Origin of the sequence: Bacillus sp. EB106-08-02-XG196, assembly GCF_013396335.1 — a bacterium.
Taxonomy (GTDB): domain Bacteria; phylum Bacillota; class Bacilli; order Bacillales; family Cytobacillaceae; genus Neobacillus.
The window spans coordinates 115,344-172,829 of record NZ_JABWSY010000015.1 but is presented as its reverse complement, the minus strand read 5'-3'; the positions used below and the strand labels follow the sequence as shown (position 1 = coordinate 172,829).

Here is a 57,486-nt window from a genome sequence, read left to right as displayed (position 1 = left end):
CCCGGCACGCCCGCGGAAAGCGAAGCACCTGGAGTGGAAATCAACAGGCCATTGAGCAGGCACGAATTTTTTGAAAATCGTAGGTTAGACTCTGATAAAATAAAAAATTGCCGAGAAAGATACCCTTTCTCGACAATCTGAGAAGCGTTATAATAACGCTTCAAATGATCAACAGCAGCTAATTAATTTTTCATTATAGAAAGCTCGGAATAATGGACTAGGAGAATGGTAAATTGAGAATAAGGATCTTGGATTTCACAATAATCTGAGGAGTAATGGTGGAGAAGAAAATATTTCTTACCCTTGTACCGAACTAATTGTTTTTTCAAGTAGAACACTCCTTTTTATAAACGTTTGAATATGTAAAAATAATCTGCAAGTAAAGGCTCCACCTACGCCAAATACCATGATAGCCACACATGCTATCCCCACTAATAATAGAATAATAAATCATTGTTAAGAGGCTGCTTTGTTGATGTTAAGGTTCTGTAAATCTTTTAACTTTTATTTTTCTTTTTAAGGATAGATACAGCCATTTTTCATGTATAGTAGAGTAGAATAGAAATGCAGAATGAATTGGTAATGGCTTTTATATTGGAGTGGGGGATATGGATGAGAAGAATTATTTTAACGACAGAGAGTGGTGCGGACTTACCAGAAGAATTAGCTGAAAAACATAATGTTCAAGTGGTCCCGATGCACGTAATCATGGATGGAAAGGATTACCTAGACGGTTCGTTACCTGTAACGGAGATTTATGACTATTACGAACAGACAAAGAAAATACCCTCGACAACATCCACCAATTCCCATGAATTTCTAGAATTTTTTACAAAGATCAAAAATGATAATCCTGATTGCATCATTGTACATATTGGTTATACTTCGAAGGCATCTTCTTCCTTCCAAAATGCAATCATTGCCACGGAAGATTTGAATGATATTTTTCTCATTGATGCTTTGAACGTTACAGGCGGATTAACAGCAATTGTGATGTATGGTGTTACCTTATTGGAGAATGACCCTAATATTGACCCTGAACACTTAGTAGAGCAGATCAAATCAGTGGTTCCTAAATCAAGACTAGCTTTCGTCCCCGGCAGCTTAGATTTTTTAAGAGCAGGTGGACGAGTTAGTAATCTAGCTTATCTCGGAGGGGCACTGTTGAAAATAAAGCCGCGAATTGAATTAATTGATGGAAATCTAACTTCAACAAAAAAATATCGCGGGAGTATGGATGCAGTTTCAGAAAAACTCATGCGGGATTATTTTGATCAATACGATATTGATAGAGGGCAGCTTTACTTGCTATACTCAATCGGCCTTGATGAAAGAATCAAGCAGCGGATGAGTGAAATTGCAAATGAAAATGGTTTCAATTATGTAATATGGATTCAGGCAGGAGCAATGATTTCAACTCATGCTGGACCTGGCGGTGTTGGAATTTCAGGCATAGAGGTTTAGGAAGTGACGAGAACCGGTAAGAATGGCTGATAATATAAACAAAAGTGCCAGGCATCATCCAGTATTTTGGTTGGTACCTGGCACTTGTTGCTTTCCTAAGGTTGGACCGAAAGAACCGTCCCCATGGTCCTATTGTTTCCATTGTTTCGGAAAGGAATTTAAAGTATGATAAATAGTGGGAAAATTTTCACTAGTTTATCTAATTTAGGAATCTATCAATATGATCCATTGAATACTGGTTAATTAGGAGGAGTTATGAGATTTCGAACGAAGCTTTATACGAGCATAGGATCATTGCTTTTGTTCATTACGATTATCGTTATTATGTTAATGAACATGCTTGAAGAATCGACAGTTAAAATGAACGTTGTGATTATTGATTTAAATGAGAGAATTGAAATTGCTTCCACGATTAAAGAAGAAACTTCAATCGTATCAAACGTATTGAATACGATATTGAAGGATCGTGGAGGGGAAGTCAATTCAGACTTGTTGAATGTATGGGAAAATTCGAATTCAAATTTACAAGTTGCAATTGACGCACTAGAGAAAAAGGACACCCATGAGAAATCTCAGGAACTCCTTGGTAAACTTAAAATCTTACATGAAAACCACCGAAATATGGGTCAGCTAGCGTTGACGGATAGGAAAATCAATCCTGACGCTAAACCTACTTCAACTTTTTTGACTGAATCTGAATTAATCAGTCAAAGAATGGATCAATTGGCAGAACTGCTTCATGGCTTACAAGAACAAGGGATGAAGAATGAACTCGTACGTTCCAAAGATACCTATAATTGGGCAGTTGAAAATATTTACATTTACCTCGTGATCGGCTTAATCATCGGTATAAGTTTAGCTATATGGATCATAAAAAGCACCAGTAACAACCTTAACAAGGTAACGGACGTAATGAAACAGGCAGCAGCGAGTGATTTTGATACATTGCCACGTATTGACATTACCTCAAGAGGGGAACTGAGTGAAATCGCTGTCGCCTTTAATAAAATGGCCAAAGCACTTGAGAAACATAGCAGAATCGAGAAGCAATTAATAGAAGAAGCAAAAGAGTCGAGCTGGCTGAATACAAAAATTGCTGAAATTGCAACATTGTATCCGGAAGTAGAAAATGTGCAGATGCTAGCACATATGTTAATCACAAAGCTAGTACCAATGGTGGGAGCGAGCTATGGTGTCTTCTATTTAAAGGAAGTAAACAAAAGTGATCAGTATTTAACAAGAATGTCTTCCTTTGCCTCTAAAGCCTTCGAGCAAGAACGAAAGCAATTTCGGTTAGGAGAGGGATTAATTGGGCAATGCGCACTTACAAAGCGCCCTATCCATTTAAACCAAGTTCCCGACGATTATCTGAAAATCGGTTCAGGTCTAGGAGAAGCTTCTCCTAAAACGATTATGATTTTACCAGTTTTATTTGAAGATCAAGTACTTGCGGTAATTGAGCTTGCCTCATTTGAGTCGTTAAACCCTATTCAAATAAAGCTGCTTGAAAAAGTGAATAACAATTTAGGTATTAAGATTAATAGTATTATCAACCATATGAAGGTAGAACAATTATTGCAGGAATCCCAAGCCCTGACAGAAGAACTGCAAGCGCAATCAGAGGAACTCCAAATGCAGCAAGAGGAGTTAAGGACGACAAATGAAAAACTAGAAGAAGAGTATGAAGCGTCTAAACAAAAGAACTTCGAAATACAAGAGGTCAGTGCGGCGCTTGAAGAAAAAGCACAGCAGCTGCTAGTTAGTTCTAAATATAAATCTGAGTTTCTAGCAAATATGTCCCATGAACTAAGAACGCCTTTGAATAGTTTGCTCATTCTAGCACAAATCCTTTCTGAAAATGGAGAAGGGAATCTGACATATAAACAGGAGGAATATATTAAAACCATTTACTCTTCCGGTAATGATTTATTGAATTTAATCAATGATATATTAGACTTGGCCAAAGTAGAGTCTGGTAAACTAGACGTGATATCAAAAGAGGTAGAATTGAATCAGTTGAGAGATATGATCTATCGTCAATTTTCACCGATTGCCAATAAGAAGAAAGTTCATTTTTCAATCGTATTGGACAAAGCATTGCCAGTAACGTTCTTTACGGATGAACAACGACTGCAGCAAATCTTAAAAAATCTTCTAGCCAATGCGTTTAAATTTACGGAAAGTGGCAGTGTCTCATTACAAATTCGGAGTGTAATGAAAAACATCACCGGTAATAGAGGGGAAGAACAACAACTTGATCAAATGTTTGCTTTTTCCGTAATAGATACGGGAATTGGAATTGAGAAAGAAAAACAAGAGACGATTTTTGATGCATTCAAACAAGCAGACGGGACGACAAGCAGAAAATATGGCGGTACAGGTTTAGGTCTTTCAATTTGCAGGGAACTTGCTCAGTTATTGGGCGGATTTATAGAAGTTTCAAGTGAAATTAGGAATGGAAGTACATTTACACTATATTTGCCAAACACACAAATGAATAGCAAAATAGGAAAAATATCTTCGGCACAAACGGAAGCTGCCGTCAGTTTGGAAGAAAACTATTTAGTGAATACGAAGAATGATCAAGTTCTAAAGAAAGAGCCAATGATCACACATGGGAAATCGGTCCTGAAAAATAAGAAAGTTCTTATCGTCGATGATGATATACGAAATGTATATGCCTTAACGATTGCGCTTGAAAATCATGATATGGATATTTTGGTTGCCGAAAATGGCAGGGAAGCGTTGGAAGTTTTAAAGGCCCATCCTAATACCGACCTGATTTTAATGGATATTATGATGCCAGAGATGGATGGGTTTGAAGCAATTCAACATATTCGTAAGATAAGCATATTTGAAACGATTCCGATCATCGCCCTTACAGCAAAGGCGATGAAGCACAGCAGAGAAGAATGCCTGGAGGCAGGAGCTACCGATTATATCAGTAAGCCATTGAACTTAGACCAGCTGTTCTCGTTAATGCAAGTTTGGCTGTTCACGAAGGAGCTCGAATCTGTTAAAGAAAAATCATAACAATATATTGATGCCATGCATGTCTTCACAGCTTTATATCAAAAAAAGAATGAATGTAATATGACAACGATAGAAGGAAAGATTTTGAAAAGATATGGACTTTCAATTATAAAAATCACGTAAAGGAGGTGGATCCTGGTAACAAATGTCACATTTTTTGTTACCGGGGTTAGAAATCGCACAGAAAACTAAGCATGAATCTAATAATCTAGTACAGGCTGAAGAAATTGAGAGGATTGAAATTGAATTATTACTAGAGGCTATGTTTCGATATTATGGGTATGATTTTAGAAATTATGCCCTTCCTTTCATCCAAAGGAGGATTAACCATCGCGTTCAAATTGAGAGACTATCAAGTATATCAGCCCTGCAGGAAAAAATCCTTCGTGAACCAAGTGTGATGGCGAAGTTACTTTCCGATTTTTCAATTAATGTTACGGAGATGTTTCGGGATCCATCCTTTTTCAAGAGTATTCGGACAAAAGTTGTTCCTTTATTAAAGAATCAGCCTTCTATTAAAATCTGGCATGTTGGCTGTTCTTCTGGTGAGGAAGTATATTCAATGGCGATTCTCCTTCATGAAGAAGGGATCTATGATAAAACAAGAATCTATGCAACCGATATCAATAAGAATATTCTCGAAAAAGCAAAACAGGGTACCTTTCCGTTAGAAGGAATGAAGCTCTTTACCAAAAACTATTTTGAAGCAGGTGGGAAACAGTCCTTTTCTGAATATTATAAAGCCATTGACGATAAAGTTTGTTTCCACCCATTTCTTAAGAAAAATTTGATCTTTGCTCAGCATAATGTGGTATCAGACCATTCTTTTAACGAGTTTGATATGATTATATGCCGAAATGTTCTCATCTATTTTAATAAGAATCTTCAAAATGATGTTCATCAATTAATATATGAAAGCCTTAGTGCCTCAGGGTTTCTTGGCTTAGGAAAAAGAGAGGGGGTTAAATTCACACGTCATGAAAACAAATACGGAGAATTTGATGGAACCGAAAGAATCTATCAAAAAGTTAAATAATACGAATGCTCAAAAAGTGAATATTTTAATGGTGGATGATCATCCAGAAAACCTTCTGGCACTAGAAGCAGTGCTCACTTCACCAAACTACAATCTGATTAGCGCCCATTCTGGAAAAGAAGCGTTAAAATGCATGCTGCAACATGATTTTGCAGTAATTTTACTAGACGTACAAATGCCGGGACTTAATGGATTTGAAACTGCCGAGCTTATAAAGGCCAGAGAGAAAACAAAAAATATCCCTATTATTTTTATTACAGCGATTAGTCAAGATATGGAACATGTTCATCAAGGATACTCTGTAGGTGCGATCGATTATATTTTTAAACCCTTTCAGCCAGAAACATTGAAAAAGAAAATTGAACAGTTTGTCAAAATCCACCAAAATCATCAAGAAACGATCATCCAAACAGATCTAGGACATTTACTTGAGCTGAATAAAGTCAACAAAAGGCTGGATAGAACCACTCTAAATTTACGTCGGACAGAAGCATTATCAAGAGCTATTAGTGAAACGATAACCGATACCATTGTCACTTTCGATAAACAAGGTTGTATTCTTACTGTGAATCCGGCCGTCATTACTATGTTTGGCTACCACCCAATGGAATTGGTGGAAAAAAACGTTCAGAAGCTTTTTCCTAAATGGGAGGAGGAAGTGTTAGGTGACTCAACCTTATTCCTTTCTATGATTAGACAATCGGTAGGAATGATTATTGAAGTCGTTGCTTGTAAAAAGGATAAAAGCTGCTTCTATGGTGATCTGTTAATTGCTTCAACCATGATCGAAGACGAACAGATTTTTGTTTGTACCATACGTGATGTAACAGAAAGAAAGCAAATAGAAGAAGTGAAAAGACAGAGATTTCATAATTTGGAACATATCGTTGAAGAGCGGACACTTGATCTGACCAGATCGAATGAGAAACTGCAAAAAGAGATTGAGGAACGAAAAAAGATTACCGATCATCTGTTCCGTTCCCAAGAAAGGTTTCGAAAAATCTTTGAATCGAGCCCCTTATTAAAGGCGATTTTATCTCAGAAGGATCTGACATTTATCGACATCAATGCAAGCTGGACAAAATCCACCGGTTATAACTGTGACGAGTTGATCCAACAAAAAATTAATAGTCAGCATTTTATCGATGAAGCAACAGGGAAGTCTATTGATTTAAATAAAAAGATTCTAAACAAGAAAATCAGATATGAGACGAAAAACGGGGAAGTCCGCTCAGGATTATTATCCACGGAGATGATTGATATCGATTCCGAACCATGTACGCTCGTCGTATTGAATGATATTACAGAAAGGGTCCATCTCGAGAATGAAATGTACCGCCTAGACCGATTAAATTTAATCGGTGAGATGGCAGCTGGTATTGCCCATGAGATCAGGAACCCCATGACAACCGTTCAAGGATTTTTACAATTAACAAGGAATAAAGTCGATAAATTATCACCTGATATCATCGATTTAATGTTAGAAGAATTGAACCGAGCAAACTCGATTATCACAGAATTTTTGAATCTAGCAAAAAATAAAATCAGCGTCAAAAGGAATCAAAACTTGAACATTATTATTGAAGCTTTATCTCCGCTAATTCAAGCGGAAGCCTTACGTTCGAATAAACAGCTTATGCTTGAATTAGGAGAATGTCCTGACATTTCGCTGGACGAGAAAGAAATCCGCCAGCTCATCTTGAATATAGCTTTAAATGGATTGGATGCCATGACTTCTAATGGGAATTTGACTATTAAAACGTATAAAGACAAAAAGACTGTGGTCCTGCAAATAAAAGATGAAGGCAAAGGAATTAGTCCGGAAGTACTGCCAAAAGTAGGGACACCATTCTTTACGACAAAGGAAACAGGAACAGGTTTGGGGTTAGCCATTTGTTACAGTGTAGCAAAACGGCATGATGCCAAAATTGAAATTGAAACGGGTGATGGAGGAACCACTTTCTCTGCTCGATTTCCGATCATTCCCAGCTTAACCAACGCGTAGGTACATTCTTTAACGGAAGAGAGGGGGAAGGATGCCGTGTTAAAGAAAGGGAAAATTTATTTGGTTATTGGTGCTGTTATTTCTGTCTTGGTTCTAGGTTTTATTTCCGTAACACTAGCTGATAAAAAGCCGACTGTGGTCGTGGTGTTAAAAGAAGGAAACTCAGAATACTGGAAAATTATGAAGGCTGGAGTAGAAAAAGGGTTTAAAGACTTTGACATCGATGGAAAGGTGATTGTGCCTATTAAATCAACTGCTGAAGAACAAGCAGATATATTAATGAAGGCGTACAAAGAAAAGCCTGATGTGATCATTACAGCACCAATCAGTGCAAGTGCACCTGTAAGCCATGCATTAGAAACGTTTACGGATGTTCCGATTTTGTTAGTCGATTCCGATCTTCCACTTATCAACAAAACAGCGTATATCGGAACCGATAATTTGGATTTAGGTAAAAAAGCCGGAGCCTTTTTAGCCTCACAGATGCAGCCAGGGAATAAGATTGCCATTATCGCAGGGGATTTGTCTTTCTCAGTTTTTAAAGAGCGGATCGAAGGTGCTACCATTGCTTTACAAAACGCAGGAATCAAAATCGCATTTGTAAAATCAGGAATACCGGATGATCCCAAAAGAATTCAAAGTTTGGTAACAGAGCTTCTGCGTGACCAGCCCGATATTAAAGGTGTCGTGACTACACATGACACCATCGCGTTACCAGTAATCAAGGAGATAAAGAAACAAGGACTCTCGATACCTGTCATTGGGCCGGATGGACTTACCGAAATGCTTGAACTTATTTCAGATGATACCGTTCCTGGTACCATGGCCCAAAACCCTTATGATATGGGATATTTAAGTGTTGAAACAGCCATGAAGGTGATTCAAGGAAAAAATGTGGAACCATTCGTAGACAGTGGAGTAGATATTATCATAAAAGAGAATGCACAGCAAAGATTAAAATTTTATGAGAAGATCGTGAAGTAGGGGACCAAGGGGGCGTTTTTTTAGGGGAAATCGGAAGTTTGCGCGTGACAAGGCCCGACTAGCGGATAGGAGCTAATCGGGCCTTTTGTGCAATCTAGAGGTAAGTTCTATTCGCAAAATTATTTAAAAGGTGGCTGTGTTAAAGCAGAATGTTGATTTTACCGTGTTTGGAAAATAAGCGGAGAATTTCCGCTTAAATTGGGAAATCCCCATATTTCCTTCATAATAAGCGGAGTTTTTCCGCTTATGGTATCCAAAATCATTGGATTTTGTCTTATTTGACTAGTTAACCGGAATATCTCCGCTTAAATCTGCTTCTTAATCTTCCTTTTCTAAAATAGGCGGAAATTCTCCGCCTATGAATGATCAACCCTACACAAAAATCAACTTTGAATTATATCACAGCCTCAGTCCTTGATACAAAGCATTGGAATTGTATGACGTTTACCTTGTTTAGCTAACACTAATGTGGGAGTTAAGTGCAATAAGGAATCCAGTTTATAAAGGGATTTTTACCGTTTAAAAAGAATTGTTAGTTGTTGAAATAAAAAAGGGGGAGATTATTAAATGTTTCCTATATTAGAGACAGACAGGCTAGTATTAAGAGAAATAACAAGAGAAGATGTAGAAGGCATATTCGATTGTTTTTCTAACATCGATGTAACACGTTTTTATGGACAAGATACATTAGAGAGTATAGAACAAGCAGAAAAGTTTGTTGATTTCTTTTCAAAAAATTACAATGAAAAAAGAGGTATACGTTGGGGGATTGAACGAAAAGGGACCAAAGGGATAATTGGAACAATTGGCTTTAATGCTTGGTTGCCTAAACATAAACGAGCAGAAATAGGGTACGAAATCCATCCAGAGCATTGGAGGAAAGGTTACACTTCGGAAGCAGTATCTAAAGTTCTTTCATATGGCTTTGATATTATGAGTTTAAATCGTATAGGCGCGGTTGTATTTATTGATAATGAAGCATCCAACAATTTGCTGCTTAAAATTGGTTTTCAAAAAGAGGGAGTTTTGAGGGACTATATGTATCAAAATGGTGTAGCATACGATACATACGTATACTCATTACTTAAAAATAGCAAGTAATTAACTTTATTAACGGGTGCGATAGTTGTACAAGAACATCCAAAGACTAAAACAATGGCTTTGTAGTTGATTACAAAAAACAGGCTTAATTAATATTTAACACAATAAAAAAAGAGCTAACTAGCTCTTGATTTAATTCGTATCAGCCCCACCTACGCTAAATACTATGATGGCCACAATTATCATCCAACCCGGTATAATTATACAATAAAATGTTTACATATACAATATATATACATAGTCTAATATATTTCATTTTGTGTCCATAGGGACGGTTCTTATGGTACATGTTAAACAAAAAAATGACCGCGAGAACCGTCCCCACGGTTTTCAGGATAAACCTATCTAGACAGAAGTCTAAAAAAATAGTAAACTAAATTTCACATAAATAAAATTCCGCATCCTGCGGTGGAGGTTCTAGCACCCCTCGGTAAAAAAACTAAGGCGAAGCAGTACTTCTCTTAGAGGTACTGTGTTTTCTATTTTAACGGGTCAATTAGGATATTCTGCGGATAAAAAATCAAAGGGAGAGGGCATCATGAGAATTTTGTTGTATTTAATTTCAATCATTGCAGCAAATGTTATAACAGCGGCATTTGCACCAATGCAATTAGGAGTCTTTATTGTACCAATGGGCACATTACTGATTGGAGCAACATTTATCTTCCGTGACTTGGTTCAAAATAAATACGGAAGAAAGAAAACCTATATGTTTATCGGTTTAGCACTTATATTATCGGCAATCGTTTCGTTCTTATTAGGGGACACATTAATTATCGTAATGGCATCTGCGATTTCTTTTATGATTGCAGAAACAACCGATACCGAGATTTATACACGTTTGAACCTGCCAATGAGCTTACGGGTCCTATATAGTGGTATTGTTGGCGGAATACTAGATTCTGCGATTTTCGTTGTCATCGGACTTAGCCCGCTCGGTGCAGGATTCCTGCCATGGGAGGCCGTTCCATTCGCCATCCTAGGTCAAGTGATTGTAAAGACAATCATTCAGGGTATCGCAGCTGTAATTATTCACCAAACCAACAACATTAGCAAAAATGCAGTTTCAAATTAAATGAAGGCTCCAAGCTCTGATGATAGAGGTTGGAGCATTTATTTAGGCGTAATCATGAAGTTGATGAAGACCAAACTTCAAATTTTAGTCCTTTGGGAGGTTTTGTGAATGATGATAAAGAATCGCTGGCTGGCGTTAACGATTATTGGAATAGCAGTCATTTTTTGTTTAAGTCTGTGGTTTAATGCCTCCGTTATTGCCCCCGAACTGAAAAAAAGCTGGAGTCTATCCCCGACCCAAGGTGCATTGCTGTCCGCAGCCATTCCCATTGGATTTGTGATTGGTGCATTTTTAAGTTCATATTTTGGGTTATCTGATCGTTTTAATATTAGGAGATTGTTTGCGATCTCAGCGCTGTCGGGTGCGTTCCTAAATGGGTTCTTGATTATCGTTGATCAAGCGTGGATCGGTATATTACTGAGAATATTAACAGGTGTAACCTTAGCGGGTGTATATCCAACTTCAGTAAAAATGATTGCACACTGGTTTCCTAAACAACGAGGATTGGCAACAGGCATTTTAATCGCTGCTTTAACATTAGGCTCCTCATTGCCGCACTTTATATCCATTTTCACGATAAATATGGATAGTCGATGGGTACTCACGATTAGTTCGACTTTAGCAATGATAGCAGCTATTTTTATTTTCTACCTATTACCTGATATTCGATTGGTTTCTAAAAATAGTTCTTGGTCTTTTTCTGTATTTGGAAAGGTACTAAAGAATAAACCAGTCATGTTAGCGAATTATGGATATTTTGGGCATATGTGGGAGTTATATGCCATGTGGACATGGCTTCCAGCTTTTTTGTCTGCAAGTTTTTTGCGGTCCGCACCAAATTTAGACCCATGGCTTAGTATGTTTGCTTCTTTTTCTGCTATTGGAATTGCGGGGGGAATTGGGTGTATAGCAGGTGGGATAGTGGCGGATAAGATAGGAAGGGCGAATTTAACGATTATTTGTATGGCGGTTAGCGCTATTTGTGCGATATTGATTGGTTTTACTTTTGGTGGTTTCATTTGGCTGACGGTTCTTGTTTCCATTATCTGGGGAGCGTCGGTCATCGCGGATTCTGCACAATTTTCTGTTGGTGTTACAGAGTTTGCTGAAGCGGACTATATCGGGACGGCCCTTACCTTGCAAATGTGTATAGGTTTTCTAATTACAATCTTGTCAATAAACCTAATTCCAATCTTTCAAACATTGTTAGGATGGAGATTTGTTTTTATCCTATTAAGCATCGGTCCGATCATTGGAATCATATCAATGGTTAAATTTAAATACTATGAAACTAGAGTAAAGACGGCAGCCAAAAGTATAATATAAAAACAATAAAACACCACAAATGTTGATATATCAATATTTGTGAGTGTTTTTTTGTTCTGGAAACTGATATCATTCCATCAAGTTATCTATCTTTAAAAGACCTTTTTATTAGGCATGAAGCTTCTGTAGAACCTTTCATTGGAATTTAGCAGGAAAACAATGTAATCTGTAACAGTATATTTTTAAATAGGGAGTTGGATGAATGGAGAGTTCAGGAAATAAGCAAACGATGATCGTTGGCCTTTTACTTGCAGGGGCTTTTATCGCGATATTGAATCAAACGCTGATGATAACAGCTATCCCTCCAATTATGGATGAAATGAGCGTTACCGCTAATAGTGCACAATGGCTGACCACCGTCTTTATGTTGGTGAATGGGATCATGATTCCAATCAGTGCCTTTTTATTAGAAAAGTTTACCACAAGACAGTTATTTATCACTGCAATGAGTGTTTTCGCAGTGGGAACGGTTGTCAGTGGGATCGCTCCTAATTTTGAAATTCTTCTTATGGGAAGAGTCATACAGTCAATGGGAGCGGGAGTGATGCTGCCATTAATGACAACCGTATTTTTACTCATCTTCCCGGTCAATAAGCGCGGGGCAGCAATGGGTCTTGTCGGCCTTGTAATATCCTTTGCACCAGCCATCGGACCAGCTTTGTCAGGATGGGTGACATCGCAATATTCATGGAGAGTGTTATTTTTTATTATTTTGCCTATTGCTCTAATCGATATTGTTGTCGCATACTTTTTCTTGAAAAATGTCACTGAGATTTCCAAGCCAAAGGTGGATATCATCTCAATCCTATTATCGTCATTCGGTTTTGGCGGTCTCCTTTATGGATTTACGAGTGCAGGAAATTACGGTTGGTCTCATCCTGCAACACTAATAACACTCACACTTGGCGGTGTATCACTGCTTGTATTTATTTTCCGCCAATTAAGACTAAAGCATCCGATGCTGGAATTCCGTGTTTTTACGTTTTCAATATTTCCTTTTTCCGTAGCAATAGGAATGATCAGCTTTATGGGCTTAATCGGAGCTGAAACAATCATTCCACTCTTTATGCAGAATATGAGGGAGTTTTCTGCCTTTGAGGCGGGGCTTGCTTTATTACCTGGCGCAGTGATTAGTGGGATTATGTCACCAATTGTTGGAAGAATATTTGATAAAGTCGGGGCAAGATGGCTCGTGATGATTGGATTAACGATCATGAGTGTTGCTTCGTTTGCGTTTACGACTTTAAGCCCATCGACTACGTTGACCTACATTACTGTCCTCTATGGGATTCGAATGCTGGGTCTTTCTATGGTAATGATGCCGGTCGCAACAGCTGCCTTGAATCAGCTGCCAAAACGATTAATTCCCCATGGGGCGGCTATGGATAATACGATGAAAATGATTGCCGCTTCGGTAGGAACCGCCATTCTTGTTACGGTCATGACAACAACAGCGGAAACAGCAAAACAGGTTCCTGACATTGCCTATCCAGATATACACGGAGCGAACATCGCCTTTATGGTCGTTTCCATTCTTTCCTTAATAGGACTGATCCTCTCCTTTTTCATTAAGCACAACCGCCAAACAGAGGGTGAAGCAGATGGAAAAAGGCGAAGAAATGTACGAGTGAAACTTCAGGAGTAAGAAACCGTGTGACCGTGGGGACGGTTCTTATGGCTTTTTTTATTACACCATGTGAAACACTCCACGGCTCATATCCCTTTCAAGACACAAAGACAGACTCTTCAATGAGTCTGTTTTTATTTTAACTTAAATACTCAGTAAATTAATTTATTCAATAAGTAAATTAATATATTGAATAAAATTATAAAATTTTATAAATAATTTTAAACACCTCATTTGAAAGTTAAAGGATATGGTGTATGATAGGATTAAATGGAAGAAAGGAGAACAGTATGGCGTATCCTTTACTCACTAATTGTCCCGTTTGCATGAAGGCGCTTAAAATTACCAAGCTGCACTGTAACCATTGCCAGACAACGATAGAAAATGAATTTGAAGTTTCAAGACTGGCGGCTCTCGGTCAGGAACAGCTGCATTTTGTTGAGATTTTTCTTAAATGTCGTGGAAATATCAAAGAGGTCGAGAAGGAGCTCGGAATATCCTATCCGACTGTCAGAGGAAAATTAGATGAAATCATCTCTACTCTGGGATATTCCTCTCAAAAGAAACCAGAAGTGGATAAGAAAAAAATTGTATCGTTATTAGAAAAAGGCGAAATTACGGCAGAGAAAGCCATTCAGTTATTAAAAGAGGGGGAAGTAGAATGAAGGACGAAATTTCGAGAGTCTTAACGCTGGTGGAGCAAGGAAAGATTGATAAGGAAAAAGCAAGTGAACTAATTACTATCCTACAAGGTAAAGATCAACCAGAGCTAGTGACAACAAAAAAAGAAGCCTCATATGGAAATAAAATGTTAAAGATTCGTGTGACCTCCGAAGATGGTGATAATGTAAATGTGAATTTACCTATTAATCTGGTAAAGGCTGTTTTAAAAGTAGGTACAAATATTGCTGAAAAAATACCTGAGGCAGAAAAATATGTAAAAGATATTAACGTTGACCTGCTCATCGAAGCAATTGAAAACGAATTGGATGGAGAGATTGTAAACATCACTTCGGCAAATGGTGATAAAGTTTTTGTGGTGATTGAGTAGAGTATGTTTAGAGTAAAGGTGAAGGAAAAGAATATGCGATTCTCTATTCCCATTCCCTATGGTGTTTTATATTTGGTTAGTTTGATTATTACATCAAAAAGAATGATTCGCTTAATAAATAAGGCAATTGAAAAGGGTGGCAGCACATTCATCTTCCCGGAAATTGAAAGTAAAGATTTGAAGCCGTTGCTGCAGGGACTTTCTAAGAATAGGGGAGTTATCCTTGTTGAAACAAAATTGAAGGATGGAACGGAGGTAGAAGTAAAGCTTTAAATAAAAATGTTAATTATTGGTTTTAACATGAGTTGTTGATTTTTATTCTGAAAAAATTTCTAAGCAAACCCTCTACGTTCATTAGTAGAGGGTTAAAATAGTCATGCAATATATTCTTCTTTTGCAATATCATTGTTTTCTTCTTTTATATAATATTTTCCTTTTGTAGAAATAGCCAAGATAATCGTTAAAATAGAGGCAAGGATAGCTGCGAAAAATGCTGCAGTACTTTGCAGGAATGTTCCCATAAATCCTAATGCAGCAACCGTGCCGAGACTACTTGCGATTAGTAATGAGCCAACACCGACAGGATTCCATTTGTGCAAATTCTGTTGTCTCGCTTCATAATATCCAGGACCAATCTTTAAGATTTTCTTAACAAAAACAGCATCTGTAACAAGAATAGCTGCCCAGGACAATAAGAAAACTCCTTGGAAAGTCAAAACGGTTTCAAGGTGATTCACAATGTCCCCAAGCATTAAGACAATGGCTGATACCCCAGTAACGACAACCCAAAAGCGTCTCCCTGGTTTAAATTTAAAAACATTTTCGAAAAAATTGGATAGTGACAAGGAACCACTATAGATATTTGTCACATTAATTCTTATTTGAGTGATCATGGTAAATAAAGCTCCCCACCCACCAAGGAGTAGAACGATATAGATTCCAGGATTCGGTTCCCCGAGACGAACACCGAACCAAATTCCAAGCCCCCCCATCACTCCGAAACAAAAGATCTGCGGGATAAATCCAATGGCAAATATTCCAATTTTAAGATCCTTCGGCTTAAGGAAACGAGCATAATCAGAAGCTAGTAGTGGTGTTAATCCCATAATTCCGTGTTGCATTCCAATACAAAGTAAAAGGGCAGTTCCGCCAACCTGAACATTTTCTGGCAAATACAACCAAAAACTTCCATCATAAACAGACGGTTTGATTGCAGCTACAACAATGGCTGCGATTAGGAAAATGCCAAAAAGCGGTAATGACCATTTTTGTAATTTATCCAATTGCTTGATTCCAAACCAATTTAATGGAATGACGATGATACCAAAGAAAAGAATTAAACCCCATTTTGGAATAAGAGGAAAGAATTCGTGTACGGCCGCAACTAAGATTAAGCCTTCAAGCGCACAGTACATAATAAAATTAGTGGCATAAATAATGGAGGTCAAGGAGGCGCCAATATAGCCAAATCCGCCACCCCTTGATAATAAATTGACGTTCATTCCTGATTTTGCCGATAAATAGGCAATGAAGGTTCCAAGAATACCGGCAACAATGATCGCATATACAGCGGAAATAATCGCATTGATGGCGCCAAATTGTAGAGCCATAACACTTCCCATTTGAAAATAAAAGATGGCCGTAGCAATTCCAAATGTGATATTTGTTATGCTTAACCAACCCATGTTTCTTTTGTTAAGAGGTACTCTATCCAATGAGTAATCATCACTCAACTCTTTGTTGCGATTCTGAACTGTAGCGTTATCAGATCTCAACAGTATCAACTCCTTTTGTGATAGATTTCACAAGGATGCTCCTTGCAATAAACAAATCCATAATTAGTGAACTAATGTCCTAATCATAACAATAATCATAGTCTGTACTCAAACATGATTATTCGACAAAATCTGTGATATAACACCTTAAGAGTAACTTTATCACCCAAATACTGCTTCTATCTTAGTAATCGTGTAATATACTCCGAATAATGCAGGAGTAATCTTGATAAATGTACGTTTTTTACGTAGAATTGATTGTTTTTTATCAGAATAGCTAAAAGAATAATGAGCGGTCACTCATAGACTTGCCACACTACGGTTCTCAAATTTAGACCAAAAGAACCGTCCCCATGGTCACCCGCGGTCATTTTTGTGCTATGCTTTTTATAATATCTATCAAATAAGAGGCAAGGTGATTCTAGTGTATAAGGTCGGAGTGGTAGGACCAGAACTTTCGATTGAGCGTATTTTGGAGGTTGCCAGGGAGTTTGAGAAAAATATAGTGTTTCTCCCATTACCTTATAAACAGGCAATTGAAACGAAAGAGATTGTGTTACAGCATAGAAAAGATGTGGATGCCTGGCTTTTTTCCGGCCCGATTCCATATGCGATTGCAAAGGGTGTAATCGGTGAAAATGATAGTCTTCATGGCATATTATCTTGGGAGACCGGGTTTTATCATTCGCTAATCAGTCTCCTTTTACAAAAAAAAGAGGGTTTTAAACAGATAAGCATTGACCTTCCTGATGCGATCAATACTTCTGAGGTGAGACAGCTAGATCCTCCTATTAAAGACCTGCGGATTCAACAATTCCCGGCAGATGTGAATGAGCAGGAAATCTATAGGTATCATATCCAGCTTTGGGAAAAGGGAGAAGTTGACGGTGTACTCACCTGTTATCCAAACGTGAAAGAGCAGCTAGAGCAGAAAGGAATACCGGTTTCATGGATGACGATTACTAGACTTGGAATAAAACAAACCCTATTATCACTTTCTGAAAAAGCAAAAGCACAATATTATCAAAATACGCAGGTTGCTATTTGTTTTATTGAAGCAGAGAAACCAGACATAGAGCGGGTAAAGGAAGAATTGCTCTATGATATCCAATCGGCAGAATTGAAAATGGAAGAAGCCTTGCTTCGAATTAGCCGCCAACTGAATGGTTCTTTTCAAAAAGCTGGCAAGGGCGATTACATGATATTTAGTTCGAGGGGAGATGTAACAAATCATATCAATATCCTTCAGGAAACCATTCAAAAAATGCATGATCAATGGAAACAGCCTATTGCAGCGGGAGTGGGGTTTGGTGATTCGGTTCTTAAGGCTGAATATAATGCCAGAAAGGCAGTTCAGCGGTCTAGGACCGCACATCAAAATATGATTGTGATTGTTGATGAACAGGGTATCGTGGAAGAATACAGAAGCAATAAAGAAATCGTGTCTTATTTAAGTGAAAGTGATCAGCCTGAATTAGTCCATAAGCTAAGTGAGGTTCAAATCAGCGTACAACTATACAATAAATTGAGAAGTTATGTGGAACAAAAACAGTGGGATACGTTCACTTCACGAGATATTGCAATGGAGCTTGGGATGAGCTTCCGCAATTCACAGCGGATTCTCCTTGGTCTCCGTAAGACTGGATTGGTCGAGGAAGTAGGCGAAACCAAAAGCAGTGATAAGGGAAGACCTTTGAAACTATATAGTTTTCATTCAAAAAATAGCTTTTCATAGCTATTTTTTTTTATTTTATTGAAAATTCCTTAAAAATTTATTATAGTATAGTAAAGCATTAACGCAATGACGTTAATTATTCGTTAAATAGGAGTGAATATAAATGGAAAATATAAATGTTTTGAATCGTATAGAAGAGGTTATTGAAGACGTGGTCGAATGGCGACGATACCTGCATAAGCATCCAGAATTATCTTTTCAAGAGTATAATACAGCCCAATATGTCTATGATGTACTCGAGAGCTTTGGAAGTTTAGAATTATCAAGACCTACCAAAACTAGCGTGGTTGCAAGGTTAAAGGGTTCTAAACCTGGAAAGGTCATTGCCATTCGTGCAGATATGGATGCACTGCCAATACAGGAAGCGACGGAATTGTCGTTTGCATCAGCAAATGATGGTGTCATGCATGCATGCGGACATGATGGTCATACTTCAATGCTGCTCGGTGCAGCGAAAATATTAATTGAACAGAAACAATCATTAAGCGGTGAGGTTGTTTTTATTTTTCAACATGCAGAAGAATTGCCTCCTGGTGGAGCGAAAGAAATGGTTGCTGCTGGGGTTCTTGAAGGTGTGGACGAAGTAATAGGCATTCACCTAATGACGACCATTCCATTCGGATCAATTGGTATTAGGAAAGGGGCTATCTCATCGAATAGTGATATATTTGAAATCACTGTCCAGGGAAAAGGTGGACATTCCTCAACACCTGAATTAACCATTGATCCTCTATCAACAGGTGCACAAATTGTAACTGGACTCAATCATATTATTTCTCGCTCAGTCGCTCCACTTGATTCGGCGGTCGTTTCCGTTACGAAATTTCAGGCTGGTGGACAAGCGCTTAATGTCATCCCGGACTGTGTTGAAATTGGTGGTTCCGTAAGAGTATTTTCACAGTCTACACGTGAACTGATTAAGAACCGAATTACAGACATCGCCGAAGGGATTGCTAAATCAAACGGTGCTGTTGCAACTGTAAATTACACATATGGCTATAATTCTGTCGTGAATGACATCGAAGTTACGGAAAGGGTAGCGAATATGATTGAGGAACATTTCCCTGAACGTAGTCTTGATTGGATTGACCCAATGCTTGGAGGAGAGGATTTTTCTGCTTTCAGCGACGAAAGACCAGGATGTTTTGTCATGATTGGAGCGGGGAATAAAGAAAAAGGCATCACCTATCCACATCATCATCCAAAATTTGATATCGATGAAGCTGCGTTAAAGGATGGATTAAAATTTCACGTCTTTACTGCCTTAACACTAACAAAAGATTAATCAACATCGAGGAGGATTAAGATGAAACAACACACAAAGAAAAAGTCTAAATCATTTTTTGATAGAATGCTTGATTCCATTGAATACGCGGGTAATAAATTACCTGATCCAATCGTATTGTTTTTTATTCTTTGCGGAATTACGTTGCTGACATCTTATGTAGCATCATTGTTTCATGTTTCAGCCATTCACCCTGTTACAGGAGAAAAGGTGGTTGTTAATAATCTTCTAGACAGTGAAGGATTAGTTGAAATCCTAACAAAAATGGTCACCAATTTCAGTGCGTTCCCACCGCTTGGCATGGTACTTGTCATGATGATTGGGATTGGCCTTGCTGAACAAAGCGGCTTCTTTGCAACATTAATGAAGCGCGCTGTTATGACAACTCCTAAGAAAGTCATCATACCAAGTATTATATTAATTGCAATAATCGGGAATGCTGCTGGTGATGCAGGACCCGTTGTCTTGCCGCCGCTTGCGGCATCGGTATTGATGGCTTTTGGTTATCATCCATTAGTTGGTTTAGTAGTCGCTTACGCTTCCACCTTAGGGGCATTTGCCGCTAACCTTATTATTGGAATGTCAGATACGCTTGTAGCAGGCTTCACAGGACCTGCTGCCCAAACTGTAAATCCTGATTATTCAGCTAACCCTGCTATGAACTATTATTTCATCGCAGTTTCAACGATTGTGTTGTTATTTGTTTCATTATGGGTAACGAATAAGTTTACGATCCCACGTTTCGGTACTTATACAGGTGATATCGAGAAGATGGAGTCGATCACGCCTGAAGAAAATCGTGGTTTAAAATGGGCGGGGATTCCTGCACTCGTGTTCTTAATCGCAATACTAGCATTGATTATTCCTGAAAACGGCATTCTACGAAACCCAGAAACGGGATCAATCATTGATGGTTCACCGTTAATTACTGGAATCGTACCACTGTTAACGATCTTTTTCTTCATTCCCGGCCTTTTCTATGGAATTGGCTCAAATAGTATTAAAACTTCGAAGGATTTCGGAGATATGGTCGGCAAGGCGATGAGTACAATGGGACCATACATTGTGTTGGTGTTCGCTGCAGCTCAATTGCTTGCCTTCTTCGCGTCGAGTAACCTAGGTCCAATCATCGCGATAAAAGGAGCTAATTTCCTTAATAATATTGGATTTACGGGTGTTCCGTTAATTGTTCTGTTTATTATTTTTGTCGCTTTTGTCAATCTATTAATAGGCAGTGCTTCCGCAAAATGGGCTATTCTAGCACCAATATTCGTGCCAATGTTTATGTATTTGGATTATCATCCTGCATTTACACAAGCCATTTACCGAGTGGGTGATTCGATTACAAACCCAATAACACCAATGCTTCCATACCTTGTATTGTTATTATCATTCGCCAAGAAATTTGATAATAAAATTGGTCTAGGAACATTAATTTCAGCACTATTCCCATACACATTATTCTTTGGAATCTTCTGGATCATTCTTGTAGTCATCTGGTACCTACTAGGAATCCCGGTTGGACCTGAAGGACCGATTCATTTATAAGGCTGTGACCATGGGGACGGTTCTGGAGGTCTTTTATATATCCATGAGAACCGTCCTCACGGTCATGATAGCAATTATTACAGGTCTCCCAAAAATGGAGACCTGTTGTTTTATTTTATTAAGATGGACCTAAACAAATATCTTTATTTGAATAAGCAGGGGAAATTGCCTGGTATTATCCAACCAATTAATTATTTTTATCTAAATAAAAGTGTCAGGCACCACGGCCTGACACTTTTTCCTACTATTTAAATGTCCAATAGTTATTCAATATGAAGTTGATGATGGGAATGATCAATGTTGTGATTAGCTCACCGATTACATAGTGAAGTGAAAGGATACTTACTACTAGATACATGATACCAAAATTTAAGGTGAAACCAATGGCAGAAACAACGAGAAAACGCCACAATTGATTGTAGGAGAAGTTGCTGCCAAAGGTATACTTTTTGTTTAATAGAAATGAGATGTAAGTCATGATGATAAAGGAAAGTGTTGATGCGAAAATAGGATCTTTGTCAAAAAGTTCAACCAAAACGAAAACAGACAGAAAATAAATGAGCACGCTTAAGCAGCCCACAATACTGTATTTAATAAATTTAAGAAATAGATCTTTACTTACGTTTACGAGCATCATTAAAGCCTCTCATTATGGTCATTCAAAACGCCATTTTGTGATAGCATTTTTAATAGAATTATTTTTTCTTTTCTTATGATCTATTAAACTACGTTTATAGTTGATCAAAAAAAGCAGTTGTCCAAAAGTTACCGGCAGAAAGGTTTTTTTGTAAGCTAAATATTTTGGTTCCCATTCGGTGGTAAATTTACTTTTAAATTCTTTTAGACCTTTAAAATTGTAGAAGGAATTCCCGTAAAGGTAGGCTAGGCGAATTAGTTTTTCACCTGTAAATGAATGTTTGCAGTTTCCTACATTTGATAATGGAGACATACCTAAACTGCAGTTTTGATATCCGTTGTTTTTTGCCCACTGAAAAATATGAATAAATAATACATCCATGGTTCCATAAGGGGTATCTGAATATTTTCTCATCAGGTCAATGGTAACCGTATTTTTATGATCAGTTGCTAACGTAGCAAAGGCAATGGGTTCACCTGCAGGGTTGTGTAAAAGTGCGATAGGGAAACGCGAAACATATTCTTTGCTAAAAGAGACGACTGAAAACCCTTTTTCCTTCTGACTGCCTAACCAGGAATCGGAAATAAGCTTTAATTCGGAAAGCATGTGAGTTGAATAAGGGGGGTGGACTACGCTAACTGTAAAAGAATTTCGCGTAAATTTATTCAATTTTGTTCGTAATTTTGCTCCTTGTTTTCCTTCTAAAGAAAATTGTTGGAGATTCACTAACCCCACTTCACCAACCTTGAGGAAGCGAAAACCTGAATCATGATAAAAGTGCATATACTGTGGACTTATTTGATAGAAAACAGGTTTAAAGCCTTTGCTTTTGCTATATTCACAGAAATCTTTTATGGATTCCTGAATTTTTGCTTCAGCTCCAATTGGATCACCTAAAACCATTAATTTATTTGCAATGCGTTTATATACAATAAGTACATCTCGCTCTTTCGTCCAAAAAATCTCTTTATCTTTTAAGAAAATCAAATGAGAAGCATGATTTCCTCCATTGTCTTGTATAAAAGAAGACAATTCATCATATTGTAGATCGATGTTACATATGGGAGACTTTATCATCTCACCTTGTTCTTTAATAAAGGATGTATTCACATCAAACATGAAAGGTTTCCTCCTGAAAAAAATCAACTATTATATAATAACATAGGAAGAGTTAATTGACTGTGTAGAATTTATTGTAAATTTAAAAGTGGAATACCACATGGACCACAGGGACGGTTCTCACGGTCATTTGATAGAAAAAAGACCAAAAGAACCGTCCCGATGGTCTTCGATGGTCTTTAAATGGAGGGATACATATGGCTTTCGTTTCGATTTATACGGTGGGCATGCTTAAACATCATTATGATCACCCGGCATCTCGTGAGTTTTATGAAGTGGGACACCAAGTAATGCGACAGGCTGCTAAAACAGGGCAGCTAATAGAGGAGTTTTCCCCTTTTGGAGTCGCTATCCCCGAGGAAGCTAAAAAAGGGGATGGTTTCCCCGTTCTTACACTGACTGTATGGAAAAGCCTTCATGGCCTATATCGTTTTTCCTACTCAGGTCAGCACAGCCAAGCCATGAGAGATAGGAGCAAATGGATAGAGTCTTATCCAGAGAAACACCTTTCATATGTTGTATGGTGGACAGAGAAGGTTAAGGATGTCTCTTGGCAGGAGGCTTTTAAAAGATATAACTTTTATTTAAAGCATGGCCCCACTTCTTTTGCGTTTGACTTTAAGCACACTTTTGATGAAAAAGGTGAGAAGTATGTAATTAAGTAGCGCGGTTCGTGAAAAAGTACAACCCAAAATTATGATTCACTATGTAGCCAATCATAGTACATGACCTCGCCTGATTGGAGCACAAAGTGTATCGGCTTACTTTCACGAACTTCAAATAATTGATGAAGAAAGATTTCTTTTAATTTGTTGGTGACAATTCCGTAAAAGAAGGCAATCGGTTTTACTACGGTTTTGGTAGATTTCAGTTTACAGATAAGCTGCTTAAAGGATTGAATGATGAGAGTGAGAACGTCCCCTGCGTGCTGGTCACATTCAAATCGAAATGCAGCAATTTGTACCATATGCCAGTATTCTTCAATTGTTTTCGCATCAGAGAAGAAGTATTTTACAAGCTGGATAAATGCTTGTGGAACTTTATCACTAACAAAAGTGTGATCGAGTTCAATACGCGCTTCGTTACGTTTATTACTCTTTTGTTTATTAGTTTTTAAAAGATTATTAGTTTCTTTAGGCTGGTACAATTTTTTTGCCTTGGGTGGTTCACATTGTGGGAAACGATTAAAGCTATAAAGGTTTGAAGACTGTGAACCATTTTTTCGTTCTGCTTCATAGATCGTGAGGATTCCTAAATCCTTCGCTTTGATGATCATCCGTTTAAAAGTAGAGCGGGAGATTCCGTTCCCTTGATATTCTTCATTAATTGCTTTTAACAGAGTCCCAATCTTTGCATTACAAACCCCAGGAACTTTTGCAGAAAAACGAAGCAGACGTTTTAATCCGACAAGCTCACCCTTCGAGAACTCATGCTTCTTCACCGCTAACCACATCTCCACATATGTGTTAAACTCTTTCACACTTTTAAACTGGGAATACTCTTCAAACCCTTCAATTCTGCCAGATTTCAAATTCAAAAAAATGCACCACCTTTTCTACCCTCTATATATGGAAATAGGGTTCAAAAGGACAGGGTGATTTGTGAGAAGTTGTTACAGTATTGTGAACAGCTAATGGCATCTACTCTAACATTATGGTAAAGCCTTTAAGACTTAAATCGTTTTACCTATTAACTTCAGCACATGCAACCGGTGAAAGACTGAAGTAAATGGATTGGGATTATCAAGTGAAGGATGTCTACTCGCAGTAGGCTTTCAAAAGTTACTAAACCTTTCTTATTTGTTTTGTCAAAAGTATATTGTAAAAGTGCTTACCCAAATTATCATAGGGTGGAAGAATTAGGAGAATTTGAATCTCACCCTTCGATGAACTCTTAGCATAGATTTTTTTAATTCAAGTTGACTTAAAATAAGTCAATTTGAATGAATTGAAGAACTAGATTAGTTGTACTATTGCGTGTATTTTGCACTTCCTTAGTTGGTATAAAACTTGCAAAGAAATAAGTATAATAATCTTCCAGATTTATTTGGAGGATATTCTTTTTACCATAATGATCTTAAGTGATGCGTAAAAAAGAGTAAGTATATTCAAAGAATAGGAGTGGTTTTAATGACAGTGGGAGTGGGAAAAAAATTTTCAAACGTAAAATTAAAGGTGGAAAACAATATTGCTTTTATTTTTGTAGACAATCCTCCAGCTAATGCATTAAATTCGCATACGATTAATGGTTTAAAGGAATGTATTCACTTTATTAACCAAGAGGATAGTCGGATTAAAGTAGTTATTATTTCGGGTGAAGGGAAATTTTTTATTGCAGGAGCTGATATAAAGGAATTTGTTCCTGCAATTGGTAATTCTCAAACCGGGGAAGAAATGGCTAAAAGAGCACAGGCATTATTTAGTGAAATTGAAAAGATGGAGATCCCCATTATTGCTGCAATAAATGGAGCTTGCTTAGGAGGAGGATTGGAATTAGCAATGGCATGTCATATGAGAATAGCTGCCGATGATGCATTGTTGGGACAGCCAGAGGTAAACTTAGGGCTTATCCCAGGATTCGGTGGCACACAGCGGTTACCAAGACTAACGAATAAAGCCAAGGCCATAGAACTAATATTAACAGGTGATTTTATCAAGGGACCTGAGGCTGAGAGAATTGGTCTAGTAAATCGATCATGTCCAAGTGAATTTCTAATGGATGAAGCCATTAAGCTTGCCAATAAAATTGCAAATGAAAGAAGTGCAAAATCAGTGGCCGCTGCACTTTATGCGGTGACAAAAGGTACAAAGGTGGAGTTGGAAGAAGGATTGGATCTAGAAGCTGGCCTATTTGGGAAATTGTTTAATACAGATGATATGAAAGAAGGCGTAACGGCCTTCGTTGAAAAAAGAAAACCGAACTTCATAGATAAATAACGGAAAGTTTTTTGTTTTTAATAATATTGGTAGAGCCATCTCTAAGGTGTGTTTTTATAATCGTTGTGCCTAATCGTAGATTAATAAATGTGAGGGGATTGAAAAAATGAAAACTGTGACAGAAACAAATACCTTAAAGAATTATATTGGTGGTAAATGGGTCCCGTCTGAAACAGGTAAAGTAGAGCTCGTTTTTAATCCTGCTACTGGGGAAGTAATCGCAAAAGTTCCACTATCGACAGAAAAAGATTTAGAAATAGCAGTTGAAAGTGCCAGCAGTGCTTTTAAAAGCTGGGGGAAAACACCTGTACCACGCAGGGCACGGATTCTTTTTAAATATCAGCAGCTTTTAATTGAAAATTGGGAGGATCTAGCGAAGCTAATTACCCAAGAAAATGGAAAAACATATGATGATGCTTATGGTGAAGTACAGCGGGGAATTGAATGTGTAGAATTTGCTGCAGGTGCACCGACATTGATGATGGGTGAACAACTTCCAGATATTGCAAGCGGCATTGAGTCTGGTATGTATCGGTATCCAATAGGAGTGGTTGGGGGAATTACCCCTTTTAACTTCCCGATGATGGTACCTTGCTGGATGTTTCCACTTGCGATTGCATGTGGAAATACCTTTATCCTTAAACCTTCAGAAAGAACCCCTATCTTAGCTAACCGTCTTGCCGAGCTTTTTTCCGAGGCTGGGCTGCCAGATGGAGTATTAAATATCGTGCATGGTGCGCGTGAAATTGTAAATGGTATTTTAAGAAACAAACAAATAAAAGCAGTTTCATTTGTGGGATCTCAGCCGGTAGCTGAATATGTGTATAAAGAAGCTGCTGCAAATAGAAAGCGTGTTCAAGCCTTGGCCGGGGCAAAAAATCATTCCATTGTTATGCCTGATGCAGATCTGGATAATGCGGTTAATAATATTATTAGCGCTTCGTTTGGTTCAGCAGGGGAGCGCTGTATGGCTTGTTCGGTAGTTGTAGCTGTCGGTGATATTGCCGATGAATTAACAAGCAGATTAAAGAAAGCGGCGGATCAGATAAAAATGGGGAATGGGTTAGATAAAAGTGTATCTCTAGGACCAGTAATCCGTGATTCCCATAAAGAAAGGACCATAGAGTATATTGAAATTGGTGAAAAGGAAGGGGCAAAATTAATAAGGGATGGAAGAAATGATCATGTCGATGAAGGGGGTTATTTCGTTGGGCCGACGATTTTTGATCAGGTTAATCCCGAAATGCAAATTTGGAAGGATGAAATCTTTGCACCTGTTCTCTCTATTGTACGAGTAGAAACACTTGAGGAAGCAATCGAAATTGCCAATCAATCTGATTTTGCTAATGGTGCTTGTCTGTATACGGATAGTGCGAAAGCTGTTCGTACCTTCCGTAATGAAATCGATGCTGGAATGCTTGGCGTCAACCTTGGAGTACCAGCGCCAATGGCATTTTTTCCGTTTTCAGGTTATAAAGATTCCTTTTATGGTGATCTCCATGCAAATGGAAAAGATGGTGTGAATTTTTATACACGTAAGAAAATGTTAACTGCCCGTTATTAATAGGTCTTGCAGGAAGGTGTTTCTGTTTAAGGAGAACCGGCTCCTTCCTGCAACTATAGGAATAAATGATAGGAGTTGTTCATTAAAGTGGATTCAAGTGTTCTTACCGAGATAGTAAATAATGTTGGCTTCATTCGACTAAATCGTCCAAAGGTTCTTAACTCATTAAATGTAGAGATGGTAAAAATCATATATGAACAATTACAGAACTGGCAAGAGGACCCAGAAGTTGCTTTCGTCTGCATTACAGGGGAAGGGAAGAAAGGACTTTGCGCCGGTGGTGATATGCGGGCTTTCTATGATTTGAAAGATAAAAATGGAAAGGAAGTAGCAGCTGAATTCTTTTCCATTGAATATCAAATGGATTTGATGATCCATCGCTACTCTAAGCCCGTGCTGGTCTATATGGACGGAATTGTGATGGGCGGAGGGGTTGGTCTCTCCATTGGCGGCAGTCATCGTATCGTTACCGAAAATACAAAATGGGCAATGCCTGAAATGAATATCGGATTTTTTCCAGACGTTGGTGCAAGTTATTTTCTAAATCAGATGCCAGGCTGCACGGGTCGTTACTTAGCATTAACATCCAGTATCATGAAGGCAGAGGATGTGCTATACACAGGTGCCGCAGATTATTATATAAGTAGTGCAGATTGGCCCGCATTAATTTCAGAAATACTATCAAAAAAATGGACATTATTAGGAGCGAAAACTGAGCTTAATAATTTAATAGAAAAATATTACAAACCATGTGAGATGAATTTGTCGTCGCTTTCATTTTCACAGGAAAAAATCAAACAGCATTTTCAATTTGACACGATGGAGAAAATTCTCGCTTCAATAGATTACAGCATTACAATGGATAATGATGATCATTGGGCTAAGGAAGTGAAAGAGATTCTGTTATCAAAATCTCCCATCTCGTTAAAAGTTACTCTAATTCAATTATTGGAAGGTAAAGAAAAAACACTTGCGGATTGTTTTAAAATGGAGTTTGCCTTAAGTATGAATTTTATGGATAACGATGATTTTTATGAAGGTGTAAGGTCTGTTTTAGTAGATAAAGACCGATCACCTAAATGGAGGTATCCTAGTTTAGATAAATTGGGAATGGGGGATATCCTTTCTTATTTTCGATGGGATCGGAATGAAGAAGTCTTTATTGCACTTGATAAATTGGATGATAAGACTATCCATAAATTTTAAAAATGAGTAGGGGGAGTATAGAATGCATTCCTTTTCTAGTGTTTACATGCCAAAAGCCACATTTTATGGAAGAGATTCTTTTCAAAAGGTCGGAGAAGCATCATGTGATCAAGGAACTAAGGCCCTGATCATTAGCGATAAGATTATGAATGATTTAGGCTATGTTGATCGATGCAAGGATTTGTTGAATCAATCTGGGGTAACCTACGCAACATACTTGGATGTGGAAACAGAGCCAACGGACGTGTATGTACGCGAGGCTCTTTATGTATATCGACAAGCTGAGTGTGATCTTATTATTGCATTAGGAGGCGGAAGTTGTATTGATGCTGCAAAAGCAGTTGCGGTTCTTGCTAAAAATGGGGGCGAAATCAGCGATTATTCTGGAAACAAAAGAATAGCAAAAAACGGATCGGTGCCCCTAATTGCTATACCAACTACTGCGGGGACTGGGTCAGAAGCAACAGATGTTACAGTCATAACGGATACAAAAAATGATGTAAAAATGATGATCAAACAGCCTGCCCTTTTGCCAGATGTTTCGATTGTAGATCCATTACTTACCATTTCATCACCAAAACATGTAACCGCTGCTACTGGTGTTGATGCACTTACACATGCCATTGAGGCATATATTTCCCGTCGCTCACACCCATTTACTGATACGCTAGCTCTTTCTGCTATTCAATTAATCTTTGAAAGTATCCAGCAGGCGTATGATAACGGATCAGACATTGAAGCAAGAGAAAAGATGTCTTTGGGAGCTTGGAAGGCAGGGATTGCTTTTTCTAACGCATCTGTATGCTTAGTTCATGGTATGTCAAGACCGATAGGTGCTCTTTTTCATGTTCCGCATGGAGTTTCCAATGCCATGCTTTTGCCTGCAGTATTAGAGTTTAGTCAAGAGGAATGTGTAGATAAACTAGCACAAATTGGTCTTTTTATTAAACCTGAATTGAAAGGGCTTCCAAATAATGAAATTGCAAGGACATTTGTTAAAGAAGTGAAAAAACTGTGTGTCCAATTAAAGATCCCAAACATGAAGCAGTGGGGGATTAACAAAAAGGAATTGGACCAAGTAGTTCATAAAATGGCGAAGGATGCTTTAGCTAGCGGAAGCCCTGCTAATAATCCAAAAGTACCAATAGAGGATGAAATTGTTGCTCTTTATCAAGTTTGCTTTGATTATAACATGAAGGAAGAAGTGAAATTATGATTACCTCCTTTAAGGCTTTCATGGTAGATAAAGTGAATGATCAATTCACTGCTCAGATCAAAAGAATAGAAATGGAAGATTTGCCTGAGAGTGATGTCATCATTCGAGTTGCTTATTCAAGCATTAATTATAAGGATGGATTAGCCAGTATACCAAACGGTAAGATTGTCCAATCCTATCCCTTTATTCCAGGAATCGATATGGCTGGAACGGTGGTAAATTCCAAATCTCCAGCTTTTAAAAAGGGGGATAAGGTCATTGCGACAAGTTATGGTATCGGTGTTTCCCATTACGGTGGGTACAGTGAGTATGCCTCTATTCCATCTGAATGGTTGGTTCCGTTACCTAGTAATCTTTCTTTTAAAGAAGCGATGGCTTATGGAACGGCAGGTTTTACAGCAGCACTATCTATTTATCGGTTACAAGAGAATGGACTGACCCCCGATAAAGGCCCAGTTTTAGTCACAGGTGCTACGGGAGGTGTAGGAAGTATAGCGGTTGCCATTCTTTCTAAGCTTAAATATTATGTCGTTGCTAGTACTGGAAAAGAGAGTGAATATGACTACTTGCGTTTTCTAGGAGCTAAGGAGGTTATATCCCGAAGCGAATTAACACATGAATCAGTGCGGCCGTTGGAAAAACAGCGATGGGCTGGCGCAGTTGATCCTGTCGGAGGGGAAACGCTTGTTTCGGTTTTATCTCATATCCACTATAATGGATCAGTAGCTGTTAGTGGATTAACAGGAGGAAGTAAGTTAAACACTACCGTTTTTCCTTTTATATTGAGGGGAATCAATCTCCTTGGTATTGATTCTGTTTTTTGTCCGATGGAAAAAAGGTTGAAAATTTGGGAAAAAATAGCGAATGATTGGAAGCCGGACACACTCTCATCTACTATAGGTCAAGAAATATCTTTAGAAGAATTGCCGGAAAATTTAAAAACTATTCTTAAAGGACAATTTAGAGGAAGAACGATTGTGAATGTAGAAGAATAGTAAATAAAGAGTGTTGATTGATCAACACTCTTATTTTATTTATTAATTTCTGAATATTTTTACTAGTTAAGCGTTTCTATTCTTCTACCACTAAATCACATAATACATCAATTTCATTAGCAACTGTCGCTCTATTTGGAGAGGTTTGAATTACCTTATTATGAATATACTCAAATTGTTCTTTTGTCCCATTTCCTTTAACCCGGATTGTATATTTTACATCTTTGAAACCAATTGGAGAATCGGGATTTGCTTCTAGAAAACCTCTCAAATCTAGCCCAGCTTCAAGATCAACTTCAAGTTTTTCAAGGGTAATACCTAATACAGAGGCTCCAACTGAATAGCCTACAAGAATACAACCGCCCATTCCGCCTAGCAAGTATTCTTGCGGTGTTGGATTTGTGTTTTCACCCAAAAGCTGTTCAGGTTCATCAATGATGAAGGAAAAATTCCTTTCTATCTTTTGGTTGCCCAAAGTGATTCCAGTAGAAGATACTTTGGATTTCGTACCGCCAAGCCATTTTAAGTTTACCTTATAATCAATCATGCCATTCGCGGGATTCTTAGCAATATCCTCTTTAAAAATTTGTAAGGCAGGTACGTTAATTCCATTTTGCTGGATAGCAGCTTTTTGACTCATATTTGTCATTTCCCCTTTCGGAATATTCTTTACATTCTAAATATTAAGAGTTAAAGCGAAGCTAGTAAATAAAAAGTAAATAAAAAAACAATCCAAAATCATTTCCACTGGAACGATTTGTTACCACATTATAAAGAGGTGTTTTTGTCATTGAGAAAAAATTTAAATCAAAACCTGTCACTGTATAAAGATAGAGAGATGCTGACATTTATAGAAAAAGCTAAATCAATTGCAAAAAGTAATTCAGACGTATTGCTCTATGGTGAAGAAGGTACTGAGAAGGAATTAATAGCTGAGACCATTCATGTGTTAAAAAACGAGGCTCAAGAGCTGCCTTTTGTAACTATTAATTGTTCTTATCTCCCTGATGAATTATTTAATGTGGAACTATTTGGAAAGGGTAGAGAGGAACCTGGACTGCTGGAAAAGACAAAAGATGGAACGATTCATTTAGAAGAGATTTCAGAACTATCACTATTTTCGCAATCACTGCTCTTGGAGGTGATCAAAAACAGAAGCTTTAGAAGAGTTGGAGATTGTAGTGATACGAAGGTAATGTGCAGAATTATTGCCTCTTCAAAAATGGATTTACTGCCGTTAGTGAAGGATAGGAAGTTTCTTTTTGAACTTTATTATTTAATTAGTGTTTTGCCAATTCATATCCCTCCGTTAAGAAATCGAAAAGAGGATATTCACTCATTAGCTAATTATTTTGTGAATGATTATAATCAATCTTTTATTTATAATAAAAAATTTCTTCACCCAGATACAATCAGGCTATTACAGAGCTATGAATGGCCAGGAAATACGATGGAACTGAAAAATGTGATTTCGCGAGCAATCCATTTTTCAACATCCAATGCTATAAGGCCAAAAGATATTTCTTTGGTGCCTATCACTCCAGCAAAACATACACAGTTTTCTCATTCATTAAAGGATTTACTTCAATCCTATGAAAAAAGTATTGTTGAACAAGCGCTAAAGCAGTATAAATCTGCACGCAAAACAGCTGATATCCTTGATGTAAGTCATACAACCATATTAAAAAAAATACACAAATACGGTTTAGAGACTTATTTATCTTCTTAAATAAATCTTCCATATATTATTTTGTTGAGAGGTGGTATCAGGAAAATGAGGAGTCATGAATCAACTATTTTGCTTCAAGTTTTTGAAACGATTTTTGAATTTTGTTATGATCCGCTTTATGTGATTGATGGAGAAGGAAGGTTCTTAAAAGTCAATGAAGCATTTTCTCGTTTTTATGGGTATTCACAAAAAGAGTTAATAGGGAAAAACATCGATGAATTCTTTGATTTGAAAGGTTTTTCAACCGTAACGGCCAAAAAAGCATTGGAAAAAGGAATGCGGGTAGTTGACGAGGAAGTAACAGGTTCAACAAGGTTAATTCGTGTGACTGGAATCCCTGTTTTCAATGAAGATAATGATGTTGCATGTGTTGTATGTAACATAAAAGATATTACAAATAAACTTGAAGGAAATGTACCTGTCAATAAACAGGATTATCATATGGAATCAGAAGGGTTAATCACTGAGAAAAGAATTGATGCGATTACTTCAAGGAGTAAAAACATAGAGGAAGCATTTAACCTTGGAAAAAGAATCGCCAATGTAAATTCAACGGTTTTAATTTTAGGGGAGTCTGGTGTAGGGAAAAACGTCTTGTCTCGCTTTATTCATCAGAATGGCTATAGGTCTAATGGTCCTTTTATTGAAATCAATTGTGGTGCCATATCTGAATCACTTCTAGAGTCGGAATTGTTCGGATATACGTCTGGGGCTTTTACTGGTGCAAAAAAGGATGGAAAAAAAGGTCATATAGAAATGGCGAGCAATGGAACGCTATTTTTAGATGAGGTTGGAGAGATGTCCCAAGCTACACAAGTAAAGTTATTACACTTTCTGCAAAGTAAAACAATTACCAGAATCGGGAGTTCAACTCCAATTGAAGTAGATGTAAGAGTAATCGCAGCCACGAATAAAAATGTTGAAAATTTAGTCAGGGATGGGAAATTCAGACAAGACTTATTTTATCGCTTAAATGTTGTCCCGATAACAGTGCCGCCATTAAGGGAAAGAATGGAGGATATCCTTCCATTAATCCAATTTTTTATAAAGAAATATAGTGAGATGTATGGTATAGAAAAACAGATTAGCCAACATGCATTAAAGAAATTAATTGAATATCGGTGGCCGGGAAATGTACGTGAATTACAGAATGTTATTGAAAGATTAGTTGTTACCACAATCGAGGACGTAATTTCGGTAGAAAATTTGCCTGAGAATATTCTTGAAGGTTCTAATTATCCATTTATCCCAAATGTAGAAAATAGATCTATGCTCACAAAAAAATCGATAGAGTTTGAAGCCCAGGAGATTCTTTCGTATTATCAAAAATACGGAAGCACCTATAAAGCTGCTGCGGCTTTAGGAATGAGCCAATCTACGTATTTTAGAAAGCTGAGAAAATATGAAAAAAAATACGGAGATCTTTTTATCTAATAAATCCAGCTCACTTTAATAAATCAAATAATTCAGTTTAATTCATTAAATAATTCATTTGCATTAATCTTTTAAAGTTTTAGAAATAAACTACTTGTTGTAAAGGCATTTATTCTTTGGCATGCTTCTTGCAATTTAGATAGACAAATAGCCTAAAAGGTGTGATTAAAATGATGCTTAAAATTGGTGACTGGCTGAAAACAGCCGCAATGAAAAATCCAAACAAAGCAGCAATCATTACCAGGAATTCGATGTACTCCTATAAATGGATTGAGGAGATATCCAATTATCTAGCAAATGATCTTATTCAGAAATATAATGTAACTTCAGGTGATCGAATCGCTCTTATGCTTCCTAATAATATTCATTTTATTATTGCTTATTATGCGATATTAAAAACAGGTGCAGCCTGTGTTCCCGTCCATTGTTTATTAAAAAGCAAAGAAGTCAAATATGTCTTAAATCATTCTGAAGCACGCATTTTGATTGCTGAAAAAGAGGAATTGCAAGACAAACTGGAGGTCAGTGATTTCCCATATTTAGAACATATTATTGTAAGCGCTAACTTCAATGACAAAAATTTATTTACATCCTATATGATGAGAACTTCGAACAATCCTAAATATCAAAAAACCCCTGTGAGCAATACAGAAGAGGATGTGGCAGCCATTTTTTATACATCGGGAACAACAGGTGTTCCAAAAGGTGTCGTCCTTACTCATGAGAATATTACAGCCAAAATGAACCCGATTAAACAAGCAATCAAATTTTCTTCTGAAGATAGGATTCTCTCTGGATTGCCTATGGTTTATGTATACGGTCAAGTAATGGCGATGAATTTTGTCATTTGGTGTAATGCTACATTAATTCTGCTAGAAAATGAAATAGATTCAGAGATCATTTGGGGTTTGGAAACACATAAACCAACAGTATTAATGAGCACCCCAAATGTGTATTACAAGCTTAATTCTTATATAAACACAATGAAGATCCCTGTAACCCACCATTTGAGATATGCGATAACAGGTGGAAGTGTTTCTTCTAGTCATCTGAAAAAAGAGTTCGAAAAATATTTCGGTGTGGAATTATTAGATTCATATGGTTTAACGGAGACAACCGCTTCATTTATTGTGGAACTCCCTGAAAATATATATCGGAAATCAGGATCTATAGGGAAATGTATTGCCAACCATGAAGTTCAAATCATCGATGAAACTGGGGCAGAGTTGCCGCCAGGTCAGGTAGGAGAGATAGCAGTTCGCTCCAATTCTGTAATGAAAAGTTATTATAAAGATTTTATTCGCCAATTGGAGAGTTCAAAGAATGGATGGTTTTTTACAGGTGACCTAGGATACAAAGATATAAGTGGGAATTTTTTCCTTGTGGATCGGAGGAGGGATATTATTCAAACTTTAGGATTTGTTGTATCGCCAAGAGAGGTTGAAGAGGTGTTATTGGAACACCCAAAAATTATGGAAGCAGCTGTTGTTGGCATCCCAGACGAGGAAGGAGGAGAAATTATTAAAGCTTTCGTTTCCCCAAAGCCCGGACATTATGTGAGTGAAAATGAGGTTAAAGCCTATTTAAGAAAACATCTAGCTATTTTTAAATGTCCAAGTGTAATTGAATTTCTTGAGGAATTTCCTAAAAGTAATTCTGGGAAACTATTAAAAAGGCTCCTGAAATAGCCTGTCATGAGTGAGACAATGTTTCCTAACTTTTTACATCAAGATGCTTGAATGACATGTTATTAACACATTGGTTCATAGAGTAAATCTTTAGACATTGGTGATCTAAAAATGCTCATTAACAAATATTAAGGGGGAAAAGGAATGAAGGGATTTAGGAAAGCAAGTTTTGGGTTGATACTAATTTGTTTTGTATTAGTGATGGCGGCTTGTTCCTCTCAAAGCTCAGGTGGGAATGGCGGAGGTGCATCAAGCGATTCAGTAAGAATTGGGGTTTTATTTCCGTTAACTGGACCTCTGGCGTTATTGGGTAATGATTCTTTTGACGCAGTCCAAGTTGTTGCAGATATGGTGAATGAACAAGGTGGAGTCGATGGAAAAAAGATTAAATTAGTAAAAGCAGATGCACCTGATGCAACAGCTGCAGCCAATGAGGCTAAGAGATTAATAGTGAATGAAAAAGTCCCTGCTATACTAGGATCTTATTCTAGCGGAATCTCAATGGCTGCCACCCAGTTTTCCGAAAGAAATAATGTCGTGTATGTGGAAGCAAACGCAGTATCTGATGAAATTACGTCAAGAGGATTTAAAAATCTTTTCCGTGTAACCGAATCAGCATCCATGCAAGGGAAAGCCGCTACTGATTTTGCTAATGAGGTACTTGCACCTAAATTAGGGATTGATTCTAGTAAATTAAAGGTTGTTGTTATGCATGAAGAATCATCTTTCGGCACATCGATTGCGAAATCGGTTGAACACTATGCAAATGAATATGGCTTTGAGATCCTTTCTATTGATAGTTATAACTCTACAACAAATGATTTATCCTCTACGATCCATAAATATAAAAAATTAAATCCGGATATAGTATTTGCCACCTCCTATATAAATGACGCTATATTGTTTGTCCAGCAATCAAAACAACTAGATTTTAAGCCGAAGGCAATTGTTGGTACTTCAGCAGGTTATGCACTATCTGATTTTGCCTCAAAGCTAGGGGAGGATTCAAATGGTATTTTCGTCGCAGAAGCACCTGCCCAGCCAAATGAGGACATTCTTTCAGACGATGCAAAAAATATTCAAGAAGACTTTCAGAAGAGATGGATGGAATTAAAAGGCACAGAACCGACCGGATTAACCTGGAGAGCAGTGAATGCGGCCTGGGTATTATTTCACGAAGCACTTCCACATGCGAAGTCCTTGGACTCTAAAGGCATAAAAGAAGCCTTGCAAAATATTGATATCCCTGAAGGCGGACTGCCTAATGGAGTAGGAGTTAAATTCAATGGTGCTGCTGAGGAACATGGTGGTCAAAACAACCGCGCTAAGGCTGTGATTATGCAATGGCAAGATGGAAAATTTAAACTGGTATGGCCTGATAAATATGCAATTACGGAGCCAATTCGTATCCCGTTGTCAAATTAATAAGCTAAGGGTCTATAAAGTTATAGACCCTTATTCATTCCATTACTAAGGAGGTTTGAGAATGATTATTCAATTGATTTTAGGAGGTATTTTATTAGGTGGGGTATACGCCCTAATGGCAATTGGTCTTACCTTAATCTTCGGAGTTATGAGGATTGTCAATTTTGCCCATGGTGAGTTAGTCATGTTAGGAATGTATATGGTTTTCTTTCTATATTCTACCCTGCAAATTGGACCATACTATGCCATCTTAATTGTTACACCTCTAATGTTCGTTATTGGCTGGATACTTAACCAAACCTTAATCAAGAGATTGATTGGTGCTGAACATGTCACCCAAATATTTGTAACGGTTGGTCTGAGTATGATGTTGTCAAGTGGAGCCTTAATGATATTTAGTGGTAATTTTCTCCGTGTCCAAACGTCGATGACAACAAAGTCTGTTGAAATAGGAAGCGGGATCTTAATCGGCGTTCCACAGCTGATTGCCTTTATCATTTCTATGATTGTAAGTGCTTTCATGTTTTTGTTTTTAAAAAGGACAATGCTGGGTAAAGCCATCAGAGCAACGACTCAGAATCGAATGTCATCTACTCTTATGGGGGTTGATATTAAAAAGATTTATGCCTTTACTTTTGCAATTGGTACTGCCTTAACTGGGTTAAGTGCTGCCCTTCTCATGCCGATGTACCCTGTGTTTCCAACAATTGGCGTAAATTTTGTGTTAATGACCTTTGTTGTAGTGGTTATGGGGGGCTTAGGAAGTATTCCAGGTGCTTTATTAGGAGGGTTAATTATAGGAGTAATTGAAACAATCAGTGCTTACTATATTGACCCAGGTTGGAAACAAGCCGTGTATTTTACAGTCTTTATCCTATTATTGGTCTTTAGACCACAAGGATTCTTTGGCCAAATTGGAGCAGAGGAGTTGTAGATATGAAGAATCAATTATCGAACCTTCCCAAAATTTATTATTTCTTCTTTCTGTTGCTTGTGTTAACAATTTTTGTTCAAGGGGGTTTTATACTTGATATTATTACCATGACCTTTCTTTGGGGAGCAATTGCCAGCGCCTGGAATATTTCTGGAGGCTATGCTGGACAATTTTCATTAGGCCATGCAGGATTTTTAGGAGTTGGAGCGTATACATCATCCTTGCTCTTCATCAATTTTGGAATATCCCCTTGGTTTGGAATGATTATTGGCGGGATAATCGCAGCATTATTTGCCCTTCTAATTGGAGTACTTTGCTTTAGATTAAAAGGACCTTTTTATACCTTGGCAACGATTGCCTTTGCGGAATTAGTATTTATTTCAACAACCCAATTAAGAGAGATAACAAATGGTTCAATGGGTATCCAAATTCCATTTGAAATTGGAATTGGTAATTTTATTTTTGAAAATCCTAAAACCTATGCCATTTTAAGTTTTATCTTTATGTTCGTTGTGTTTTTGATTTCCTCTTACATCAAAAATTCTAAAATCGGTTATTATCTCATCGCTATGCGAGAGGATCCAGATGCGGCAAGCTCATTGGGAATAAATATTAAATATTTAAAATTATTTGCTACAGGTTTAAGTGCTTTTCTAACAGCGATATGTGGAACATTTTTAGTACAATATATTTTATTTATTGAACCTGCAAACATTTTAGCTCTTTCCATCTCAATAAAAATTGCCATGATCGCGATTGTCGGCGGGATGAACCTGCCGCAAGGACCCGTTATTGGTGCCATTATCCTCACACCATTAGAACTGCTGCTACGAGGATATACTGCAGATATTGCAGGACTTCACCTCTTCTTATTTGGATTAATATTGCTGATAGTCGTTTTATACCAGCCTAAAGGATTAGCTGAGGTGAAAGGGTTCAAAAACATAAAGTTATCTGGATGGAAAGGTGTGAAGTCGAATGACGCAAAAGAAGACATTGCTTGAAGTAAAAAACCTAGGGAAAAGGTTCGGCGGTAACTGGGCAATTAAAGATGTAGATATCTCAATCAATAAAAATGATTTAATCGGAGTAATTGGCCCAAATGGTGCTGGAAAAACAACCTTATTTAATATGATGACAGGTTTTCTAAAACCAACAGAAGGAGAAGTGTATTTCAAGGGAAAGGATATTACCAATTTGAGTTCCCATCAAATTAGTAAAAACGGAATTTCCAGAACATTTCAAATAGTAAAACCATTCGGTGGTCTTTCCGTTCTTGAAAATGTGATGGTTGGTGCCTTAAATAAGGAAAGTAATGTAACAAAAGCCAGGGAAAAAGCAAATGAATATATCGAACTGGTAGGTCTAACGCCATTTAGGGATGTACATGCAAATTCCCTGCCAATTGGGAATCGAAAACGTCTTGAAGTCGCACGTGCAATTGCCACCGATCCTGAAGTGATTATGCTTGATGAAGTCATGGGAGGATTGAATGATGATGAAACAAAAGAAATGATGGACATTGTCAAAACCTTGCACAAAAAGGGGTTGACGATTCTGTTAATTGAACATAACATGCATGCCTTAATGTCCCTTTCAGAACGGGTTGTTGTCCTCTGTTATGGTGAAAAACTTGCTGAAGGAACAGCAGCGGAAGTTTCCTCCAACCAAAAAGTAATCGATGCCTATTTAGGGAGTGATTAAATTGTTAAAGATAACAAACCTGCAATGTTACTATGGTGATTTACAAGCAGTGAGAGATGCCAATATGGTTGTGAAAACAGGAGAAATAGTTGCCTTATTAGGCGCTAATGCTGCTGGGAAATCAACAATTGTCAAGTCCATCTCAGGTATTTTGGATCGTGTGGAGGGAGAGATTTTTTTCCATGATCAATTACTAAATAATATCTCTCCGCATCAAAGAGTAGAAAAGGGAATTGTTCAAGTGCCTGAAGGCCGTCAGCTCTTTCCATTTCTTACAGTAAAAGAAAACTTAGAAATGGGAGCTTATACGAAAAGAGCCCGCTCTCATTTAAAGGAAAATATAGAGAGGGTATTCGATCTATTTCCTCGTCTTAAAGAAAGAGAACATCAATTGGCTAGTACGATGTCTGGAGGAGAACAACAAATGTGCGCGATTGGCAGAGGGCTGATGGCGATGCCGGAAATTATTATTTTAGATGAACCTACCCTGGGGCTTGCACCACTATTAATTAAAAAGATTTTCGAGATTGTAGAGGAATTAAGAAATTTGGGCATTACTGTTTTAATTATCGAACAAAATGTTAGGCAAACTTTAAAAATTGCTGATAGAGCTTACATGTTAAGCAACGGAAGAATAGTAGCTGAAGGAAGAGCAGAAGAATTAATGGAGAGTGAAACCATTAGAGAGAGCTATCTTGGAATTTAATCTATGAAAATAATAAACTATGATGTGATTTGTGTTGGGAGTGGGGTGGCCGGTATGATGGCTTGTTTAGCTGCCTCACATTCTGGTGCAAACGTATGTCTTGTTTCAAAAGAAGCATTGGGCTGGGGAAACACGCGAATTTCAGGGGGAATAATCAGTACACTAGGATCGAAAAAAGAAGATTTAATTACTGATATATTAAAGTCAGGGCATGAATTAAATCAACATGAATTAGTAAAAACATTGATTAATGATAGTGCTGATGTTCATTCTTTAGTGCAATCATGGGGGCATCTTTTTGATATCCAACAGGGTCAGCTAAAAAAGATTACTCCTGCAGGACATTCTGAAGCAAGAACATTAATATCTGTTCAAAGAGGAATTCACTTATCCAATATACTGCGCAATCAATTATTGAAATTGCAAATTGATATATTGGAAGAAATAATTGTGTGTAAAGTACTTGTACAACAAAGAAGGGCAGTCGGAATTCTTCTCTATGACTGGAAAGAGGGAGATTGGTTGGTCCTTCTATCACCAAAGGTCATTTTGGCATGTGGTGGAGGTGGAATGCTTTACAGTCCCCATACGGATAATATGAGAAGTGCAACAGGGGACGGCTATGCTTTAGGTTTAATCGCCGGCGCCGAGTTAATTGATATGGAGCAAATTCAATTTATGCCTTTTGGGGTTGTATATCCGAATGGAATGATGGGATTGGAGTTAGGCGATACCTCTGCTGCAGGTCCATACGGAGTTTTAAAAAATGGACATGGAAAAGTCATTTGCAGCGATTTGCCTAAAAAAACCCGTGAAGAAGTGAGTAAAATAATTGCTTTAGAGATTAAGAGAGGAAACGCTTCTCCTCATGGAGGGATATGGCTTGATCCGACTGAAAACTTAAAACATGAAGGGGGTCTTGAATCATGGAGGAATTGGAAAGCCATTGGTTCCCTTGAACCTCTAAAGATAGCTTATGGAACAAAGGCATATCAGTGGCAGGAGCCTTTTGAAGTTCTGCCCACCCAACATTATATAATGGGAGGCATATTAATTGATGATAAGGGCAATACCAATGTGTCAGGACTAATTGCAGCAGGCGAGACAGCAGGAGGTGTTCATGGCGGAGGGAGAATGGGTTCCATGTCCCTTTTTGATGGATTGGTTTTTGGAAGGTTAGTTGGAAAGGAATTAGCCAAGAGCCAGGAGCGATATTCAAAGCCTTCTAGAGGTTGGTTAGAAGAAGAAAAAGAAAACTTTAAAACCTTTGTTACAAAACAAAAGAGGGTGTTTTCACCCTTAAAATTAAAACAAGATCTTGGGAAAGTCATATGGACGTATGCAGGTATCATTAGGGATAAGAATGGTCTAGAAATTGGTTTAAACTTAATCAACGAGATTGAAGAGAAAGCCAACAATCTGCAAATCAGTTGGGAACCTAGGTATTTCCAGTTAATAGTAGAAGCAATTGAATTGAGATTTATGTTGATAACTGCCAGAAGTATTCTATTAAGTGCACTGGCCAGGAATGAATCCAGAGGGAGTCATTATCGTGAAGATTTTCCAAGTAAAGAGGTCAATCAAACTGTCAAAAATATCGTCATTCAATTAAAACAGGGCGAATTCATCACTTCAAAAAGGGAGAACATGTGATGGAAACCATAACCTTAACCATTAAGCGAAACGCGGAAAATAAGACCTGGGACGAAACGTTTTGTGTGGATATCGATAGCGGCCGCTCTACTATACTGGAAGCTTTACAGCAAATAAAGCAAGATGTTGACCCAACATTAGCAATCCGCTATGGGTGCCGTTACAAGCATTGCGGTTTGTGCGGAATCTCTGTCAATGGAACAGCACGCATGGCTTGCATGACAAAAGTGAAGACCGGAATGACCATCGGTCCATTAGAAAAGATGCCAATCCTTCAAGATTTAATGGTAGACAGGTCATTTGTCACCGAGACCATCAAAGAAAAGAAACTTTTCCATCAACCATTAACCGGAACAACTCCTTCAGCTATCAACGAAAACTATTTAACTGTTAGTAAATGCACAGATTGTTTGTCATGCGTTTCGGGGAGCAGTATTTATTATCATGATAATAGAAATGAAGTCGCTGCACCCTTATTTTTTGTTAAACTAGCCCAACTTCAGCTTCATCCTCTCAATCAAGATGATTATCAAAGTAAGGCTCATGAATTAGGAGTAAAGGCATATGAAAATAGCCCGCCTATTCCGTGTCCTTATGGAATCCCGATCAAAAAAATAGCTATTGACTTATTTTTATAAAATGAATTAAAAAATGAATCAAAAAGTGAATTGCTGATTTAATAAATGAATTAGGTTTCTTGCAAGATGTGATAGATTCGGAGTTTATCAAGTTGGCATGATTTTTGCATTAATAAATAATAGAAACACAATAAAAAATAAAGGTGTGTGTGAAAATGACAGAAGTAAAGGTGAAAAAAACTTATGAAACAGTTTTATGTGAAGTAAAAGGAAATGTTGGGATCATCAGTTTAAATCGTCCTAAGCAAATAAATGCCATCACTGAGCAGTTAACCAAAGATGTTTGGAATGCATTAGATGAATTAGAAAATAATAAGGAAGTAAAAGCGGTTGTCCTAACAGGTGCAAATGGCAATTTCTCCTCAGGGGTAGATTTAAAGGAAGTATATTCTATGCCCAATCCAATTGGGGAAGAACCAGCAGAGGTTTGGAGAGAGCATTTAGAAACACTTTTAAAAGTTTCGCTTAAAATCTGGGATTTGAAAAAACCTGTTATTGCAGCAGTAGATGGTTATGCTCTAGGCGGTGCAGCAGATTGGGTTTTTGCATGTGACGTGGCCGTTGCGGCAGATACTGCCATAATCGGTGAACCTGAAATTCGCTTTGGTGCCGCACCTCCAACGCTAATGATGCCATGGATAGTTGGGATGAGAAAAGCTAAGGAGCTTTTGTTTACTGGAGATTCGGTGGACGCTCAAGAAGGCCATCGCATCGGTATATTTAATCGTGTCGTTCCGCAAGAACGTTTGATGGATGAGGCCGTCAATTTAGGTGAAAGAATGGCAAAAATCCCACCATCCGCATTAAAAATTACAAAAGTGACGATTAATAAAATCTATGAAATGATGAATATTAAAGAATCATTGGATTATAACTTAGAAGCTGCTATCGCCATGTTCTTCTTAAATAAGCCTGAGGGGGTAGCTGAAGTAGGAGAATCCATTCGCAGGGACGGTCTAAAGAAATTTTTAGAAAAAGCAAATGGAGGATTTTAAGAGATTGGATAAAAGGCGGTAGGAGGATAGCTATGAAGGAATTTAATTTAGATATGCTGTTTAAGCCAAAATCAATCGCAATAGTTGGAATATCTCCTAATAAAAATAGAGCTACACTAGCGTATGAGAATTTAAAGGAGATTGGTTATACAGGAAAGATTTATTTTGTTAACGCGAAATATACAGAGGTTCACGGGCAAACATGTTATCCAAGTATTGGTTCATTGCCGGAAACTATTGATTCAGTCTATATTAGTATTCCCAGTGATCATGTATTATCTACTCTCAAAGAAGCCTCAGCAAAAGGTGCAAAAGGGGCGGTTGTCATTTCGAGCGGCTTTGGTGAAGGAGAGGGAGCAGGAAAGGAAAAATCGGAGGAGTTAATTCAGTTTGCCACTTACAACAATTTAGCGGTTGCTGGTCCAAACTGTCTTGGTCTCATCAGCTCAGCCAATCATTTTTCAGCTTATGGATTTTTCTTCCCAGAAGGCTTAAAGAAAGGGAATATCGGCGGCGTCTTTCAAAGCGGTGGTCTTATGCATGCTATTGCAGGCGAATTAGGGACACGCGGTGCAGGCATCAGTACACTCATCTCTAGTGGAAATGAAATGGTCGTCAATAGCAGCCACTATATTGAATATTTGGCAAACGATCCTTCAACCGATGTTATCATGGCCTTTATTGAAGGAATTAAAGACCCTGATAGATTTAAGAGAGCAGCAGAAATTGCTTTTAAAAACAAGAAGCCTATTATACTCGTAAAGGTTGGAAAATCAGAGAAAGCTGCTCAAGCAGCTGTTGCACATACTGGCAGTATGACAGGCAGTGATAAAGTAATTGAAACGATGTTTAAACAAAAAGGCATTATTCGAGTAAGTGATGTAGATGAATTAATTGAAACCGTCCTTTTATTTTCCAACGGAGCTCGTCCAAATGGAAATGGGGTAGCGATTACCACGACATCTGGCGGTGAAGCAGGAATGTACGCTGATCTAGGTGAGGAACTGGGCATTCGTTTTACTGATTTTCATGAAACTACACAGGTGAAATTAAAAGACGTTCTTCCTGAGTTTGGTGCTTTAGGTAATCCGTTGGATACAACAGGAAATGCAGCATTGGATAAACGTTTATATAGTGCATGCTTAAATGCCATTGCAGAGGATGATCAGGTAGATCTGATTGCGGTCTCACAAATGGAAATTACCGAAAGCGCTTTAAAAAATAATAAAACGACGCAAGTAATAGTTGAAAGTATTCAAGATTGCTATAGTAAAAATAAAAAACCAATTCTATTATTTACTCCTAATTCAGGTGGAGCGGATAAAAAAGTAGGGGCAATGCTACGAGAAAAGGGAATTCCACTTTTAACAGGTGCGATTCCTACATTTAAAGCCATTAGAAATGTCATTCAATACAGCCAATACATTGATAGAGATGAAGAAAAGGCACAATCGAAACCATTGATTAAGAAGAACGACATACTTGTGAATAAAACAGGTGTTTTAACCGAACGGGAAAGTCAAATGCTGTTATCGGAGTATGGATTGAAGTTTCCTCAAAAAACATTAGTCAATTCAGCGGTTGAAGCAGCACAAACTGCCGATAAAATTGGCTATCCTGTTGTATTAAAAATCGAATCGCCTGATATTCCACATAAATCGGATGCGGGCGGTGTGAAATTAAACTTAAAAAGCAGCAAGGAAGTTGAAAAGGCTTATCATGATATTATGGTTTCCGTTTCTTTCAAACATCCTGACGCCATTATCAATGGCGTGGTTGTAGAAGAAATGGTGCAGGATGGTGTCGAGGTAATCGCAGGGGCGAAAGTAGACCCGATGTTTGGACCAGTCGTAATGGTTGGATCAGGAGGGGTGTTGGTAGAGTTACTTCAAGATGTTAGTTTAAGGCTTGCACCTATCAGTCATCAAGACGCAAGGGAAATGATTGCCGAAACGAAACTTTCTAAATTGCTATCAGGCTATAGAGGAAAACCTGAAGCTGATCAAGAAGCTCTAGTGGATGCTCTTGTAAGACTTTCGCATTTTGCTGCTGATCATCAAGCGTATCTTCGTGAGGTAGAGATCAATCCATTACTTGTTTTGCCAAAAGGAAAAGGACAACGTGCGGTAGACGGTTTAATTGTACTAAATTCAGAAACGAAAGAAAAAGTAAATATTTAATAAACAAAAGCAAGATAATGACAAAATTATCTTGCTTTCTTCTTACCTAGTAATTATAAAATAAAAGAATGATTGAGTCATTCATCTTAAGGGTGATGTTTTATCAAACTTTTTTGGTGTAAAGGGGGAAATATGAAAAAGGTTTCTTTGTTCCCATTGCTCCTAGTTTCTTTTGCCCAATTTTTGACGATGTTAATCTGGTTTAATTATTCAGCTATCCTTCCATTGGTAAAAGAAGAATGGGGACTTACATCAGGTCAGTCAGGTGTGATTCTGTCTTCTTTCCAATTTGGCTATGTTATCTCTGTGTTTTTATTTGGTTATCTGTCAGATCGCATAAATCCACGGTATATTTTTATTTTCTCTGCACTCATAGCTGGAACGAGTGGCCTCTTATTCGGACTAATTGCCAAGGGATTTTGGAGTGGGTTAATCTTTCGAATCATTGCTGGAATTGGTTTAGGAGGCATCTATGTGCCTGGTTTAAAATTTTTATCTGGTCTTTATGCACCCGAAACGCGAGGAAAAACATTTGGTATTTATGTGGGTGCTTTAGTAGTTGGCTCAGGAAGTTCATTATTATTCGCCGCACCAATCATTTCTATGTATGGCTGGAGAGAGGTTGTTATCGCTACGTCAACCGCAGCCTATTTGGCAGCTATCATAATGGTACTTTATAAAGTGAATCCAAAAATGCCGTCTACACCTCCTATCATGTCATATAAGCTTTTTAAGTCACTTTTTGCCAATAAAAAGCTAGTTGCTATGAATTTGGCTTATGCGGGTCATATGTGGGAACTGTATGCTTTTTGGGGATGGGTAGGACCATTTATGGTCTATACATCAATCAAACATGGATTTTCATTTGATGAGGCCCAACAAATTGGGAACCTCTGGGCAGGTATATTTATTGTGATTGGTGCACTAGGCACATGGTATGGAGGGGAGCTTTCTGACAAAATCGGCAGAGTAAAAGCGCTTAAACCACTGCTGTTAATTGGTTTATTTTGCTCACTTATTTTTGGATGGATTTCATCCATCCCCTTCTTTCTTGTGATAGTCATTGGGATTATTTATGGGATTACGGTTGTCGGAGATTCTCCAATCTATTCAGTGGCCATTAGTGAATTAAGCGATGAAAACACCTTAGGTTTAGCATTAGGGCTCCAGCAGGTACTTGGTTACAGTATCACAATTATTTCTCCTAGTGTCTTTGGTTTCACTTTAAGTATTATCCCGGATGAAACACTCGGCTGGGGGATTGCCTTTGCCATATTAGCCCTTGGTTCACTTGCCAGCCTGCTGGTTTTACCGAAGAATTATCCTTTCATTTCTCCAGTTCAAAAACGCCTTATAAAAAATTAAAAAAAGAAAAAATAAATGAATGAAAATAATTTTTGCATCGTTTTTAATAATAAATTAACTTACTGGCAGAGACACTCCAAGATGAGTGGACAACTGAGGAGTTTGTTCACTTTTAGTAATTGGAGCACTAGTATAATCAAGAATAAGGAAAGCATGTCTCACCTTTGTTTATTCTAAGAGATTGAAAATCCTTGAGACGTACAATAGGGACAATGATGATCCTAAAAGCGGAGTAAAAGGTACGAGAGTATGGTATTGTCTAAAATTAATCATAATTACCCTCTTTTGAATATAAGTATTGGGTCTATTCACATAACCAACTCTCTTTTTTTTTAATGATTCGATACAAGCCGAGCGAAAAGCTGTTCAAGTTATTAATAAGGATGAAAGCTACTCCAATAAGTCTAGTTTCTTGAATCATGATTCCATTTCAAAATTCGTGGAAGAAAATCAAACCATATTTTTACTGATATCGAAGACTATAGCTTACAACAAAATTAACTGTTTAAAAGTTCATATTCAGGCAGATGTATATGGCGTCTTTAATGTGTAAGAAAACGTTTAAGGAATGCCTTTGAAGGACTCGAATGAAAACAATTCCTTTAAGGTCCACAGAAAGTAATCATCATGAAAAATAATCACGGAAGCTGATAGCTTCGGCTTGTTGTATTATCAGGACTTTTGGTTGCAATAGTGCTTTTTAAGATTATTCTTTCAAACCCCTAGCTTTATGCTAGGGATACTCATGATTCACTGTATAGCCAATCAAGTACATGACTTCTCCTGTACTGGGCAAATAACGAAACGGCATACTCGCACATTGATTTTCAAACAATTGTTAGAGATAGAATTCTTTTATTTTGTTGGTTAAAATACCATAAAAGAAGGCAATCGGTTTTACTACCTGCTTGGTAGATTTCAGTTTACAGATCAGCTGCTTAAAGGACTGAATCGCGATACTAAGAATGTATCTGTATTTTGATCATATTCAAATCGAAAAGTAGCGATTTGGACCATATGCCAGTATTCTTCAATCGTTTTCGAATCAGAAAAGAAGTATTTTACAGATTGAACAAAAGCTTGAGGAACTTTATCACTAACAAAAGTGTGATCGAGTTCAATCGGCGCTTCGTTACGTTTATTATTCTTTTGTTTATTAGTTTTTAAAAGATTATTAGTTTCTATAGGCTGGTCCAATTTTTTCGCCTTGGGTGGTTCACATTGTGGGAAACGATTAAAGCTATAAAGGTTTGAAGACTGTGAACCATTTTTTCGTTCTGTTTCATAGATCGTGAGGATTCCTAAATCCTTCGCTTTGATGATCATCCGTTTAAAAGTAGAGCGGGAGATTCCGTTCCCTTGATATTCTTCATTAATTGCTTTTAACAGAGTCCCAATCTTTGCATTACAAACCCCAGGAACTTTTGCAGAAAAACGAAGCAGACGTTTTAATCCGACAAGCTCACCCTTCGAGAACTCATGCTTCTTCACCGCTAACCACATCTCCACATGTGTGTTAAACTCTTTCACACTTTTAAACTGGGAATACTCTTCAAACCCTTCAATTCTGCCAGATTTCAAATTCAAAAAAATGCACCACCTTTTCTACCCTCTATATATGGAAATAGGGTGCAAAAGGACAGGGTGATTTGTTAGATGTTGTGACAGTATTGTGAATCTGACCATGGTCATCCTGGTCAACCATAGCCACAGAAAACCTTACTCCAATGCAGGAAGTAAGGTTTTTTTATTGAATAAATAAAAAATAGAATATGATAGATTATTTTTTTGAATTGGAGAGGTTAATATGTCATGTATAATGGTGAAAAAAGAATTTAAGCTTGTTGGCTTAAAAGGTAGTGGGGAGTTTGTTAACTTTGGTCATATAGTACCCCTGCTTTCAAAGCAACTTATAAGTCGAAGAAAGGAAATCGTAAATTCAACCGAGACCGAAATTGCATTATTTGAACCTAAAAAGGATGAGGAACATTTGATAGGTCATTTTTATGCAGGGTTGATTGTGAATGAGAAAATAAATGAAGTACCATCAGGAATGGATTATATTGAGACAAATAAAAGTTACGTAACTACTAGAGGGGATATATCAAATGTGGGAGAACTTCATTTAAATTTATTGAATTGGGCAGAGAACCAGGTTATCAAAGAGATCCCGATTCTTATATTATCGAGACCTATCATCCTATCGGTAATGGTGTTGAAGAGGTACAGATTTATTTACCAATTCAAGCTAAAATCAATGAGGAGGAAAAAATGAACTTGAATTATGGTGAGGGTTTTACTATTAGATTGGCTGCGAATGAAGAGGGCAGCAAAATTATTAAACTGTTAAAACAGACAGCACAGTGGATCAAGGATAATGAGATAAACCAGTGGAGGTTTCTATTAGAAGGTAACCAAGATGAAGAGATTAAACAGGACATATTTAATGAAAAAACGTATATTGTTATGAAAGATAACGAAATCGTGGCAACATTTACGCTTTTATCTAAACAAAGTGAATGGGATAGGAATATTTGGGGTGACGATCCCGCCTCTAAATCGGTATATTTACATAGACTTGCTGTTACCTCTTCATATATGAAAAGAGGGATGGGGAAAAGTATCCTGGATTGGGTCCAGAACAACGTAGGTGGAACAGAGTATCTAAAATTAGATTGTGTGGCTGGAAATAAAAAGCTAAATAACTTTTATAAGAACAATGCGTTTGAACTTGTTGGTTTAACAGATGGACATAATAAATATCAAAAGTTAATAAAAAAATGGACAGAATAAATTGGGTAGGGAGTAAATTTGGATTGAAATGAATAAAAGGACTGCTGTAATAGCAGTCCAATTATACAAAATGAAACATATCTACATATTTTTAGAGCTAGTATTACTTTTTACATCACGATTATTTGAATCTATATTGTTACCAGTTTCAGTTGACTCCACCATCAGATTACCAATAACACCGCCTGCAACACCGCCTATAACAGTACCAACAAGTCCAAATGGAGCACCTATCATAGCACCCGAAACGGCATCAGTTAAAGTTCCTGTTGTTTCACCAAAGTCACTGGTACCTACATTAGCAGTACGATCAGCTTGGTTGTTGTCAATCTCTTCTACATTTTCACCAAAGTTATTTCTTTCGTTACCGTTATTCATCTATTCACTTCCTCATTGAATAATAGCCAATATGCTAAATATGAATGTAAATTTACCTAAACATATACTGCCCAGTTGCAGTAGTTTTACTCACTTCATGATTAGGAAGCACGCTTTAGATGTGGAATTACTTGGTCAAGGAACTTAAAAATTATTAATTTTTTATAGGAATTTCTTTACATACATGCTAAAATGGCGTGCATTCGCCGATTATTTCTTAAAAGAGACTAGTGCGATTGTGCTTTTCTAATGTTTTGAAAATTTAAGACTGCCAAAATGGATGTCAGATAGAAATGAGGAAAAAGAATTGAAAATGACTTTACAGGCTTATCGAAACATGGATCGTAATATTTGGATTCGTTTCATCGGTGAATCGATTAATGGTATTGCGATGATGATGTTAATGCCTTTTTTCGCCTTATATATGAGTGATAAGGTGGATCATTTTTGGCAAGTTGGTGTGGTGATGGCGATGGGGCCAATTGCCGGAGTGCTTGGTTCTTTAATCGGAGGAAAGCTTGCGGATCAATATGGCAGGAAACCTATTATGATTGTTTCAATGGTTGGAAATGGATTGGTTATGCTGGGGTTTATTTTTTTCGATGGTTTCTATCCTTTCTTATTGATATCGAGTTTTTTCGGCTTGTTTAATTCACTTTTTCATCCTGCGGCATCAGCCATGGTCGCTGATGTGACAGATGAAGAGGGAAGAACGGAAGCATATGGTTTGCTGAGAATGGGCCACAATATTGGAGCAGCCATCGGTCCTTTGCTTGGTGCTTCCATTGTGTTTTTATCAAAAACAGTCATCTTTATCATTGCTGCTTCATCCGTTTTTGTTTATTCCCTTTTTTTAGCGCTCTTACTTTCAGAAACATTACCGAAAAGTGAACGAAAGAAAGATACGAAGGAAATGGATGAAGTAGAGAAACTGCCCTCTATTTTTACGGTGCTCGTCAAAGATAAAATTTTATTATTCTATATTATTACGGGAATTGTGATTTCAATGGGATTTTCACAAACAGAAGGGATGCTTCCTTTGCATTTTGATCAACAATTGCCGGCACTTTCCGATGCCCAAAATCCATATCCCTATTTAATGGCATTTAACGGAGCACTGGTCGTTTTCTTCCAATTTGCGATATCGAGATGGGCAAGTAAGCGCAAACTAGGAAAGGTCATGCTATATGGTTCGGTTTTATTTGGTTTTGGGCTGCTTGCAGTAGGGTGGCTGCCAATATTTTTTACAAAGCTCCATTTTTCCTACTGGAGTATCCTTTTAGTCCTTATCATAATCTATGGAATATACACATTAGGGGAAATGCTCTTATCCCCGGTACAAATGACATTTGTAGCCAATATTGCACCTGAACATTTACGTGGTACTTATATGGGGGCAGCAAGTCTTCAGTGGATCGTTGGCAGTGCATTCGGACCCATTTTTGCCGGATTTTTGCTTGATGAACATCTTGGTCAGGTTCTATTTACGGTTCTGGGTATAGGATGTTTCGTAGCCGGTATTATTTATTTATCACTTGATAAATGGGTAACAGAAGCGAAGGAAAAGAATCAGACCCTTCATGTTAAAAAGGAAGATGAGGAACAAAGGATAGAAGTCCAAAAGTATATGGGGAATGAAAATCAATATGAGGACTTTAAAGAAATTATTAATTATGAGCAAGTTAAAAAAGTGAAAGAGATTTTATCTGATATTGATTGGGAAAATCCAAAAGTGTCTATGGTACGTCCTCCTGATTACAGGTTTGGATTTCAATACAAAGATCCTAACATTGAAGCGAAAGCAGTGTTATATAAGCTTTGGATAAGCCCAAATAAGGAAAAAGTAGAACTTGTTATAGATGCTGAAAGTAAATATGCTCAATTAGATAAAGAAAATTCGGCAGTCCTATACGAAATGATTACGGGAGAAAAATTATCAGACTTAAAATGTTGATTTGACAACTTTATTAACTGGTATGAAGTACTTCTTACCCTTCCATTCAGCCTGGCCTCTACACAATGCCCATTCTAAAATTGGACCAAAAGAACCGTCCCCACGGTCACGTGAAATAGATCATGTTCTATTTGGGTATAACATAATGGAACTCTTTATATTTCGGGGAGGTAAAAGCATGAAGTGGAAAGGAAGACGGCAGAGTGCAAATGTTGAAGATCGAAGAGGAATGGGAATGGGCGGCAAAACCGTCATTGGTGGCGGAATTGGCAGTGTGATTGTCATTTTACTTTTTGCCCTGCTTGGAGGAAACCCAGGGGATCTAATCGGGAACACGCCAGCCAATAATGGCGCCAATCCACCCCCGCCAATGAATGTAACGCAGCAAGAGGAGGAACTTGCGGATTTTGTTTCCGTTGTCCTTGCAGATACAGAGGATGTCTGGTCTGCTGAATTTGAGAAAAAGGGACTGGATTACGAAGAACCGAAGCTTGTATTGTTTAGCGGTGGAGTCCAGTCCGCGTGTGGAGAAGCTAGCTCCGCTGTTGGACCGTTTTATTGCCCCGGTGACCATAAGCTTTATATTGATTTAGGTTTTTATGAGGATCTGAAACAACGTTTCCAGGCACCTGGCGATTTTGCGATGGCGTATGTGATCGCCCATGAAGTTGGACACCATGTTCAAACACTGTTGAATACTGGAGGACAAGTATCGCCGCAAGAAAGGCGTTCTAATGAGTTTTCAGTTCGGTTTGAATTACAGGCAGACTACTTGGCAGGTGTGTGGGCGAATCATGCACAAGGGAAGGGCTACCTCGAAAAAGGCGACCTTGATGAGGCTATGAATGCTGCACATGCGGTTGGAGATGATACCATTCAGAGGAAGGCTCAGGGCTATGTCGTTCCGGATAGCTTTACCCATGGGACTTCTAAGCAGCGGAAACGCTGGTTTACAAAAGGATTTGAGACTGGCACGATTGAAGGTGGAAATACTTTTGATGTAGAAAATCTTTAAATCGAAATGGATTTTCTAGAACTATTTTAACTCTGAAAATGGGACGCGACCTACCTTTCTATAAAAAGGCAGAGGGCGCGTCCCATTTATTTATTCAATAATATTAATAACCACCCTGTCCCATTCCTTCCTAAACCCATATATAACCAATGGAAGATATAAAAAAGATTGCCAGTTAGTAAATGGAATGGGGAGGGGGAAATATTCATGAGAAAACAAACAGGATCGATCGCTATAGTCGCAGCAGCTGCCTTTATATCAATCTATCCATTAACATCACTAATAGAAGATACAGCACAAGAGAACACCGTTCAGGTAACTGAAGAACAAGTAAGTAACGTACCCATTACTTTAATCAATATCATTGACGGAGATACGATTAAAGTCCATTTGAACGGAAAAAAGGAAACGGTGCGCTATTTATTGATTGATACACCGGAGTCAAAAAATCCAAAATCATGTGTTCAGCTCTATGCAAAGGACGCGTTCTTACGAAATAGCGAGCTGGTTAAAAGCGGAAAGATAACTTTGGAGTTTGAACAGGGAAACACAAGAGATACCTACGGTCGACTGTTAGCCTATGTTTATGTAAATGGGGTATCGGTCCAAGGAACGCTGCTAAAAGAGGGATACGCACGAGTGGCTTATATCATAAATCCACCCTATAGATACCTGGAACACTTCAGGAAGGAGGAAAATCTAGCGAAAAGGCAAAAATTGAATATTTGGAGCAGGTTCAAATTTGTGACGAACTGGGGATTTAATGGGTGTTTAGATGAAAAATAAATTCAACCTAAAGACAATCATTACTAGTTGACAGACTCTTTAATCAGTGAATTGGGACTAGGCTGAAATTTACTACTATTTTCCAGTACACGATTCCCGTGTCCTCCTATTAAAATGAAGAATAGATAATTTGCTATTTTAATAGGAGAGGCAGGAATTGCCATGAAACCACGATTACAAAACGGCTATAAAATCTTTATCGTTTTCTTGTTAGTGTTTATCAGCCTTACAAGTAATTTCACTGTTACAGAAGCAGCTAAAAGAGATCGAACGTCGCCTACTGCACCAACGAATTTGAAGGCAGCAGCCATAACGGCTTCCACGGTTTCATTAACTTGGACGAGTTCTACGGATAATGTTGGCGTGAAAGAGTACGATGTTTACCGGAATAATACCTATATCGGAAATACGACTACAAACTCTTATTCCGCGGGGAATCTAAGTCCATCTACTTCTTATAGTTTCTTTGTAAAAGCACGCGATGCAAGTGGAAATATTTCTCCAGCTAGTAATACGATCACTGTTTCCACATCCGCACCGGCCGTCGACCAGCCCCCGCAGGTTGGCAGCATTCAGGTTTCTCCGATTGCAAGTGATGGTCAGACAATAGGTGGAACGGTTACTTTGTCTGTCAGTGCAAGTGATGATAAAGGAATCAGCAAGGTCGAGTTTTACAGCAATAATGGCGGATATTTAATTGGAGCGCGAACGTCAGCGCCATATAGTATGAATTGGGCTACCGATCCATGGGTGCCGGATGGCAGTCAAACGTTAAAGGTGATTGTCTACGATACGGCCAATCAAACGGCGCAGGTTTCCAAAACTGTTTTGGTGAAAAATACAGTTACTCCTGAGCCAGCTGCCTATAAAAAAGTCGGATATTTCACTGGCTGGTCGACATATTCAAATTTCCAAGTTGCTGATATTGATGCAAGTGCCCTTACCCATCTTAACTATGCATTTGCCAACATTTCTTCAGATGGAAAAATTGCCTTAGGGGACTCCTGGGCCGATGTGGAAAAACCATTTTCAGGTGATACGGCTGATCAGCCTTACAAGGGAAATTTTTATCAACTAACCAAGCTGAAACAGCAATATCCCCATTTAAAGACATTAATTTCTGTTGGCGGCTGGACATGGTCGGAAAGGTTCTCGGATGTAGCTCTGACAGAGCAGTCAAGAACAATCTTTGCTGAAAGCGCCCTGCAATTCCTATTAAAATATGGATTTGACGGCGTGGATTTGGATTGGGAATATCCAGTAGGCGGGGGAGAGGCAGACAATATTAATCGACCTGAGGATAAGCAGAATTTTACGCTTCTTTTGAAAAAAATAAGAGAAACATTGGATGCTCAAAGTGCAAAGGATGGGAAAACGTATTTGTTAACCATTGCCGCTGGAGCAGGCAGCTCCTATGCTGCCAATACAGAACTGAACTTGATTCACCAGTATGTGGATTACATTCAGCTGATGACGTATGATATTCACGGTTCCTGGGACGGCATAACAGGGATGAATGCTCCTTTATACCGTGATCCCGAATCAGGCTTCTCCTGGGAGTGGAGTGTACAGGATACCAGTCGCCTATTTCTCAATCAAGGAGTGCCCGCGAATAAACTCATTATGGGGATTCCCTTCTACGGCAGAGCCTATAACCAGGTGACGAATCATAATAACGGGCTATACCAATCCTTTACGGGTAGCGGATCAGCCTTGAGTTATGCGAATTTAGAAGCGAACTATGTAAACAAAAATGGATTCACTCGATATTGGGAACCAGATTCCAAAGTCCCATGGCTGTTCAATGGCTCGCAATTTATCAGCTATGATGACACAGAATCAATCGGATATAAAACCTCCTTCATCAAGGCGAATAGCCTCGGTGGTGCGATGATGTGGGAGCTTAGCCAGGATCCCAATAGAGTGTTATTATCGAAGATATTTAATGATTTGAAATAAACGATAAACTCATTTAACAAGTTGAAAATCCATGCCTAAAGGAAAGGCAGGGATTTTTCCTATTTTCACAGATTTTGAATGTCATAACTAGTAGTTATAAGACTTCTCCTTACTGGAAGAGATTAAAATCGGAGGAATACTTCTGTCCAAATGATAGGGAAGCAATGTAGATTCCTAGATGTTTTAAAAATCCGCTTATTTTTAAGGTGAAAATGGATATTTTCCAATTTAAACGGAAATTCTCCGCTTATTTTCTAAACACAGTGAAATCAACATTCAGTTTTAACAGTGCAAAAGATAAAGAAAGACCAGGAAAATTATTGTAACATAATTGTCAAAATTATCAGATTATACTGCCGCTTTATTAGGTATAATTTACTTACGGGTTATATTACGTTTTGCTGAGGAGGTTTTTGGAAGGGTTTACATTTTTACCGTATTACCGATGTGGGGATGTCGGGAAAATTAATTTAATGGACTTTTTAGGGGAAGTCTATTAAACAAGCGGAGGGGTAATGATGAGTTACAAGGTAGTTGAAGAAAAAGTTGAAACAAATCTTATGACTATGAAAGCTCTAATTTATCGCGGACCAGGAAACAAGGAATGGGCAGATGCTCCTAAGCCAACTGTCCAAAAACCAAATGATGCAATTGTTAAGGTATTAAAGACTACTATCTGTGGCACGGATCTACATATTTTGAAAGGGGACGTACCTACCGTTGCAGATGGCAGGATATTAGGACATGAAGGTATTGGAATCATTGAGGAAATAGGACCAGGGGTGCAAAATTTCAAACCAGGCGACAAGGTATTGATTTCATGTATAACCTCTTGTGGAAAATGTCAAAATTGTAAAAAAGGCTTATACGCTCACTGTGAAGATGGCGGCTGGATTCTTGGCCATACGATTGATGGAACACAGGCTGAATATGTGAGAATTCCTTATGCGGATACAAGTATGTATCCAATTCCTTCCGGAGCTGATGAGGAAGCGATGGTTATGTTAAGTGATATCCTCCCTACAGGATTTGAAATTGGCGTCCTTAATGGAAGAGTGAAACCTGGTGATACCATTGCGATTATTGGAGCAGGTCCAGTAGGCTTATCCGCCTTGTTAACTTCTCAATTTTATTCTCCATCTAGGATTATTATGGTGGATCTCGACAGTAATCGTCTTGATATAGCTAGAAAATTCGGAGCTACCGAAATAGTCAATAGTGCGGATGGAAATGCTGTTCAAAGAATAATGGAACTTACAGAAGGAAAAGGTGTAGACGTCGTCATAGAAGCAGTTGGTATTCCAGCTACGTTTGATATCTGCCAGGAAGTCGTCAAGCCTGGAGGAAATATTGCAAACGTTGGGGTTCACGGGAAAAGCGTGGAGCTTCATTTAGAAAAACTATGGATTCAAAATATTACTCTAACGACAGG

Annotated in this window: 48 protein-coding genes (1 of these 48 cut by a window edge); 41 read left to right on the top strand and 7 right to left on the bottom strand. The window is 37.9% G+C overall.

Going from position 1 to position 57,486, the window contains the following annotated elements; translation table 11 throughout:
* The first annotated feature begins 612 nt into the window (after nucleotides 1-612).
* From MLOOGBEN_RS22265 to MLOOGBEN_RS22210, 12 genes are all read left to right on the top strand, one after another.
* On the top strand, nucleotides 613-1,464 hold the full coding sequence (locus MLOOGBEN_RS22265; RefSeq protein WP_179160465.1) for a DegV family protein: 852 nt from the start codon (nucleotides 613-615) through the stop codon (nucleotides 1,462-1,464).
* 255 nt (nucleotides 1,465-1,719) lie between these two features.
* Complete coding sequence (locus tag MLOOGBEN_RS22260; RefSeq protein ID WP_179160464.1) at nucleotides 1,720-4,497, top strand: response regulator; 2,778 nt, start codon at nucleotides 1,720-1,722, stop codon at nucleotides 4,495-4,497.
* Between the two features lie 145 nt (nucleotides 4,498-4,642).
* A complete protein-coding gene (locus MLOOGBEN_RS22255) occupies nucleotides 4,643-5,533 on the top strand; it encodes a CheR family methyltransferase (protein ID WP_179160463.1) in 891 nt (296 codons plus the stop codon).
* Nucleotides 5,475-7,538 carry a PAS domain S-box protein gene (locus MLOOGBEN_RS22250; RefSeq protein ID WP_256989216.1) on the top strand — a complete coding sequence of 688 codons (2,064 nt, stop codon included), beginning with the start codon at nucleotides 5,475-5,477 and terminating at the stop codon, nucleotides 7,536-7,538. The genes MLOOGBEN_RS22255 and MLOOGBEN_RS22250 overlap by 59 nt, the downstream gene beginning before the upstream one ends.
* 36 nt (nucleotides 7,539-7,574) lie before the next feature.
* The gene (locus MLOOGBEN_RS22245) at nucleotides 7,575-8,522 is read left to right on the top strand and encodes a sugar ABC transporter substrate-binding protein (protein ID WP_179160461.1); all 948 of its coding nucleotides are present in this window, start codon (nucleotides 7,575-7,577) and stop codon (nucleotides 8,520-8,522) included.
* Between the two features lie 567 nt (nucleotides 8,523-9,089).
* The gene (locus MLOOGBEN_RS22240) at nucleotides 9,090-9,623 is read left to right on the top strand and encodes a GNAT family N-acetyltransferase (protein ID WP_179160460.1); all 534 of its coding nucleotides are present in this window, start codon (nucleotides 9,090-9,092) and stop codon (nucleotides 9,621-9,623) included.
* Between the two features lie 538 nt (nucleotides 9,624-10,161).
* The gene (locus MLOOGBEN_RS22235; RefSeq protein ID WP_179160459.1) at nucleotides 10,162-10,698 is read left to right on the top strand and encodes a VUT family protein; all 537 of its coding nucleotides are present in this window, start codon (nucleotides 10,162-10,164) and stop codon (nucleotides 10,696-10,698) included.
* A 108-nt stretch (nucleotides 10,699-10,806) separates the two neighbouring features.
* Nucleotides 10,807-12,024 (top strand): MFS transporter, encoded by a 1,218-nt coding sequence (locus tag MLOOGBEN_RS22230; RefSeq protein ID WP_306430761.1) that lies wholly within the window; start codon nucleotides 10,807-10,809, stop codon nucleotides 12,022-12,024.
* Between the two features lie 202 nt (nucleotides 12,025-12,226).
* Nucleotides 12,227-13,669 carry a DHA2 family efflux MFS transporter permease subunit gene (locus MLOOGBEN_RS22225; protein ID WP_179160458.1) on the top strand — a complete coding sequence of 481 codons (1,443 nt, stop codon included), beginning with the start codon at nucleotides 12,227-12,229 and terminating at the stop codon, nucleotides 13,667-13,669.
* A 272-nt stretch (nucleotides 13,670-13,941) separates the two neighbouring features.
* Nucleotides 13,942-14,316: a DUF2089 domain-containing protein gene (locus tag MLOOGBEN_RS22220; protein ID WP_179160457.1), complete on the top strand. Its 375-nt coding sequence runs from the start codon at nucleotides 13,942-13,944 to the stop codon at nucleotides 14,314-14,316.
* The gene (locus MLOOGBEN_RS22215; protein ID WP_179160456.1) at nucleotides 14,313-14,702 is read left to right on the top strand and encodes an SHOCT-like domain-containing protein; all 390 of its coding nucleotides are present in this window, start codon (nucleotides 14,313-14,315) and stop codon (nucleotides 14,700-14,702) included. Before MLOOGBEN_RS22220 ends, MLOOGBEN_RS22215 begins: the two co-directional genes overlap by 4 nt.
* Before the next feature lie 3 nt (nucleotides 14,703-14,705).
* Nucleotides 14,706-14,975, top strand: a complete 270-nt coding sequence (locus tag MLOOGBEN_RS22210; RefSeq protein WP_179160455.1) for a hypothetical protein — start codon at nucleotides 14,706-14,708, stop codon at nucleotides 14,973-14,975.
* Between the two features lie 101 nt (nucleotides 14,976-15,076).
* On the opposite strand, the gene MLOOGBEN_RS22205 is transcribed toward MLOOGBEN_RS22210, so the two are convergent.
* The gene (locus MLOOGBEN_RS22205; protein WP_179160454.1) at nucleotides 15,077-16,477 is read right to left on the bottom strand and encodes a purine-cytosine permease family protein; all 1,401 of its coding nucleotides are present in this window, start codon (nucleotides 16,475-16,477) and stop codon (nucleotides 15,077-15,079) included.
* 424 nt (nucleotides 16,478-16,901) lie between these two features.
* Here MLOOGBEN_RS22205 and MLOOGBEN_RS22200 point away from each other — a divergent pair, with 424 nt between their 5' ends.
* From MLOOGBEN_RS22200 to MLOOGBEN_RS22190, 3 genes are all read left to right on the top strand, one after another.
* Nucleotides 16,902-18,212, top strand: coding sequence for a hypothetical protein (locus MLOOGBEN_RS22200; RefSeq protein ID WP_179160453.1), 1,311 nt, complete (start codon nucleotides 16,902-16,904; stop codon nucleotides 18,210-18,212).
* Between the two features lie 103 nt (nucleotides 18,213-18,315).
* Complete coding sequence (locus MLOOGBEN_RS22195) at nucleotides 18,316-19,497, top strand: amidohydrolase (protein WP_179160452.1); 1,182 nt, start codon at nucleotides 18,316-18,318, stop codon at nucleotides 19,495-19,497.
* A 21-nt stretch (nucleotides 19,498-19,518) separates the two neighbouring features.
* A complete protein-coding gene (locus MLOOGBEN_RS22190) occupies nucleotides 19,519-21,045 on the top strand; it encodes an AbgT family transporter (RefSeq protein ID WP_179160451.1) in 1,527 nt (508 codons plus the stop codon).
* 244 nt (nucleotides 21,046-21,289) lie between these two features.
* Here MLOOGBEN_RS22190 and MLOOGBEN_RS22185 read toward each other — a convergent pair whose 3' ends face one another.
* Nucleotides 21,290-21,679 carry a GtrA family protein gene (locus tag MLOOGBEN_RS22185; RefSeq protein WP_179160450.1) on the bottom strand — a complete coding sequence of 130 codons (390 nt, stop codon included), beginning with the start codon at nucleotides 21,677-21,679 and terminating at the stop codon, nucleotides 21,290-21,292.
* A 21-nt stretch (nucleotides 21,680-21,700) separates the two neighbouring features.
* A complete protein-coding gene (locus MLOOGBEN_RS22180) occupies nucleotides 21,701-22,801 on the bottom strand; it encodes a phosphatidylglycerol lysyltransferase domain-containing protein (RefSeq protein WP_179160449.1) in 1,101 nt (366 codons plus the stop codon).
* Between the two features lie 197 nt (nucleotides 22,802-22,998).
* Between MLOOGBEN_RS22180 and MLOOGBEN_RS22175 the strand changes: the two genes are divergently transcribed.
* Nucleotides 22,999-23,466 carry a DUF3291 domain-containing protein gene (locus tag MLOOGBEN_RS22175; RefSeq protein WP_179160448.1) on the top strand — a complete coding sequence of 156 codons (468 nt, stop codon included), beginning with the start codon at nucleotides 22,999-23,001 and terminating at the stop codon, nucleotides 23,464-23,466.
* 29 nt (nucleotides 23,467-23,495) lie between these two features.
* Here MLOOGBEN_RS22175 and MLOOGBEN_RS22170 read toward each other — a convergent pair whose 3' ends face one another.
* A complete protein-coding gene (locus tag MLOOGBEN_RS22170; RefSeq protein ID WP_256989215.1) occupies nucleotides 23,496-24,338 on the bottom strand; it encodes a hypothetical protein in 843 nt (280 codons plus the stop codon).
* A 592-nt stretch (nucleotides 24,339-24,930) separates the two neighbouring features.
* Here MLOOGBEN_RS22170 and MLOOGBEN_RS22165 point away from each other — a divergent pair.
* The 5 genes from MLOOGBEN_RS22165 (at nucleotide 24,931) to MLOOGBEN_RS22145 (ending at nucleotide 30,718) form a co-directional block, all read left to right on the top strand.
* Nucleotides 24,931-25,737: an enoyl-CoA hydratase-related protein gene (locus MLOOGBEN_RS22165; protein WP_179160447.1), complete on the top strand. Its 807-nt coding sequence runs from the start codon at nucleotides 24,931-24,933 to the stop codon at nucleotides 25,735-25,737.
* A 106-nt stretch (nucleotides 25,738-25,843) separates the two neighbouring features.
* On the top strand, nucleotides 25,844-27,301 hold the full coding sequence (locus tag MLOOGBEN_RS22160; RefSeq protein ID WP_179160446.1) for a CoA-acylating methylmalonate-semialdehyde dehydrogenase: 1,458 nt from the start codon (nucleotides 25,844-25,846) through the stop codon (nucleotides 27,299-27,301).
* A gap of 87 nt (nucleotides 27,302-27,388) precedes the next feature.
* Nucleotides 27,389-28,507: an enoyl-CoA hydratase/isomerase family protein gene (locus MLOOGBEN_RS22155; protein ID WP_179160445.1), complete on the top strand. Its 1,119-nt coding sequence runs from the start codon at nucleotides 27,389-27,391 to the stop codon at nucleotides 28,505-28,507.
* A gap of 22 nt (nucleotides 28,508-28,529) precedes the next feature.
* On the top strand, nucleotides 28,530-29,723 hold the full coding sequence (locus tag MLOOGBEN_RS22150; protein ID WP_179160444.1) for an iron-containing alcohol dehydrogenase: 1,194 nt from the start codon (nucleotides 28,530-28,532) through the stop codon (nucleotides 29,721-29,723).
* Nucleotides 29,720-30,718 carry an NADPH:quinone oxidoreductase family protein gene (locus MLOOGBEN_RS22145; protein WP_179160443.1) on the top strand — a complete coding sequence of 333 codons (999 nt, stop codon included), beginning with the start codon at nucleotides 29,720-29,722 and terminating at the stop codon, nucleotides 30,716-30,718. The genes MLOOGBEN_RS22150 and MLOOGBEN_RS22145 overlap by 4 nt, the downstream gene beginning before the upstream one ends.
* 76 nt (nucleotides 30,719-30,794) lie before the next feature.
* Here the strand turns inward: MLOOGBEN_RS22145 and MLOOGBEN_RS22140 are convergent, their stop codons facing one another.
* Nucleotides 30,795-31,358 (bottom strand): OsmC family protein, encoded by a 564-nt coding sequence (locus tag MLOOGBEN_RS22140; RefSeq protein WP_179160442.1) that lies wholly within the window; start codon nucleotides 31,356-31,358, stop codon nucleotides 30,795-30,797.
* A 150-nt stretch (nucleotides 31,359-31,508) separates the two neighbouring features.
* Here MLOOGBEN_RS22140 and MLOOGBEN_RS22135 point away from each other — a divergent pair, with 150 nt between their 5' ends.
* The 13 genes from MLOOGBEN_RS22135 (at nucleotide 31,509) to MLOOGBEN_RS22075 (ending at nucleotide 47,169) form a co-directional block, all read left to right on the top strand.
* On the top strand, nucleotides 31,509-32,447 hold the full coding sequence (locus MLOOGBEN_RS22135; RefSeq protein WP_179160441.1) for a sigma 54-interacting transcriptional regulator: 939 nt from the start codon (nucleotides 31,509-31,511) through the stop codon (nucleotides 32,445-32,447).
* Nucleotides 32,448-32,492: 45 nt separating this feature from the next.
* On the top strand, nucleotides 32,493-33,881 hold the full coding sequence (locus tag MLOOGBEN_RS22130) for a sigma-54 interaction domain-containing protein (protein WP_179160440.1): 1,389 nt from the start codon (nucleotides 32,493-32,495) through the stop codon (nucleotides 33,879-33,881).
* Nucleotides 33,882-34,051: 170 nt separating this feature from the next.
* Nucleotides 34,052-35,569 (top strand): class I adenylate-forming enzyme family protein, encoded by a 1,518-nt coding sequence (locus tag MLOOGBEN_RS22125; protein WP_179160439.1) that lies wholly within the window; start codon nucleotides 34,052-34,054, stop codon nucleotides 35,567-35,569.
* Between the two features lie 144 nt (nucleotides 35,570-35,713).
* Nucleotides 35,714-36,994: an ABC transporter substrate-binding protein gene (locus tag MLOOGBEN_RS22120; RefSeq protein WP_179160438.1), complete on the top strand. Its 1,281-nt coding sequence runs from the start codon at nucleotides 35,714-35,716 to the stop codon at nucleotides 36,992-36,994.
* 61 nt (nucleotides 36,995-37,055) lie between these two features.
* The gene (locus tag MLOOGBEN_RS22115; protein WP_179160437.1) at nucleotides 37,056-37,928 is read left to right on the top strand and encodes a branched-chain amino acid ABC transporter permease; all 873 of its coding nucleotides are present in this window, start codon (nucleotides 37,056-37,058) and stop codon (nucleotides 37,926-37,928) included.
* A gap of 2 nt (nucleotides 37,929-37,930) precedes the next feature.
* Entirely contained in the window at nucleotides 37,931-38,932 is a 1,002-nt protein-coding gene (locus tag MLOOGBEN_RS22110; protein WP_179160436.1) for a branched-chain amino acid ABC transporter permease, read from the top strand.
* A complete protein-coding gene (locus MLOOGBEN_RS22105) occupies nucleotides 38,907-39,632 on the top strand; it encodes an ABC transporter ATP-binding protein (RefSeq protein ID WP_218781288.1) in 726 nt (241 codons plus the stop codon). The genes MLOOGBEN_RS22110 and MLOOGBEN_RS22105 overlap by 26 nt, the downstream gene beginning before the upstream one ends.
* Nucleotides 39,625-40,338 carry an ABC transporter ATP-binding protein gene (locus MLOOGBEN_RS22100; protein WP_368737814.1) on the top strand — a complete coding sequence of 238 codons (714 nt, stop codon included), beginning with the start codon at nucleotides 39,625-39,627 and terminating at the stop codon, nucleotides 40,336-40,338. Before MLOOGBEN_RS22105 ends, MLOOGBEN_RS22100 begins: the two co-directional genes overlap by 8 nt.
* Nucleotides 40,339-40,341: 3 nt before the next feature.
* Nucleotides 40,342-41,991, top strand: coding sequence for an FAD-binding protein (locus tag MLOOGBEN_RS22095; RefSeq protein WP_179160434.1), 1,650 nt, complete (start codon nucleotides 40,342-40,344; stop codon nucleotides 41,989-41,991).
* Nucleotides 41,991-42,629, top strand: coding sequence for a 2Fe-2S iron-sulfur cluster-binding protein (locus MLOOGBEN_RS22090; RefSeq protein ID WP_179160433.1), 639 nt, complete (start codon nucleotides 41,991-41,993; stop codon nucleotides 42,627-42,629). Before MLOOGBEN_RS22095 ends, MLOOGBEN_RS22090 begins: the two co-directional genes overlap by 1 nt.
* Nucleotides 42,630-42,784: 155 nt before the next feature.
* The gene (locus MLOOGBEN_RS22085; RefSeq protein ID WP_179160432.1) at nucleotides 42,785-43,624 is read left to right on the top strand and encodes an enoyl-CoA hydratase/isomerase family protein; all 840 of its coding nucleotides are present in this window, start codon (nucleotides 42,785-42,787) and stop codon (nucleotides 43,622-43,624) included.
* Nucleotides 43,625-43,656: 32 nt separating this feature from the next.
* On the top strand, nucleotides 43,657-45,804 hold the full coding sequence (locus MLOOGBEN_RS22080) for an acetate--CoA ligase family protein (protein ID WP_179160431.1): 2,148 nt from the start codon (nucleotides 43,657-43,659) through the stop codon (nucleotides 45,802-45,804).
* Between the two features lie 132 nt (nucleotides 45,805-45,936).
* Nucleotides 45,937-47,169 (top strand): MFS transporter, encoded by a 1,233-nt coding sequence (locus MLOOGBEN_RS22075; protein ID WP_179160430.1) that lies wholly within the window; start codon nucleotides 45,937-45,939, stop codon nucleotides 47,167-47,169.
* 930 nt (nucleotides 47,170-48,099) lie between these two features.
* On the opposite strand, the gene MLOOGBEN_RS22070 is transcribed toward MLOOGBEN_RS22075, so the two are convergent.
* Nucleotides 48,100-48,756, bottom strand: a complete 657-nt coding sequence (locus MLOOGBEN_RS22070) for a GNAT family protein (protein ID WP_179160429.1) — start codon at nucleotides 48,754-48,756, stop codon at nucleotides 48,100-48,102.
* 235 nt (nucleotides 48,757-48,991) lie between these two features.
* Between MLOOGBEN_RS22070 and MLOOGBEN_RS22065 the strand changes: the two genes are divergently transcribed.
* Entirely contained in the window at nucleotides 48,992-49,444 is a 453-nt protein-coding gene (locus tag MLOOGBEN_RS22065; protein WP_218781287.1) for an AraC family transcriptional regulator, read from the top strand.
* The gene (locus MLOOGBEN_RS22060) at nucleotides 49,441-49,962 is read left to right on the top strand and encodes a GNAT family N-acetyltransferase (protein ID WP_179160427.1); all 522 of its coding nucleotides are present in this window, start codon (nucleotides 49,441-49,443) and stop codon (nucleotides 49,960-49,962) included. Before MLOOGBEN_RS22065 ends, MLOOGBEN_RS22060 begins: the two co-directional genes overlap by 4 nt.
* Nucleotides 49,963-50,043: 81 nt before the next feature.
* Here the strand turns inward: MLOOGBEN_RS22060 and MLOOGBEN_RS22055 are convergent, their stop codons facing one another.
* The gene (locus tag MLOOGBEN_RS22055; protein ID WP_179160426.1) at nucleotides 50,044-50,340 is read right to left on the bottom strand and encodes a hypothetical protein; all 297 of its coding nucleotides are present in this window, start codon (nucleotides 50,338-50,340) and stop codon (nucleotides 50,044-50,046) included.
* Between the two features lie 307 nt (nucleotides 50,341-50,647).
* Here MLOOGBEN_RS22055 and MLOOGBEN_RS22050 point away from each other — a divergent pair, with 307 nt between their 5' ends.
* The 5 genes from MLOOGBEN_RS22050 to MLOOGBEN_RS22030 form a co-directional block, all read left to right on the top strand.
* On the top strand, nucleotides 50,648-52,294 hold the full coding sequence (locus MLOOGBEN_RS22050; RefSeq protein WP_179160425.1) for an MDR family MFS transporter: 1,647 nt from the start codon (nucleotides 50,648-50,650) through the stop codon (nucleotides 52,292-52,294).
* A 178-nt stretch (nucleotides 52,295-52,472) separates the two neighbouring features.
* Nucleotides 52,473-53,309 carry a KPN_02809 family neutral zinc metallopeptidase gene (gene ypfJ, locus MLOOGBEN_RS22045; RefSeq protein WP_179160424.1) on the top strand — a complete coding sequence of 279 codons (837 nt, stop codon included), beginning with the start codon at nucleotides 52,473-52,475 and terminating at the stop codon, nucleotides 53,307-53,309.
* 207 nt (nucleotides 53,310-53,516) lie between these two features.
* Complete coding sequence (locus tag MLOOGBEN_RS22040; protein ID WP_179160423.1) at nucleotides 53,517-54,095, top strand: thermonuclease family protein; 579 nt, start codon at nucleotides 53,517-53,519, stop codon at nucleotides 54,093-54,095.
* Between the two features lie 162 nt (nucleotides 54,096-54,257).
* On the top strand, nucleotides 54,258-56,054 hold the full coding sequence (locus tag MLOOGBEN_RS22035; protein ID WP_179160422.1) for a glycosyl hydrolase family 18 protein: 1,797 nt from the start codon (nucleotides 54,258-54,260) through the stop codon (nucleotides 56,052-56,054).
* A gap of 566 nt (nucleotides 56,055-56,620) precedes the next feature.
* On the top strand, nucleotides 56,621-57,486 hold the 5' portion of the coding sequence (locus tag MLOOGBEN_RS22030) for a zinc-dependent alcohol dehydrogenase family protein (protein ID WP_179160474.1). The gene runs 175 nt beyond the window's last position; the window shows 866 of its 1,041 coding nt (coding positions 1-866); its start codon is at nucleotides 56,621-56,623; its stop codon lies beyond the right edge, outside the window.

Excerpts from the sequence above, each read along its gene's own strand:
- MLOOGBEN_RS22265 (WP_179160465.1), top strand. The coding sequence starts at position 613 with ATGAGAAGAATTATTTTAACGACAGAGAGTGGTGCGGACTTACCAGAA.
- MLOOGBEN_RS22260 (WP_179160464.1), top strand. The coding sequence starts at position 1,720 with ATGAGATTTCGAACGAAGCTTTATACGAGCATAGGATCATTGCTTTTG.
- MLOOGBEN_RS22255 (WP_179160463.1), top strand. The coding sequence starts at position 4,643 with ATGTCACATTTTTTGTTACCGGGGTTAGAAATCGCACAGAAAACTAAG.
- MLOOGBEN_RS22250 (WP_256989216.1), top strand. The coding sequence starts at position 5,475 with ATGAAAACAAATACGGAGAATTTGATGGAACCGAAAGAATCTATCAAA.
- MLOOGBEN_RS22240 (WP_179160460.1), top strand. The coding sequence starts at position 9,090 with ATGTTTCCTATATTAGAGACAGACAGGCTAGTATTAAGAGAAATAACA.
- MLOOGBEN_RS22235 (WP_179160459.1), top strand. The coding sequence starts at position 10,162 with ATGAGAATTTTGTTGTATTTAATTTCAATCATTGCAGCAAATGTTATA.
- MLOOGBEN_RS22230 (WP_306430761.1), top strand. The coding sequence starts at position 10,807 with ATGATGATAAAGAATCGCTGGCTGGCGTTAACGATTATTGGAATAGCA.
- MLOOGBEN_RS22225 (WP_179160458.1), top strand. The coding sequence starts at position 12,227 with ATGGAGAGTTCAGGAAATAAGCAAACGATGATCGTTGGCCTTTTACTT.
- MLOOGBEN_RS22220 (WP_179160457.1), top strand. The coding sequence starts at position 13,942 with ATGGCGTATCCTTTACTCACTAATTGTCCCGTTTGCATGAAGGCGCTT.
- MLOOGBEN_RS22215 (WP_179160456.1), top strand. The coding sequence starts at position 14,313 with ATGAAGGACGAAATTTCGAGAGTCTTAACGCTGGTGGAGCAAGGAAAG.
- MLOOGBEN_RS22210 (WP_179160455.1), top strand. The coding sequence starts at position 14,706 with ATGTTTAGAGTAAAGGTGAAGGAAAAGAATATGCGATTCTCTATTCCC.
- MLOOGBEN_RS22195 (WP_179160452.1), top strand. The coding sequence starts at position 18,316 with ATGGAAAATATAAATGTTTTGAATCGTATAGAAGAGGTTATTGAAGAC.
- MLOOGBEN_RS22190 (WP_179160451.1), top strand. The coding sequence starts at position 19,519 with ATGAAACAACACACAAAGAAAAAGTCTAAATCATTTTTTGATAGAATG.
- MLOOGBEN_RS22185 (WP_179160450.1), bottom strand. The coding sequence starts at position 21,679 with ATGCTCGTAAACGTAAGTAAAGATCTATTTCTTAAATTTATTAAATAC.
- MLOOGBEN_RS22180 (WP_179160449.1), bottom strand. The coding sequence starts at position 22,801 with ATGTTTGATGTGAATACATCCTTTATTAAAGAACAAGGTGAGATGATA.
- MLOOGBEN_RS22175 (WP_179160448.1), top strand. The coding sequence starts at position 22,999 with ATGGCTTTCGTTTCGATTTATACGGTGGGCATGCTTAAACATCATTAT.
- MLOOGBEN_RS22165 (WP_179160447.1), top strand. The coding sequence starts at position 24,931 with ATGACAGTGGGAGTGGGAAAAAAATTTTCAAACGTAAAATTAAAGGTG.
- MLOOGBEN_RS22160 (WP_179160446.1), top strand. The coding sequence starts at position 25,844 with ATGAAAACTGTGACAGAAACAAATACCTTAAAGAATTATATTGGTGGT.
- MLOOGBEN_RS22150 (WP_179160444.1), top strand. The coding sequence starts at position 28,530 with ATGCATTCCTTTTCTAGTGTTTACATGCCAAAAGCCACATTTTATGGA.
- MLOOGBEN_RS22145 (WP_179160443.1), top strand. The coding sequence starts at position 29,720 with ATGATTACCTCCTTTAAGGCTTTCATGGTAGATAAAGTGAATGATCAA.
- MLOOGBEN_RS22140 (WP_179160442.1), bottom strand. The coding sequence starts at position 31,358 with ATGAGTCAAAAAGCTGCTATCCAGCAAAATGGAATTAACGTACCTGCC.
- MLOOGBEN_RS22130 (WP_179160440.1), top strand. The coding sequence starts at position 32,493 with ATGAGGAGTCATGAATCAACTATTTTGCTTCAAGTTTTTGAAACGATT.
- MLOOGBEN_RS22125 (WP_179160439.1), top strand. The coding sequence starts at position 34,052 with ATGATGCTTAAAATTGGTGACTGGCTGAAAACAGCCGCAATGAAAAAT.
- MLOOGBEN_RS22120 (WP_179160438.1), top strand. The coding sequence starts at position 35,714 with ATGAAGGGATTTAGGAAAGCAAGTTTTGGGTTGATACTAATTTGTTTT.
- MLOOGBEN_RS22115 (WP_179160437.1), top strand. The coding sequence starts at position 37,056 with ATGATTATTCAATTGATTTTAGGAGGTATTTTATTAGGTGGGGTATAC.
- MLOOGBEN_RS22110 (WP_179160436.1), top strand. The coding sequence starts at position 37,931 with ATGAAGAATCAATTATCGAACCTTCCCAAAATTTATTATTTCTTCTTT.
- MLOOGBEN_RS22105 (WP_218781288.1), top strand. The coding sequence starts at position 38,907 with ATGACGCAAAAGAAGACATTGCTTGAAGTAAAAAACCTAGGGAAAAGG.
- MLOOGBEN_RS22095 (WP_179160434.1), top strand. The coding sequence starts at position 40,342 with ATGAAAATAATAAACTATGATGTGATTTGTGTTGGGAGTGGGGTGGCC.
- MLOOGBEN_RS22090 (WP_179160433.1), top strand. The coding sequence starts at position 41,991 with ATGGAAACCATAACCTTAACCATTAAGCGAAACGCGGAAAATAAGACC.
- MLOOGBEN_RS22085 (WP_179160432.1), top strand. The coding sequence starts at position 42,785 with ATGACAGAAGTAAAGGTGAAAAAAACTTATGAAACAGTTTTATGTGAA.
- MLOOGBEN_RS22080 (WP_179160431.1), top strand. The coding sequence starts at position 43,657 with ATGAAGGAATTTAATTTAGATATGCTGTTTAAGCCAAAATCAATCGCA.
- MLOOGBEN_RS22075 (WP_179160430.1), top strand. The coding sequence starts at position 45,937 with ATGAAAAAGGTTTCTTTGTTCCCATTGCTCCTAGTTTCTTTTGCCCAA.
- MLOOGBEN_RS22060 (WP_179160427.1), top strand. The coding sequence starts at position 49,441 with ATGAACTTGAATTATGGTGAGGGTTTTACTATTAGATTGGCTGCGAAT.
- MLOOGBEN_RS22055 (WP_179160426.1), bottom strand. The coding sequence starts at position 50,340 with ATGAATAACGGTAACGAAAGAAATAACTTTGGTGAAAATGTAGAAGAG.
- ypfJ (WP_179160424.1), top strand. The coding sequence starts at position 52,473 with ATGAAGTGGAAAGGAAGACGGCAGAGTGCAAATGTTGAAGATCGAAGA.
- MLOOGBEN_RS22040 (WP_179160423.1), top strand. The coding sequence starts at position 53,517 with ATGAGAAAACAAACAGGATCGATCGCTATAGTCGCAGCAGCTGCCTTT.
- MLOOGBEN_RS22035 (WP_179160422.1), top strand. The coding sequence starts at position 54,258 with ATGAAACCACGATTACAAAACGGCTATAAAATCTTTATCGTTTTCTTG.